The 56,991-nt window shown below is 61.2% G+C and carries 54 protein-coding genes, 4 tRNA genes and 1 pseudogene (1 of these 59 only partly in view); 38 read left to right on the top strand and 21 right to left on the bottom strand.

Annotated elements, in window-relative coordinates:
- Positions 1–75, bottom strand: partial view of an LmeA family phospholipid-binding protein gene (locus tag V2B23_RS13170; protein ID WP_430950761.1) — the 5' portion only. 705 nt of this gene lie to the left of the window's left edge; the window shows 75 of its 780 coding nt (coding positions 1–75); the start codon lies at positions 73–75; its stop codon lies beyond the left edge, outside the window.
- Positions 76–217: 142 nt separating this feature from the next.
- On the opposite strand from V2B23_RS13170, the gene V2B23_RS13165 reads away from it, so the two are divergent.
- The 14 genes from V2B23_RS13165 to V2B23_RS13100 all read left to right on the top strand — a co-directional run bounded on the left by V2B23_RS13165 (position 218) and on the right by V2B23_RS13100 (position 12,505).
- Positions 218–967 carry a winged helix-turn-helix transcriptional regulator gene (locus V2B23_RS13165; RefSeq protein ID WP_033233964.1) on the top strand — a complete coding sequence of 250 codons (750 nt, stop codon included), beginning with the start codon at positions 218–220 and terminating at the stop codon, positions 965–967.
- Between the two features lies 1 nt (position 968).
- Positions 969–1,868, top strand: coding sequence for a mycothiol synthase (gene mshD, locus V2B23_RS13160; protein WP_430950760.1), 900 nt, complete (start codon positions 969–971; stop codon positions 1,866–1,868).
- A 189-nt stretch (positions 1,869–2,057) separates the two neighbouring features.
- Positions 2,058–3,176, top strand: coding sequence for a phosphate ABC transporter substrate-binding protein PstS (pstS, locus tag V2B23_RS13155; protein WP_430950759.1), 1,119 nt, complete (start codon positions 2,058–2,060; stop codon positions 3,174–3,176).
- A 67-nt stretch (positions 3,177–3,243) separates the two neighbouring features.
- Positions 3,244–4,335, top strand: coding sequence for a phosphate ABC transporter permease subunit PstC (pstC, locus tag V2B23_RS13150; RefSeq protein WP_430950758.1), 1,092 nt, complete (start codon positions 3,244–3,246; stop codon positions 4,333–4,335).
- A 3-nt stretch (positions 4,336–4,338) separates the two neighbouring features.
- The gene (pstA, locus tag V2B23_RS13145; RefSeq protein ID WP_378665121.1) at positions 4,339–5,247 is read left to right on the top strand and encodes a phosphate ABC transporter permease PstA; all 909 of its coding nucleotides are present in this window, start codon (positions 4,339–4,341) and stop codon (positions 5,245–5,247) included.
- A gap of 58 nt (positions 5,248–5,305) precedes the next feature.
- On the top strand, positions 5,306–6,082 hold the full coding sequence (pstB, locus tag V2B23_RS13140) for a phosphate ABC transporter ATP-binding protein PstB (protein WP_033233969.1): 777 nt from the start codon (positions 5,306–5,308) through the stop codon (positions 6,080–6,082).
- 294 nt (positions 6,083–6,376) lie between these two features.
- Positions 6,377–6,679 (top strand): urease subunit gamma, encoded by a 303-nt coding sequence (locus tag V2B23_RS13135; RefSeq protein WP_033233970.1) that lies wholly within the window; start codon positions 6,377–6,379, stop codon positions 6,677–6,679.
- Positions 6,676–7,161 (top strand): urease subunit beta, encoded by a 486-nt coding sequence (ureB, locus tag V2B23_RS13130; protein WP_430950757.1) that lies wholly within the window; start codon positions 6,676–6,678, stop codon positions 7,159–7,161. The genes V2B23_RS13135 and ureB overlap by 4 nt, the downstream gene beginning before the upstream one ends.
- Positions 7,161–8,870 (top strand): urease subunit alpha, encoded by a 1,710-nt coding sequence (locus V2B23_RS13125; protein ID WP_430950756.1) that lies wholly within the window; start codon positions 7,161–7,163, stop codon positions 8,868–8,870. Before ureB ends, V2B23_RS13125 begins: the two co-directional genes overlap by 1 nt.
- 6 nt (positions 8,871–8,876) lie before the next feature.
- Positions 8,877–9,566: an urease accessory protein UreF gene (locus V2B23_RS13120; protein ID WP_430950755.1), complete on the top strand. Its 690-nt coding sequence runs from the start codon at positions 8,877–8,879 to the stop codon at positions 9,564–9,566.
- The gene (ureG, locus tag V2B23_RS13115) at positions 9,559–10,311 is read left to right on the top strand and encodes an urease accessory protein UreG (protein WP_430950754.1); all 753 of its coding nucleotides are present in this window, start codon (positions 9,559–9,561) and stop codon (positions 10,309–10,311) included. The genes V2B23_RS13120 and ureG overlap by 8 nt, the downstream gene beginning before the upstream one ends.
- Positions 10,311–11,051: an urease accessory protein UreD gene (locus V2B23_RS13110; RefSeq protein WP_430950753.1), complete on the top strand. Its 741-nt coding sequence runs from the start codon at positions 10,311–10,313 to the stop codon at positions 11,049–11,051. The genes ureG and V2B23_RS13110 overlap by 1 nt, the downstream gene beginning before the upstream one ends.
- 71 nt (positions 11,052–11,122) lie before the next feature.
- A complete protein-coding gene (locus V2B23_RS13105; protein WP_430950752.1) occupies positions 11,123–11,638 on the top strand; it encodes an NADPH-dependent FMN reductase in 516 nt (171 codons plus the stop codon).
- Positions 11,639–11,758: 120 nt separating this feature from the next.
- On the top strand, positions 11,759–12,505 hold the full coding sequence (locus V2B23_RS13100; protein WP_430950751.1) for an SDR family oxidoreductase: 747 nt from the start codon (positions 11,759–11,761) through the stop codon (positions 12,503–12,505).
- Positions 12,506–12,569: 64 nt separating this feature from the next.
- Here the strand turns inward: V2B23_RS13100 and phoU are convergent, their stop codons facing one another.
- From phoU to V2B23_RS13075, 5 genes are all read right to left on the bottom strand, one after another.
- Positions 12,570–13,265, bottom strand: coding sequence for a phosphate signaling complex protein PhoU (gene phoU / locus V2B23_RS13095; RefSeq protein WP_033233978.1), 696 nt, complete (start codon positions 13,263–13,265; stop codon positions 12,570–12,572).
- Between the two features lie 148 nt (positions 13,266–13,413).
- The gene (locus tag V2B23_RS13090) at positions 13,414–15,435 is read right to left on the bottom strand and encodes an LCP family protein (protein ID WP_430950750.1); all 2,022 of its coding nucleotides are present in this window, start codon (positions 15,433–15,435) and stop codon (positions 13,414–13,416) included.
- Between the two features lie 157 nt (positions 15,436–15,592).
- A complete protein-coding gene (gene dusB, locus V2B23_RS13085) occupies positions 15,593–16,735 on the bottom strand; it encodes a tRNA dihydrouridine synthase DusB (RefSeq protein ID WP_430950749.1) in 1,143 nt (380 codons plus the stop codon).
- A gap of 81 nt (positions 16,736–16,816) precedes the next feature.
- A complete protein-coding gene (locus V2B23_RS13080; protein WP_430950748.1) occupies positions 16,817–17,776 on the bottom strand; it encodes an acyl-ACP desaturase in 960 nt (319 codons plus the stop codon).
- Positions 17,777–17,990: 214 nt separating this feature from the next.
- Positions 17,991–18,866 (bottom strand): LysR family transcriptional regulator, encoded by an 876-nt coding sequence (locus V2B23_RS13075; protein WP_430951146.1) that lies wholly within the window; start codon positions 18,864–18,866, stop codon positions 17,991–17,993.
- Between the two features lie 109 nt (positions 18,867–18,975).
- Between V2B23_RS13075 and V2B23_RS13070 the strand changes: the two genes are divergently transcribed.
- Positions 18,976–20,223, top strand: a complete 1,248-nt coding sequence (locus V2B23_RS13070) for an MFS transporter (protein ID WP_430951145.1) — start codon at positions 18,976–18,978, stop codon at positions 20,221–20,223.
- A gap of 45 nt (positions 20,224–20,268) precedes the next feature.
- On the opposite strand, the gene V2B23_RS13065 is transcribed toward V2B23_RS13070, so the two are convergent.
- Complete coding sequence (locus tag V2B23_RS13065; protein ID WP_430950747.1) at positions 20,269–20,850, bottom strand: DUF937 domain-containing protein; 582 nt, start codon at positions 20,848–20,850, stop codon at positions 20,269–20,271.
- A 100-nt stretch (positions 20,851–20,950) separates the two neighbouring features.
- Complete coding sequence (locus V2B23_RS13060; protein WP_430950746.1) at positions 20,951–21,397, bottom strand: hypothetical protein; 447 nt, start codon at positions 21,395–21,397, stop codon at positions 20,951–20,953.
- 120 nt (positions 21,398–21,517) lie between these two features.
- On the opposite strand from V2B23_RS13060, the gene V2B23_RS13055 reads away from it, so the two are divergent.
- Both V2B23_RS13055 and V2B23_RS13050 read left to right on the top strand, forming a co-directional pair.
- Entirely contained in the window at positions 21,518–21,910 is a 393-nt protein-coding gene (locus V2B23_RS13055) for an MmcQ/YjbR family DNA-binding protein (RefSeq protein ID WP_430950745.1), read from the top strand.
- A 33-nt stretch (positions 21,911–21,943) separates the two neighbouring features.
- Entirely contained in the window at positions 21,944–22,528 is a 585-nt protein-coding gene (locus tag V2B23_RS13050) for a hypothetical protein (protein ID WP_430950744.1), read from the top strand.
- Position 22,529: 1 nt separating this feature from the next.
- On the opposite strand, the gene V2B23_RS13045 is transcribed toward V2B23_RS13050, so the two are convergent.
- Both V2B23_RS13045 and V2B23_RS13040 read right to left on the bottom strand, forming a co-directional pair.
- Positions 22,530–23,627 carry an NAD(P)-dependent alcohol dehydrogenase gene (locus tag V2B23_RS13045; RefSeq protein WP_430950743.1) on the bottom strand — a complete coding sequence of 366 codons (1,098 nt, stop codon included), beginning with the start codon at positions 23,625–23,627 and terminating at the stop codon, positions 22,530–22,532.
- A gap of 20 nt (positions 23,628–23,647) precedes the next feature.
- A complete protein-coding gene (locus V2B23_RS13040) occupies positions 23,648–24,121 on the bottom strand; it encodes a DUF4334 domain-containing protein (protein ID WP_430950742.1) in 474 nt (157 codons plus the stop codon).
- Positions 24,122–24,236: 115 nt separating this feature from the next.
- Between V2B23_RS13040 and V2B23_RS13035 the strand changes: the two genes are divergently transcribed.
- A complete protein-coding gene (locus V2B23_RS13035) occupies positions 24,237–24,809 on the top strand; it encodes a TetR family transcriptional regulator (RefSeq protein WP_430950741.1) in 573 nt (190 codons plus the stop codon).
- 85 nt (positions 24,810–24,894) lie between these two features.
- Here V2B23_RS13035 and V2B23_RS13030 read toward each other — a convergent pair.
- Positions 24,895–24,967, bottom strand: a tRNA-Lys gene (locus tag V2B23_RS13030).
- Positions 24,968–25,149: 182 nt separating this feature from the next.
- Positions 25,150–25,605, bottom strand: coding sequence for a MarR family winged helix-turn-helix transcriptional regulator (locus V2B23_RS13025; protein WP_430950740.1), 456 nt, complete (start codon positions 25,603–25,605; stop codon positions 25,150–25,152).
- A 418-nt stretch (positions 25,606–26,023) separates the two neighbouring features.
- Here V2B23_RS13025 and V2B23_RS13020 point away from each other — a divergent pair, with 418 nt between their 5' ends.
- The 9 genes from V2B23_RS13020 to V2B23_RS12980 all read left to right on the top strand — a co-directional run bounded on the left by V2B23_RS13020 (position 26,024) and on the right by V2B23_RS12980 (position 34,538).
- The gene (locus V2B23_RS13020) at positions 26,024–26,677 is read left to right on the top strand and encodes a TetR family transcriptional regulator (RefSeq protein ID WP_430950739.1); all 654 of its coding nucleotides are present in this window, start codon (positions 26,024–26,026) and stop codon (positions 26,675–26,677) included.
- Positions 26,678–26,790: 113 nt separating this feature from the next.
- A tRNA-Glu gene (locus tag V2B23_RS13015) sits at positions 26,791–26,863 on the top strand.
- 135 nt (positions 26,864–26,998) lie between these two features.
- Positions 26,999–27,072 (top strand) — tRNA-Asp (locus tag V2B23_RS13010).
- Positions 27,073–27,142: 70 nt separating this feature from the next.
- Positions 27,143–27,219: transfer RNA gene (locus tag V2B23_RS13005), tRNA-Phe, on the top strand.
- A gap of 147 nt (positions 27,220–27,366) precedes the next feature.
- Positions 27,367–29,121: an ABC transporter substrate-binding protein gene (locus tag V2B23_RS13000; RefSeq protein WP_430950738.1), complete on the top strand. Its 1,755-nt coding sequence runs from the start codon at positions 27,367–27,369 to the stop codon at positions 29,119–29,121.
- Positions 29,122–29,452: 331 nt separating this feature from the next.
- Positions 29,453–30,817 carry an 8-oxoguanine deaminase gene (locus V2B23_RS12995; RefSeq protein ID WP_430950737.1) on the top strand — a complete coding sequence of 455 codons (1,365 nt, stop codon included), beginning with the start codon at positions 29,453–29,455 and terminating at the stop codon, positions 30,815–30,817.
- A gap of 65 nt (positions 30,818–30,882) precedes the next feature.
- Complete coding sequence (locus tag V2B23_RS12990; RefSeq protein WP_430950736.1) at positions 30,883–32,253, top strand: uracil-xanthine permease family protein; 1,371 nt, start codon at positions 30,883–30,885, stop codon at positions 32,251–32,253.
- 158 nt (positions 32,254–32,411) lie between these two features.
- Positions 32,412–33,830 (top strand): putative lipid II flippase FtsW, encoded by a 1,419-nt coding sequence (gene ftsW, locus V2B23_RS12985; RefSeq protein ID WP_430951144.1) that lies wholly within the window; start codon positions 32,412–32,414, stop codon positions 33,828–33,830.
- Positions 33,831–33,905: 75 nt separating this feature from the next.
- The gene (locus V2B23_RS12980; protein WP_430950735.1) at positions 33,906–34,538 is read left to right on the top strand and encodes a TetR family transcriptional regulator; all 633 of its coding nucleotides are present in this window, start codon (positions 33,906–33,908) and stop codon (positions 34,536–34,538) included.
- A 4-nt stretch (positions 34,539–34,542) separates the two neighbouring features.
- Here the strand turns inward: V2B23_RS12980 and V2B23_RS12975 are convergent, their stop codons facing one another.
- Positions 34,543–35,301, bottom strand: coding sequence for an SDR family NAD(P)-dependent oxidoreductase (locus V2B23_RS12975; RefSeq protein WP_430950734.1), 759 nt, complete (start codon positions 35,299–35,301; stop codon positions 34,543–34,545).
- Between the two features lie 123 nt (positions 35,302–35,424).
- Between V2B23_RS12975 and V2B23_RS12970 the strand changes: the two genes are divergently transcribed.
- Entirely contained in the window at positions 35,425–36,162 is a 738-nt protein-coding gene (locus V2B23_RS12970) for a VIT1/CCC1 transporter family protein (protein ID WP_430950733.1), read from the top strand.
- A gap of 48 nt (positions 36,163–36,210) precedes the next feature.
- Here the strand turns inward: V2B23_RS12970 and V2B23_RS12965 are convergent, their stop codons facing one another.
- From V2B23_RS12965 to V2B23_RS12955, 3 genes are all read right to left on the bottom strand, one after another.
- Positions 36,211–37,101 carry a universal stress protein gene (locus V2B23_RS12965; protein WP_430950732.1) on the bottom strand — a complete coding sequence of 297 codons (891 nt, stop codon included), beginning with the start codon at positions 37,099–37,101 and terminating at the stop codon, positions 36,211–36,213.
- 49 nt (positions 37,102–37,150) lie between these two features.
- Positions 37,151–38,686, bottom strand: coding sequence for a CHAD domain-containing protein (locus tag V2B23_RS12960; protein ID WP_430950731.1), 1,536 nt, complete (start codon positions 38,684–38,686; stop codon positions 37,151–37,153).
- A 76-nt stretch (positions 38,687–38,762) separates the two neighbouring features.
- Entirely contained in the window at positions 38,763–39,662 is a 900-nt protein-coding gene (locus V2B23_RS12955; protein WP_430950730.1) for a pseudouridine synthase, read from the bottom strand.
- Between the two features lie 197 nt (positions 39,663–39,859).
- Between V2B23_RS12955 and V2B23_RS12950 the strand changes: the two genes are divergently transcribed.
- From V2B23_RS12950 to V2B23_RS12915, 8 genes are all read left to right on the top strand, one after another.
- The gene (locus V2B23_RS12950) at positions 39,860–41,104 is read left to right on the top strand and encodes a DUF6986 family protein (protein ID WP_430950729.1); all 1,245 of its coding nucleotides are present in this window, start codon (positions 39,860–39,862) and stop codon (positions 41,102–41,104) included.
- Between the two features lie 4 nt (positions 41,105–41,108).
- Entirely contained in the window at positions 41,109–42,095 is a 987-nt protein-coding gene (gene alc, locus V2B23_RS12945; protein WP_430950728.1) for an allantoicase, read from the top strand.
- A 16-nt stretch (positions 42,096–42,111) separates the two neighbouring features.
- Positions 42,112–43,026: an allantoinase PuuE gene (puuE, locus tag V2B23_RS12940; protein WP_430950727.1), complete on the top strand. Its 915-nt coding sequence runs from the start codon at positions 42,112–42,114 to the stop codon at positions 43,024–43,026.
- Positions 43,027–43,201: 175 nt separating this feature from the next.
- Entirely contained in the window at positions 43,202–45,559 is a 2,358-nt protein-coding gene (locus V2B23_RS12935) for an ATP-binding protein (protein WP_430950726.1), read from the top strand.
- Positions 45,556–46,575 carry an alpha/beta fold hydrolase gene (locus V2B23_RS12930; RefSeq protein WP_430950725.1) on the top strand — a complete coding sequence of 340 codons (1,020 nt, stop codon included), beginning with the start codon at positions 45,556–45,558 and terminating at the stop codon, positions 46,573–46,575. Before V2B23_RS12935 ends, V2B23_RS12930 begins: the two co-directional genes overlap by 4 nt.
- A 28-nt stretch (positions 46,576–46,603) precedes the next feature.
- The gene (locus V2B23_RS12925; RefSeq protein ID WP_430950724.1) at positions 46,604–46,903 is read left to right on the top strand and encodes a DUF6412 domain-containing protein; all 300 of its coding nucleotides are present in this window, start codon (positions 46,604–46,606) and stop codon (positions 46,901–46,903) included.
- A gap of 116 nt (positions 46,904–47,019) precedes the next feature.
- Entirely contained in the window at positions 47,020–47,949 is a 930-nt protein-coding gene (gene yidC / locus V2B23_RS12920; RefSeq protein WP_430950723.1) for a membrane protein insertase YidC, read from the top strand.
- Between the two features lie 49 nt (positions 47,950–47,998).
- Positions 47,999–48,874, top strand: coding sequence for an oxidoreductase (locus tag V2B23_RS12915; protein WP_430950722.1), 876 nt, complete (start codon positions 47,999–48,001; stop codon positions 48,872–48,874).
- A gap of 71 nt (positions 48,875–48,945) precedes the next feature.
- Here the strand turns inward: V2B23_RS12915 and V2B23_RS12910 are convergent, their stop codons facing one another.
- The 4 genes from V2B23_RS12910 to V2B23_RS12895 all read right to left on the bottom strand — a co-directional run bounded on the left by V2B23_RS12910 (position 48,946) and on the right by V2B23_RS12895 (position 52,081).
- Entirely contained in the window at positions 48,946–49,956 is a 1,011-nt protein-coding gene (locus V2B23_RS12910) for an NADP-dependent oxidoreductase (protein WP_430950721.1), read from the bottom strand.
- On the bottom strand, positions 49,956–50,381 hold the full coding sequence (locus V2B23_RS12905; protein WP_317540689.1) for an organic hydroperoxide resistance protein: 426 nt from the start codon (positions 50,379–50,381) through the stop codon (positions 49,956–49,958). The genes V2B23_RS12910 and V2B23_RS12905 overlap by 1 nt, the downstream gene beginning before the upstream one ends.
- On the bottom strand, positions 50,378–50,836 hold the full coding sequence (locus V2B23_RS12900; RefSeq protein ID WP_430950720.1) for a MarR family winged helix-turn-helix transcriptional regulator: 459 nt from the start codon (positions 50,834–50,836) through the stop codon (positions 50,378–50,380). The genes V2B23_RS12905 and V2B23_RS12900 overlap by 4 nt, the downstream gene beginning before the upstream one ends.
- Before the next feature lie 219 nt (positions 50,837–51,055).
- Positions 51,056–52,081 (bottom strand): helix-turn-helix domain-containing protein, encoded by a 1,026-nt coding sequence (locus V2B23_RS12895; RefSeq protein WP_430950719.1) that lies wholly within the window; start codon positions 52,079–52,081, stop codon positions 51,056–51,058.
- A 235-nt stretch (positions 52,082–52,316) separates the two neighbouring features.
- Between V2B23_RS12895 and V2B23_RS12890 the strand changes: the two genes are divergently transcribed.
- Positions 52,317–54,962 carry a LuxR C-terminal-related transcriptional regulator gene (locus tag V2B23_RS12890; RefSeq protein ID WP_430950718.1) on the top strand — a complete coding sequence of 882 codons (2,646 nt, stop codon included), beginning with the start codon at positions 52,317–52,319 and terminating at the stop codon, positions 54,960–54,962.
- On the opposite strand, the gene V2B23_RS12885 is transcribed toward V2B23_RS12890, so the two are convergent.
- Positions 54,954–55,709, bottom strand: coding sequence for a MerR family transcriptional regulator (locus tag V2B23_RS12885; protein ID WP_430950717.1), 756 nt, complete (start codon positions 55,707–55,709; stop codon positions 54,954–54,956). The two genes, V2B23_RS12890 and V2B23_RS12885, sit on opposite strands and share 9 nt — an antisense overlap.
- 266 nt (positions 55,710–55,975) lie before the next feature.
- On the opposite strand from V2B23_RS12885, the pseudogene V2B23_RS12880 reads away from it, so the two are divergent.
- Positions 55,976–56,991 (top strand): annotated as a pseudogene (locus V2B23_RS12880) (indolepyruvate ferredoxin oxidoreductase family protein); the annotation flags it as partial.

Raw genomic sequence — 56,991 nt, 5'->3', positions numbered from 1 at the left:
GTACGCGGCGGCACCGAAATCGGCGACCAGTCCGAGGCCGAGGAGGAAGACGATGCCGATGATCAGTTTGCGCACAGCACCATTGTGACGGACTCCGTCGTAGGTTCGGTGCGACGGTCCCAACGGCGCGCACGCTAATGTAGTGACCGACCAAAAGGGTCGAACTACCAGAGCGTCGCCCTGTCCGGGGTGCGCGGGCTACTAGATAGGAGGCCGTGTGGAGCTGCTTCTCCTCACCTCCGACCCCAACCCGGATGCAGTTCTTCCGGCGTTGGCGCTGCTGGCGCACTCGGTTAGGCCTGCTCCCACTGAGGTTTCGTCGCTGCTCGAGGCAAGTTCGGCCGACATCGCGTTGGTCGACGCACGCACTGATCTGGCTGCCGCACGAGGGTTGTGTCGACTGCTGGGAAGTACGGGATCCGCCGTTCCGGTCGTGGCTGTCCTGACCGAGGGCGGGCTTGTTGCCGTCAACGCGGACTGGGGGTTGGACGACATCCTCCTGCCCGGTACGGGACCCGCTGAGGTGGACGCCCGATTGCGGTTGTTGCTCGCCCGCAGTGGCGGCGTTGCCAGTCCCGAAGCGTCAGGAAAAATCACGCTGGGCGAATTGGTTATCGACGAGGGGACGTACACGGCACGACTGCGTGGACGGCCCCTTGATTTGACTTACAAGGAATTCGAACTGCTCAAGTACCTCGCGCAGCATGCGGGACGGGTGTTCACTCGTGCGCAGTTGTTGCAAGAGGTGTGGGGTTACGACTTCTTCGGTGGCACCAGGACCGTGGATGTCCACGTGCGTCGGTTGCGGGCCAAGTTGGGCACCGAATACGAATCCTTGATCGGTACAGTCCGAAATGTCGGGTACAAGGCGGTTCGCCCGACGCGATCCAAGAACGGGGCCGCGGCGCCGATTCGATTCGAGGACGACGATGTCGATTACGAGGCTGCAGACGGATCGGTGTTGTGACATGAGTTGGAGCGATGTGCTGACGCCGGATCAGGCTCGGCAGGTGGCGGAACTTGTCGACCGTGCAACGGAATTCGACGGCAAGGCACCGGTTTCCGAGCAGGGGCGGCACGCGATTGCCGGCCGTGGTCAGGCCCGGCACCTCGTGATCCTCGACGACGGTGTTGTAGTTGGATACGCCCAACTGCAAGCCGGTTCGGACGAGCATCCCGACATGGCGGAACTCGTGGTGGATACCGCTCGCAGGCGGCAGGGGATCGGGACTGCCCTTGCCACTTCGGTATTCGACGAAGGCCGTCCGGGCACACGGGTGTGGGCACACGGAAACATCGACGCGGCAGTGGAATTCGCAAAGAGCCTGGATCTGGTCAGTGTTCGTGAACTCCTCCAGTTGCGTCGACCTCTCGACGCTCCGCAGCTTCCGGAAATTGTTGTTCCGGAAGGTGTTTCGCTGAGGACGTACCGTGGCCACGAAGACGATTCCGAGATCTTGCGGGTCAACAACGCCGCGTTCTCGTGGCATCCCGAGCAGGGCGGTTGGACGCAAGCGGAGATCGATGAGCGAACCGCCGAAGGGTGGTTCGATCCCGCCGGTTTGTTCCTGGCATATGCGGACGCTGATCCGCACACGCTTCTGGGGTTTCACTGGACCAAGGTTCATCCGCCCGAGGGGGACGAACCGGAACTCGGTGAGGTGTACGTCGTCGGTATCGATCCGGCGGCGCAGGGACGCGGACTCGGTCGGGTTCTGACGCTCGCCGGCATGCACTACCTGCGTGATCGTGGTCTCGCTACGGTCCTCCTGTACGTCGAGGGAGACAACACGGTAGCCCTCAACACGTACGAGAAATTGGGCTTCGACAGGTTCCACACCGACATGGCCTATGCCCGAAATTCCTGACTTTCTCCGGCGACTCGAATAAATCTCCGGTCTGTTCATTCTCCGTTCACTTTGTGTGGTCCAGCCGGACACCGCGCCCCCCTACTTTTCTCTATGGGCAGCGCCGCGTTGCCTGATGCAGTAATGCGCTGCATCTCATGTCGCCGCCTGATCGTGGGCCCGGCGGTAGCTATTTCCGGAGGACCGAAGGTGAATTTCAAGCGCAGTGGTGCTCTGCTCGGCGTAGTGGCCGTGGGCGCTATGACCTTGGCAGCATGTGGCAGCGACAACAACGCATCGTCGAGTGGTGTGGACACGTCCGCTTCGACAGCAACATGTGAGGGCAAGGAAAAGATCTCTGCGGCTGGTTCATCGGCGCAGAAGAACGCGATGGACCAGTTCGTCGCCACGTACATCGCTGTCTGCCAGGAAAAGGGCAAGACGGTCAACGTTGCTTACAACCCCAGCGGTTCGGGTGACGGCCGCACCCAGTTCCTCGCCAACCAGATCGACTTCGCCGGCTCCGACTCCGCGATCAAGGACGAGCAGGCCGACAAGGCCAAGGAACGCTGCGTCGGCGGCGAGGCCTGGAACCTTCCCCTCGTCTTCGGCCCGATCGCGGTTGCCTTCAACCTCGACGGCGTCGACAACCTCGTGCTCAATGCCGAGGTTCTTGCCAAGATCTTCAACGGTGGCATCACCAACTGGAACGATCCGGCCATCGCTGCCCTCAATCCGGACGCGAAGCTTCCCGATCTGAAGGTCACCCCCGTGATCCGTTCCGATTCCTCGGGAACCACGGACAACTTCCAGAAGTACCTCGAGGCAGCGTCGAACGGCGTCTGGACCTCGGGCGCGGGTTCTGACTTCACCGGTGGCGTCGGTGAGGGCGCCAAGGGTTCGGCCGGAGTCGCTCAGGCAGTTTCGACGGCACCGGGCTCCATCACGTACGTCGAGAAGTCGTTTGCCGATCAGAACAAACTGTCGATGGCCGAGATCAACACCGGCACCGAAGCTGTCGCGCTGACCAACGACACCGCCTCCAAGTCGATTTCCGGCGCCAAGTTCAAGTCGGATGCCACCGGCGACCTGACGCTCGACCTCGGGTCGATCTTCAAGACCACCGAAGCCGGCGCCTACCCGCTGGTTCTCGCGACGTACTCCATCGTCTGCTCCAACGGCTACGACGCCGATACGTCTGCAGCTGTGAAGTCGTTCCTGACGAGTGCCGCCAACGAGGGGCAGGCCAACCTTGCAGAGCAGGGTTACGTCCCGCTGCCGGCAAACGTGCAGGACCGTCTGAACGCGTCGATCTCAGCCATCGGCTGATTCGACCGCGGACTCGTACGGACAAGCCCATGGATCTACATTCAAACGTGAAGGAATGTGAGCGCACATGAGCGACGCGCCCATCACATCAGCATCTCGTTCCTCCGGCTCCGCAACCAGCGGAGCCGGGGTGGGCGGTCCGAACGGCATCACGGAGGACACGATTACTTCCATCAAGGCTTCAGAAGTCGAGCAGCCACCGAAGGACGACGGCCCGGCCGGCGGTAACAGCAAGACCGTGACCCGCCCGGGTGACCGCATCTTCAGTTCGATGGCGTCGGGTTCGGCCATCTTCATCACCGTTGTCATCGCGGCGATCGGCGCCTTCCTGATCTGGCGTGCCGTACCGGCTTTGAGCCGCAACCAGGTGAACTTCCTGACCAGCCGTGAATGGGTCACGCAGGACATCAACGCGATGGCGTTCGGTGTTCTCGACCTCTTCCAGGTCACGGTCCTGGTGTCGCTGTTCGCTCTGGTGCTGGCGATGCCGATCGCGCTCGGTATCGCGATCTTCCTGACGTCGTACTCGCCGAAGTGGCTGACGCGTCCGCTGTCTTACACGATCGACCTGCTCGCGGCAGTCCCGTCGATCGTCTACGGCCTGTGGGGTCTGCTGGTGTTCGCTCCGGCGATCACTCCGGTTGCCGTGTGGCTCAACGACACTCTCGGCTGGTTCCCCCTCTTCGCCGACGGTAGCGGCTCCATCACCGGCGGCGGCACCATCTTCACCGCCGGCATCGTGCTGGCCGTCATGATTCTTCCCGTCATCACCGCGGTGACCCGCGAGGTGTTCATCCAGACCCCGCGCTCGCAGATCGAAGCCGCACTCGCGCTCGGTGCGACCCGCTGGGAAGTTGTGCGCACCACCGTCATTCCGTTCGGTAAGTCCGGCTACATCAGCGGATCGATGCTCGGTCTCGGTCGCGCACTCGGTGAGACGATGGCCCTGTACCTGATCCTGCGCACCACCTCGCAGGCATTCGGCTGGTCCCTGTTCGACGGCGGATCGACCATCGCCTCCAAGATCGCCCTCGGTTACGCGGAGTTCAACAACGACATCCAAGCGGGTGCGTACATCGCAGCCGGTCTGGTGCTGTTCGTCCTGACCTTCGTGGTCAACGCTGCTGCCCGCGCCGTGATCGCCGGAAAGAAGGACTGACCCATGAGCACCACTCTGGACCGCCCGGTCAAGGCGCCCACCTTCCAAGGCGTCGGAGCAAAGCGTCGGGCCACGGACGTCACTGCGACGATCCTGGTCAGCCTCGCCGTTCTGGTTGCCCTCATTCCGTTGGTCTGGGTGCTTTTCACGGTCATCGCAAAGGGCTTGCCCGCGTTGACGTCTGCGACCTGGTTCACGAACTCGATGAGCGGACTGACAGCGTCGGCGTCCGGTGGCGGTGTCTACCACGCGCTGGTCGGGACCCTGATGCAAGGCCTCGTGTGCGCGGTCTTCTCGATCCCGCTCGGAATCTTTGTTGCCATCTACCTGGTGGAGTACGCGGATCGTAAGTCCAAGCTCGGCAAGCTCACGACCTTCATGGTCGACATCCTCAGCGGTGTTCCGTCCATCGTGGCCGCGCTGTTCATCTACGCGCTGTGGATCGCGACGTTCGGATTCCCCAAGTCGGCATTTGCCGTCTCGCTCGCGCTGGTGCTGCTGATGGTCCCCGTCGTCATCCGATCCACCGAGGAAATGCTCCGCATCGTCCCGATGGACCTGCGTGAGGCGTCGTACGCACTTGGTGTTCCCAAGTGGAAGACCATCTCGAAAATCGTTCTGCCGACGGCACTTCCCGGCATCATCACCGGCGTCATGCTGGCCTTGGCCCGCGTACTCGGTGAGACCGCGCCGCTGCTGATCCTCGTCGGCTATGCACCGTTCATCAACTTCGACCTGTTCAACGGCGAAATGGGCACGCTGCCCTCGCTGATGGTCGCCGAGATGAACAACCCGACCGACGCCGGCACCAACCGCATCTGGGGTGCCGCGCTGACTCTGATCCTGCTGATCGCGATTCTCAACATCGTCGCCAAGCTGATCGGTCACTTCTCACAGGTCCGCAGCAAGTGACGCGGCCGCAGAACATGTTTGTACTCGACAGCGTTAACAACTCAGTAGGGAGCCGGTAATGGCCAAGCGTCTGGATCTCAAGGACGTCAACATCTACTACGGCAAGTTTCACGCCGTCGCCGATGTCGGCCTCTCCGTCCCACCCCGGAGCGTCACCGCGTTCATCGGCCCGTCCGGTTGCGGTAAGTCGACAGTGCTCCGTTCCCTCAATCGCATGCACGAGGTCATTCCCGGTGCGCGCGTCGAGGGTTCCGTGTTGCTCGACGGTGAGGACATCTACGGCTCCAACGTCGACCCGGTCGGTGTTCGTAAGACCATCGGCATGGTGTTCCAGCGACCCAACCCGTTCCCGACCATGTCCATCAAGGACAACGTCGTCGCCGGGTTGAAGTTGCAGGGTGAGCGCAACAAGAAGCGACTCGACGAGGTTGCCGAGCGTTCCCTGCGCGGAGCCAACCTGTGGAACGAGGTCAAGGATCGCCTCGACAAGCCCGGTGGCGGACTCTCAGGCGGCCAGCAGCAGCGTCTGTGCATCGCGCGGGCCATCGCGGTCTCGCCCGACGTCCTGCTCATGGACGAGCCGTGCTCGGCTCTCGACCCCATCTCGACTTTGGCGATCGAAGATTTGATCACCGAACTCAAGAAGGACTTCACCATCGTCATCGTCACGCACAACATGCAGCAAGCCGCTCGTGTGAGTGACCAGACCGCGTTCTTCAACCTCGAGGCAACCGGCAAGCCGGGGCAGCTCGTCGAGATCGACGACACCGAGAAGATCTTCTCGAACCCGACACAGAAGGCCACCGAGGACTACATCTCGGGCCGCTTCGGATAAAGACTGCACGAACATGTTTCACCCCCGTTTCCAACAGGAGACGGGGGTGAAACTTTTTGGTGGTGGTGATAGTTCCCACTTCGGCCCGCAGAGCTGAGCAGCGTTGGGCGCGCGAATAATTCGATGAGCAGCGCAAGTGTGTCCATCGGGCGGCGGAGTGGCCGACGGCGTGAATCTCGTAGATACTGGCGACGCTTCGGGCAATGCTAATCTCGCCCCAAGGTGTGCTGTCGAATCTGCGTCGTCAGCACCGTGCCAGATCAATTTTCGTTCCACAACCGGAAGGGCTAGTCAGTGCACCTCACCCCTTCAGATACCGAAAAGCTGCTGTTGAGCGTTGCGGGCATGGTCGCTCGCGACCGACGCGAGCGCGGGGTACTTCTGAATTACCCCGAAGCGATGGCGCTGATCTCGTGTTGGATTCTCGAGCGGGCACGTGACGGTATGACGGTTGCGGAACTGATGAATGCCGGTCGCCAGGTGCTCACTCGCGACGACGTCATGGAAGGGGTACCCGAGATGATTGCAAATATCCAGGTGGAGGCCACTTTCCCGGATGGTCGCAAGCTGGTCACCGTGACGGAACCCATCCGATGATCCCCGGCGAAGTGCGGGTGTCTTCCGAACCACTCGAGTTCGGCACGGACGCAAACAGAATCACGCTTGTGGTCGTCAACGACGGCGATCGTCCTATCCAGATCGGATCGCATCTTCACCTTCCGGCGGCCAACCCGGCGCTGACATTCGATCGCGAAGCGGCCGACGGTTTTCGGCTCGATATTCCGTCCGGGACCTCGGTGCGTTTCGAGCCAGGCGTCTCGCGCACGGTGACGCTGATCGAACTCGGTGGGCTCAAGCGAGTTCCCGGCCTGCAGATCGGATCCGGCGAGCAACTGCCCACGCATGCACGCGAACCCAAGCCGGTGTTGCCGTTCGGGACACCTGGCGTCGAGGTCGAGGAACCGCTGCGGGCGTCGTCGGTGAATGTTCGCATCAGTGACATCGCGGCATCAGACGGTGCACCGACAGCAGACGGTGTGATTTCACGCAACGACGACACAGACGAGGTGACCGCGTAGTGAGCACGATGGATCGGCGTGGTTACGCGTCGCTGTTCGGCCCCACCGCGGGCGACCAGATCCGGTTGGCGGATACCGACATCTGGATCGAGATCGAACACGACTACACCGCAACTGGCGACGAAATGGTGTTCGGCGGCGGCAAGAGCATCCGTGAATCGATGGGACAGGGCACAACCACCCGGGATCAGGGCGCTCTCGACGTGGTCATCACCAATGCGGTGATTCTCGATCACTGGGGAATTGTCCGGGCAGACGTCGGAATTCGTGACGGCCGCATCGTGGCGATCGGGAAGTCCGGTAACCCCGACATCATGAACGGTGTACATCCCAAGCTGCTCATCGGGCCGAGCACCGACGTGATCGCCGGGGAGGGAAGGATTCTCACCGCCGGCGCGATCGATACGCACGTTCATATTCTCAGCGAGATCGAGATGCTGGAAGCGCTCGCGACCGGCACGACAACAATTGCCGGCGGCGGAACCGGACCGACCGAGGCCACCAAGGCCACGACGGTCACGCCCGGTGCCTGGTCGCTCACGATGATGCACCGTGCGCTCGACCACATTCCGCTCAACGTGCTGCTCCTGGGTAAGGGCAGCACCGTCAGCCACGAGGCGCTTCGTCAGGAAGCGCTGGCCGGGGCCGGCGGATTCAAGGTGCACGAGGACTGGGGTTCCACCCCCGCCGCGATCGACGCAGCTTTGCGCGCTGCCGACGAATTCGGTCTGCAGGTCGCGCTGCATGCCGACAGCCTCAACGAAACCGGCTACGTACAGCACACTTTGGATGCTATTGCCGGTCGAGGCATTCACGTGTTCCACGCTGAAGGCGCAGGCGGTGGGCATGCTCCCGACATCATCGTGACGGCCGGTGAAGCGAATGTTCTTCCGGCATCGACCAATCCGACGCTGCCACACACCGTCAACACGGTTGCCGAGCATCTCGACATGCTCATCGTGTGCCACGCGCTCAACCCGCGGGTTCCGGAGGATCTTGCGTTCGCGGAGTCCCGCATTCGCCCGACAACCATTGCGGCAGAGGATTTCCTGCACGACATCGGCGCTATCTCCATCACGTCGTCCGACGCCCAGGCCATGGGCCGGATCGGTGAGGTGACTCTGCGAACCTGGCAGGTAGCGCACGTGATGAAGGCCCAGCACGGCAAGCTGGGCTCGTCCATGCCCGCCGACAACGAGCGTGCCCGCCGATACGTCGCGAAGTACACGATCTGCCCCGCAGTGGCGCACGGTATCGATCACGAAATCGGTTCGGTCGAGGCCGGCAAAATGGCCGACCTGGTCCTGTGGGATCCCGCGTTCTTCGGAGTGCGTCCGGCCGCGGTCATCAAAGGCGGCGCGATAGTTGCTGCGCCGCTGGGAGATCCCAATGCAGCGATCCCGACGCCTCAGCCGGTGTTCGTTCGTCCCGCGATGGCGTCCGCACCGGGCTCGGCCCCGCACCTCTCCACGACCTTCGTCTCGCCGATGGCAATCGAGGACGGGTTGGCAGGCCGACTCGGGCTCACTCGCTCGCTCACCGCGATCCGCCCGACACGTCACCTCACCAAAGCCGACATGCCGAACAACACGGCTCTGCCGTCCATCGACGTAGATCCGGAGACTTTTGCCATCAAGGTCGACGGTGATCTGATCCAACCCAATCCCGTCGATGTAGTGCCGATGGCCCAGCGCTACATGCTGTTCTGACCCCTGGTGTCAGTTGAGATGATGTCCGCCGAGATAGCGTCGATGCTCCTGGCAGACGGGCGTCTGCCAACCGGAGGGCACGCGCACTCGTCCGGGCTGGAACCGGCATTAGCGGCGGGCCTGCACCAAAGTCAGGTTCCGGATTTCATCCGGGGTCGACTCGAGACGGTCGGACTGGTCGAAGCCGCCGCAACGGTGATCACGCGGCGCTGGGCCGTAAGTGAGGGAAGTGCACGCGAACTCGAGGCCATCTCGAACGAACTGCTCGCCCGCACACCCAGCGCACCGCTGCGTGAGGCGTCCATCCAGCTCGGACGCGGGCTGGCCAGGTTGGCGTCGCGGTTGTGGCCGGGGCACCCCGCGGTGCAATTACTCATGGCGCTACCGGGCCACCCGATGCGGCCGTTGGCATTGGGAGTGTTCACCGCCGTCTCCGGCATGGACGATCTGGCGGCGGCGCGATCGTGCCTGTACGACGACGCGCAAACCGTCGCGTCGGCTGCACTGAAGCTGCTGCCGGTAGATCCGGCAGAACCGGTCGAATGGCTGCTGCGGGCAGCCCCGACCATCGAGACCGTCGCCTCGGCAGCCGTCGCGGTCGAGAGTGCCTCGGACATACCTGCAACAACAGGACCATTGGTCGAACAATGGTCACTCGAACACCACGCTCGATCCAGGAGGATTTTCCGTGCTTGACAATCTGAACACCACCGCAGAAAACGTAACTGCCGCACGAGGTTTGAGGCTCGGTGTTGCCGGTCCGGTTGGCACCGGCAAGAGCACACTGATCGCCACCATCTGCCGCGAACTGGCGTCGGAGTTCGAGATCGCGGTTGTCACCAACGACATCTACACGGACGAGGACGCACGATTGTTGCGCGCCGCAAACGTCCTGCCGATCGAGCGCATTGTCGCAGTGGAGACCGGGGCGTGCCCGCACACGGCGATCCGTGACGATGTGACCCCCAATCTCATTGCGGTGGAAGATCTCGAGCGCGAATTTTTTCCCCTCGACATGGTGATCGTGGAGAGCGGCGGCGACAACCTCACCGCAACGTTCAGTCCCGCACTCGTCGATGCGCAGATCTTTTGCATCGACGTTGCCGGCGGCGGTGATGTTGCACGCAAGGGCGGTCCCGGAATCGAGCGGGCAGATCTATTGGTGGTCAACAAGATCGACCTGGCTCCGTACGTCGACGTCGACGCCGTTCAAATGGTTGCCGACGCAACAGCAGCCCGCGACGGACTGCCCGTCCTGGCGCTCAGCCAGAAGGATCACGCCACGATCGATCAGCTCAGCGCGTGGCTTCGTAAGGTCATCGCCGCTCACCGCGAGGGCAATCACGTGCCCCAGGACCCGGGACCGATGGCACCGCACTTCCACGCCGATGAAGAAGACCACGATCACGGTCACGGGCACAGTCACTCTCACGCTCACTGATGAGCACCGGAGCTACGCGGGTTGTCGTCGAGCGAGTGGGCGACACCGCTGTTGCCAAAGAGTTGATCTCCGGGGATTTCCTGGCTCCTCGCCTGGTAAGTGCTCGCGGATTGCACGTGCGCGTTGCATTGGTCGGACACAGTGCGACACTGTTGGCCGGTGACGACCTGCGCATCGAGTTCGACGTGGCGCCAGGGGCGTTCCTCGAGGTACTCGAGCCGTCCGGCACCGTGGCGTACAACGCCCGCGGCGGTCACGCGTCGTGGAACGCCACGGCGACGGTGGGTGCCGGCGGCGCTTTGGTATGGCGAGCGGCGCCCTTCGTGGTAGCCGGCGGCGCGGATGTCGCTAGGCGCATTGACATTTCGCTGCAGTCCGACGCGGTTGCGCTGCTCGACGAGATGGTGGTGTTCGGCCGTACCGGTGAGATCGGTGGTGCACTGCGTTCGGATCAGCGCATCACCGTCGACGGGACACCGCTACTGGTGGAAACCCTAGATTTGCGTAGTGTTCCCGATCGTTCCCGTCCCGGGGTTCTGGGAGGACATCGCGTAATCGGCACCACCATGTTGCTGGGGATGAAAACCTCGCAGACAGCCGAGGGGCATGTGAGCCCCCTGGCCGGTCCGGGCATGCTGGCCCGGGCTGTTGCGGACCAGGCGCATGAGGTGTCCGCGGCCTTGGACCACGTCAGCTCGGATTGGCGTGCGCGCGTGGCGAGTCGGTTCACCGAGACCTAGCCGGGTTGATCGTGCCGCTCTAGGCCTTGACTGTCACGCGGGGTACTCCTGGTTGTGCGAACATCGATCTCGTGAAGATTCTGCTTGTATCCGGGAGCACCCGAGCAGCCTCGACCAACGCCGCTGCACTCGCTGCAATCGCCGAATCAGCCCCGCCGGCGGGAATCGCAACCACCTATCGAGGGTTGGCTCGGCTGCCGGCCTTCAATCCCGATGACGACTGCGATCCGCTGCATGATGAAGTGCTCGCACTGAGGCAGCTGATCGGGGAAGCCGACGCTGTGCTGTTCTGCACACCGGAGTACGCAGGAACTTTGCCAGGTAGCTTCAAGAACTTGCTGGACTGGACGGTCGGCGGAACGGAAATGACCGATAAACCGGTGGCGTGGATCAACGTCGCCGCACCGGGGCGCGGACAGGGCGCCCTGAGCACTTTGGAAACCGTATTGGGTTATGTCGGTGCACGATTGGTTCGGCCGGCATGCATCGCCGTACCGGTAGGCAGAGAAGCCCTCGACGGAGACGGAGCAATTCGGAACGGGGAAGTCATGCGGTCGTTGGCGCAGATCTGGAGTCTGCTGCGATGACATATTTCAATTGCCGGGTCGCACGTCTTCCCACCGTGACGTAAGACTCCGCGCGACACTCTCACACCTGGAGGCCGTTGTCGTCCAAGATGAGGAGAGTCGGAAACTCGAGGAGACATCATGCGGATCGCAGTGCTCGGTGGGACAGGTTTGATGGGCAAGCTCGTGGTCGCGGAAGCCGAGGCGGCGGGCCACGACGTGGTGATCGCGGCCCGCTCGACCGGCGTCGATATCAGCACCGGTGCCGGACTGGCCAGAGCTCTCGCGGGCGTCGACGCGGTTGTCGATGTCAGTGACCACGTCACCAACAGCGCAAAGAAGGCCGTCGCATTCTTCGAGGCTGCAGCGCAGAACATTGCCGCAGCGGAGAATGCGGCAGGAGTGAAGCACCATGTAGTGCTCTCGATCGTCAACTGTGACGATCCGCGATTGAAGGCCTTCGGGTACTACCGCGGTAAGACTGCGCAGGAACGAGCAGTCAGTGCGTCGGGCATCCCGTTCACGATTCTCAGGTCCACACAGTGGTTCGAGTTCGGCGAGAAGACGGTGTCGCTCATGGGTTTCGGCCCGCTGGCTCTCGTACCGCGAATGCGATCGAAGCCCGTCGCCGCCAAGACCGTCGCGAAGGCGTTGGTGCAGGCAGCGGAGAAGGGGCCGTCGGGTCGCGTTGCTGATCTCGCCGGCCCGGAAGTCCTAGAGATCCCGGAGATGACGAGGAAGATTCTGCGTCGTCGAGGCACACGGAAGTTGTTGATCCCGGTATCTATGCCAGGAGCCGGTAAGGCAATGCGCAGCGGTGCGCTCCTCCCGGGGGCGGACTCGGTCAGTGCCGGGCCGACGTTGGACGAATGGCTGGGCTCTCACTGAAGGTGCACAACAGAAAGGCGGCCACGCACATGCGCGGCCGCCTTCTGCTCGTGACGAGGAGTGGTTACAGATCCGGGTAGGCGGTCAGTTTGTCGACCTTTTCGGTGGATTCGGGCTCTTCGGGCAGCTTGCCGGTAACGAGGAAGATCACTCGGCGTCCGACCTCGACAGCGTGGTCTGCAAAGCGCTCGTAGAAGCGGCCGAGCAAGGTGATGTCGACGGCGGCCGCAACCCCGTACTTCCAGTCACGATCCATGAGGACCGTGAACAGGTGACGGTGCAGGTCGTCCATCGCCTCGTCCTCTTCGCGCAGACGGGCTGCACGCTCGGGATCACGGGTCTCGAGGACTTCCTTTGCCGCGGCACCGATACTGACGGCGATGCGGCCCATCTCGGCGAAGTAGCCGTTGACGACCTCGGGGAGGACGTGGTTGGGATGGCGACGACGCGCAATCTTGGCGACATGCAGGGCAAGGGCGCCCATGCGGTCGATGTCGGCGACGATCTGGATTCCGCTGACGACGGAGCGGAGATCGCCGGCAACGGGAGCCTGCAAGGCGAGCAGCGCGAAGGCGCGCTCCTCGCAAAGGGTGCTGAGTTCGGTGATCCGGTCGTGTTCGCCGATCACCTGCTCGGCCAGGGTCAGGTCTGCTTGGAGCAGTGACTGGGTGGCTCGCTCCATGGCGGTGCCTGCCAGTCCTGCCATCTCGCCGAGCAAGTCTGCAAGCTCGGTCATCTGTTCGTTGTAAGCCACGCGCATGAGGTGAGAGCCTACGTGCAGTGAAAGACCAAGTCACAAGCGACAGGTGAACGCAAGGTGAATGATCACCGCAGCGTCGTGCGAAATGATCACCGCAGCGTCGTGCGAAGTGATCACCGCAGCGTCGTGCGAAAGGATCACCGCAGCGTCAGATGCAGGCTGTGTCTCCGGCGTTGACTGAGGCAATGTCGGAGGGCAGTGACGTCGACACGCTGGTGTCCACCGATGACGGTTCTGCGGACAACGACGTTCCCGGATCTGCCGGCGCTACGACTGTGCCGGAAAAATCGCTGCCGATGACAAGTTCGACCATGTCGCCCATGCTCGGGGTGAGAACGAGTACGGCACCGGGAATCGCGGATGCGACGGTGGCGGCCTCGGCTTCGTAACCGGCTGCATACCGCACCACCGTCGCCGAGGCCTGAACGTTGGCAAGTCCTGTTGCTGTGCTGAAATTTCCGATCGTGGAGATCTGGAATCCGTACGCTGCGAGTTGGTCGGCGGCGGTGGCGGCTTGACCGGAAACGCCTGACGCGTTCGAAACATCGATGTAGATGTTGTACGGACTCATTGCCGACACGAGTGTTGCCTCGGGCACCGGCGTCGTGGCGGTGGAGGGCGCCGAACTGGTCGATGTCTTGTCGGTATCTGTGGCACGCTCTTCGCCCGGAAGCGGCTCGTCGTCGATGATTGCCTGGAACAGTGCTTTGATCTCGTCGGTCCGGGGGATTTCATTGCCCCAGTCATTCGTGCCGTCGGTGGGCACGGTCAGGAAGGTGACGGCGCCCGCATCGACGTTTTGCAATGATCGACCCAGCGTGACCAGGGATTTTGTATCGATGTTCTCGACAAACGTGTCCTGGGTGAATGCGTTGATGAACCCGTTGAGCTTGCTGGGATTGAGCAGCACATTGTTGGACAGTGCCGAGCGCAGCAGCGCGGACAGGAACTTCTGTTGCCGGGTGATGCGCCCGTAGTCGCCGTTGCCCTCGGCTTCGACATGCCGGGCGCGGACGTAGTTCAGCGCCGTCCGGCCGTCGAGTACCTGGTTTCCGCTGTTTGCGAGGACGGTGCCGAGAATGCCGTCTTCGATGGGAACCGGAGTGCAGATGTTGACTCCGCCGACCGTGTCGACCATGCTCTCGAATCCGGCGAAGTCCATGCCGACGAAGTGGCCGATCTTGAGTCCGGACATTTTCTGGATGACCTTGACCAGACACTTCGGGCCACCGAGGGCGTAGGTCGCGTTGAGTTTGTCGCCGGAGGCAGCGGGGAAGGACTCGCTGGTGTACGTCCCGGAACTGTTGTCCCAGCCCTGGCAGACCGGCCGGTCGACGTCGAGGTCGCGGGGAAACGAGACGGCGACGACGCGACTGCGGTCGGCGGGAATGTTGACCAGCATCACGGTGTCGGCCCGGGCGCCTTCGGCGTCCTCGACGGTGCCGGCGCCGATTTCACCACTTGCGCCGGCCCTGGTATCGGTGCCGACGATCAGATAGGTTTCGTCGCCGAGCTGGCCGCCCGCGTCGACGATGTCGTCGGAGTTGGTGTCGAGCGCAGCGATCTGCTCGAACTTTCCTTCGGTGGTGCGAAGGTAGCCCCAGACGACGCCGGTCATGGTCAGTGACATCACGGCAAGAAATGCGACAGCCGATCGGCTGATCGTCTTCATACGCTGGCGGCGTCGAATCTTGTTCAGCGCAAGCCGACTACCACCGGTTTCACTGACGACTCGGGGAGAAGCGGGCGACGGCGGGTCGCTGCTGATCCAGTCAGCAGCGGCCGGTGCGATCGGTGGGGGCGGAAGGGGCTTTTCGGGCGGCAGCGGTTTGTTGGGGGGCTGGTTGGGAGGCCGCGAGTTAACGGGCGGCGCTGCCGGGCTGCTCTTTTTCGGGGCCGGCGGTTCGACTACACGCTGGCCGGCTGTATCACCGACACGTTGGACGAGTTCTGCGACGGAGATGCTGTCGCTCGGTGGTGCGTCGCGCCGACCGAATCGGCCGAAGCGATCACTACCCCGACGCTCTGGCACCGCGGCGTCGGACTGCGGCGCGTCGGTGGGTTCGGGTTTGGACGAACGACGATTGCGGTATCGCTGATCTGCAAGGGGGCGCTCCCACGGGGCGCGGCTTTCGGGCGAAGGCGGGCCCGAGTCGTGATCATCACCCACCGATGCAACCTGTCTCGTCGTTGACTGCCGATACGGACAGTGCGTCTTTTGTCGTGCGCCGTCCAACTGCTGTTGACGAAGCTGGGGCCATATTACTGGTGGATCCTGAGTTATTCACTCAGAAACTTGGCGAATTGCCCGAATTCACAGCAATGCGTTATCCGCCCGAATGCATGATGTCCGCTCCGACGGGCACCAGATCGTCCTCGGGATCATCGAGCCAGCCCTCGGGCAGGGCGACCTGACCGGGGGAACCTTGCCGGCCGCGGGGACCTTCGGCGTCCTTCGGGAACGGAACCGAGCCGTCCAGCTGGGCCAGCAGTTCGTCGAGTTCGGTCAGGGTGCTGACCAATGCCATCGACACCCGCAGATCCGACCCGACCGGGAATCCGCGCAGATACCAGGACACATGCTTGCGGAGTTCACGCAAGCCCTTCATCTCACCGTGGTGTGCGGCGAGGAGTTGGGCATGGCGGGCGATGATCGTGGTGACCTCGCCGAGCGTGGGAGGCGTCGCAATGGGCTGACCGTTGAGAGCCGCGCTGAGCTCTGCAAACAGCCACGGACGGCCGAGGCATCCGCGTCCGACGACAACGCCGTCACAGCCGGTCTCGTCCATCATGCGGGCGGCGTCGGACGCGTCGAAGATGTCGCCGTTTCCGAGAATCGGGACGTCGGAAACATGTTCCTTCAGGCGGGCGATCTCGTTCCAGTCAGCCGTCCCGGAGTAGCGCTGCGACGCGGTGCGCGCGTGCAAGGCAATTGCGGCGGCACCTTCGGCAGCGGCGATGCGTCCGGCGTCGAGGTGCGTGTGATGGTCGGCGTCGATACCGACGCGCATCTTCACAGTGACGGGAATGTCGGTGCCCTCGGTGGCGCGAACGGCAGCTGCGACGATCTGCCCGAACAGCCGACGCTTGTAGGGGAGTGCGGAGCCGCCACCTTTTCGAGTGACTTTCGGCACTGGGCAGCCGAAGTTCATGTCGATGTGGTCGGCCATGTTCTCGTCGACGATCATTTTGGCCGCAGCGTAGGTCGTGTCTGGGTCGACGGTGTAGAGCTGCAGGGACCGTGGAGTCTCGGTGGGTCCGAAGGTGGTCATGTGCATGGTGGCCGGCTGGCGCTCGACGAGCGCGCGGGCAGTGACCATCTCGCACACGTACAGCCCGGAGGTGCTGCCTGCACGTTCGAGTTCGAGTTCACGGCAGAGCGTGCGGAAAGCGACGTTGGTGACGCCGGCCATGGGCGCGAGGACCACGGGGCTGTGCAGCTCGAGTGAACCGATACGAAGGGAAGACATGACTACCTCTGAACAAATATTGCTGACAAGTGAAAGTGCCCGGTACCGAATCCGGTACCGGGCACAGAATAGCTGGTGAAACTAAGAGGCCTGCTGTTCACGCTTGGCGGCTTCGCGGGCGAGCATGCGATCGCGCTGCTCCTCGAACTTTGTCGCCTGGGCGCCAAGGGTCTCGAGGAAAGCAGCCAGTTCTTCGCGAGTGTTCTCGCCTTCGGCGCTGAAGTCGTTGCGCTCGAAGATGTTCCACTTGCGCAGCACGGGCCAGATGACCTCGTCGAGGTGCTGACGGAGATCGTAGATTCCGTGCTTGGCCATCAAAACGCCGTTGCGACGGAAGTTGGGCATCCCAGCGCCGGGCATCTGGAAATTCTGGACGATGTTCGACACGGACTTGAGAGTCTGATCGGGTGCAAGATCGAGGGCGGCGGCACAGATGTTGCGGTAGAAGATCATGTGCAGGTTCTCGTCGGCGGCGATGCGCTGAAGCATCTTGTCGGCGATCGGCTCGTTGCAGGCCTTGCCGGTGTTGCGGTGGCTGACGCGAGTCGCGAGTTCCTGGAAGGTGACGTAGGCGACAGAGTGGAGTACGCCGGCGCCGTCATCGGGGATGGGCGGGTTGTAGCCGGTGATCATGTGTTCCATGCGGTAGCGCTCGAGTTCGACGGGATCGACTGCGCGGGTGACAACCAGGTAGTCGCGCATCACGATGCCGTGGCGGTTCTCCTCGGCGGTCCAGCGGCCGACCCAGGTGCCCCAGGCGCCGTCCTGTGAGAAGTTCTCGGCGATCTCGCGGTGGTAAGACGGCAGGTTGTCCTCGGTGAGGAGGTTGGTGATCATCGCCGCTCGGGCGACCTCGCCGAGTCGGGACTGTTCGAGGCTCCAGTCTTCGCCGCCCATGGCTGCGAAGTTGCGACCCTCGTCCCACGGGACGTAGTCGTGCGGGTGCCATTCCTTTGCCATGGAGATGTGCCGGTTGACGTTCTCTTCGGCAACCGGCTGCAGTTCTGTCAGCAGTTCGAGCTGCGTCAGAATCCTCGTCATTATTTGCCTCCGTGTTGAGTGAATGCACGACTTCGCTCCAGCCTACGGCACCGTAGGTTTGGCCTGATCGACATGAACTGATCCCCCTGTGCGAATGTTACCGAGTCGTAGCCAGCGTACGTGGACGGAAGATGGACACAGTCTGAATTGTCCGATGCGTGCCATTCGCTTGTTGCCGAGATCATACCTGCAGATTTGGCTGTACGTGTGAGTTTCAGGACCACATATTTTCGCGGACAAAATCCCGGAAATCACGCGCTGGCCTCGACAATTCCCGATTCTCGGTCCAGACAAGCCCGATCTTGCGTGTTGCGCCGGCAAGGGGAACGAACACGATTCCCTCGGCCCAGATGGGCGGATCCTGAATCGGCATGACGGCCACGCCGAGGGATGCGGACACCAAACCGCCCACAGTTGCCAGCTCACTGCTCTCGAAGACGAAATCCGGAGTGAACCCGGCGGCGGCACACATCTCGTCGAGAATTCGTCGCATGCCGAAATCCAGCTGCATTCCGATGAACTGCTCTCCCGCAGCGTCGGCCAGATCGACCTCGGGCAGGTCCGCGAAGCGATGTCCGAGAGGAACGGCGAGGGCAAGTTTTTGCTGCGCTATCTGTATCCACGCGAGTCGAGGGTTGTCCGGCTGCGGCGACACGAGTGCCAAATCGGAGTCGCCGGTGACCACGCGATCACTCAGGAACTGCGCTCGATCCTGATGGAGCTCGAAACGCACACCCGGATGTTCGGTTCGATATGCCCGAATCATGCGCGGAATCAACCATGTTCCGAATGAATGGAGAAAATCGAGTCGCACGGTTCCGGTATCTGGCCCGGCCAGGGCGTCGATCTGGCGCAACGCGGAATGGAGTGTGTTCAGGGCGTTGGTTGCATGTTCGTAGAGGATGCGGCCGTAACGATTGAGTGTGAGCCGACGGCCGTGTCGGTCGAACAGCGGCACACCAACTGATCGTTCGAGCCGGGCGAGTTTGCGAGAGAGCGTGGGCTGCGACAGGTGAGTGATATCAGCCGTCGCCGTGACCTGTTGGGTTTCAGCCAGCACGACAAACCACTCGAGATCGTCCGACAACATCACAGGTGCAAGCCTATATGTCTTAGAGGTATGTAGAACATCAAATTAATGCATTTTCTTTTGTTGTGATGGGCGCGGAAGATTCTTGCCGGAGGTCGTGTCGATGAGCATGTCGTTAGAAATCAGCGCAGGAACAGAAGCCGGTGCAGGAACAGAAGTCGGCGCAGGAATCGCGTCGTACCGCCGGGGGTCCGCCGGATACCGCGCGGTGACGCTTGCGTTGTTTGCAGCGGGATTGACGACGTTTGTGTCGATGTACTCGGCTCAGGCACTGCTGCCTGCGTTTTCGCACTCTTTCGGAGTGTCGCCCGCGGTTTCGGCCCTGTCCGTTTCGGCGACCACGGGCATGGTGGCATTGGCGATCATTCCGGCGAGTGCATTGTCCGAGCGATTCGGCCGGACCCGCGTCATGATCTTCTCGGCAATCACGTCGTGTGTGATCGGACTCCTGCTGCCGCTGAGTCCGACTATCGAGATTCTGCTGGTGGGCCGAGCATTCCAAGGTGCTGCGCTTGCGGGAATTCCGGCGGTTGCCATGGCGTATCTCGCGGAGGAGATAAACCCGAAGGATTTAGGCGCAGCGATGGGACGCTACGTTGCCGGCACCACTGTTGGTGGGTTGATCGGACGGTTGATCCCGGCGGCGGTGGTCGACGTAAGTTCTTGGCACTGGGCACTTTTTGCGGTTGCATTGCTCTCGACGGTCTTTGCGATCGTCATGACCAGGGCCCTGCCGCGATCGCAATTCTTCCAGCCGCAGCCGGTATCTGTGCGACGGTTGATTGCGAATCTACGTGTTCACCTTGCGAACTCGGCGTTGCGGACGCTTTTCGCGTTGGGTTTCATTGTCATGGGCGCATTTGTTTCCGTCTACAACTTCCTCGGATTTCGGCTAGCTGCAGCGCCTTTCGGGCTTTCCGAGGCGGTTGTGGGACTGGTGTTTCTGTTCTATCTCGCGGGAACCGTGACGTCGACCGCGGCCGGTGCTGCCGCGGACAGAGTGGGGCAGCGGTGGGTGTTGCTCGGCTCCGTATCGGTGACAGCGCTCGGCCTTGCGTTGACCGTCCCCGACAACCTCGCGCTGACGTTGGTGGGGATGTTGCTCTTCACCGGAGGATTCTTTGCCGCGCATTCGGTAGCCAGCGGCTGGGTCGGTCGACTTGCCCGAGCACACCGGGCGGAGGCGTCGGCGCTCTACCTGTTTGCCTACTATGCCGGTTCGTCCGTGGCCGGTGTTCTGGCAGGTTCAGCCTTTGCGATAGCCGGCTGGAATGGCGTCAGTATTTTTGTCGCCTGTTTGCTTGTGCTGGCAATGGGATTGTCACTGAAGATGTTTCGGGCCACCCGGGTTGGCTGATACCAGTTGCGGCGGCTCTTCGGCCGCCGCAACTGGCGTTATCGTTTACTTCTTGCCGCCGCCGAGGAGCCCGCCCAGCAGATCGCCGATGCCACCGCCACCGGAGCCGCCGAGGAGCCCGCCGAGTGCTCCGCCGATGCCGCCACCGGAGTTTCCGCCGCCGAGGAGTCCGCCCAGTAGATCGCCGATTCCGCCACCGCCGGCAGCCTGGGTCTGCGCTGCCGATCCGCCGCCTGTGAACTGCTTGGCGAGGTACGCCAGCACGATCGGCGCGAGAATCGGGAGTAGCTGCTTCACCAGATCGTTTCCGCCGCCGACGCTACCCAGCGTGCTGGCTACCTGATCGGTGTTGTTTCCAAAGATGTTTGCCACGATCTTCTGACCGTCGGCGGTGTCGACCTTGCTGATGTCGATGCCGTCGTCGAGGATCGTGGTGTTGGCGTGCGCCTGCAACGCGCTTTCGAGCGACGCCGCGCCGGCCTCGCTGTCGGCATTGGCGCCGAGACCGCTGACCAGCGTGGGAAGTGCCGATTTCACAGCAGTTTCCGCGGTTGCCTGATCTACGCCGAGTTGCTGCGCGATCTGGTCGATCGGGATCTGTGAGAGAAGGTCGTCAAGCGAAGCCATTCGATGCCCTACTTTTCTGGGGTCCTACTTGTCAGCACCCGGTTGATGCAGACACTAGTGAATGTTCGAGACCGTCGGTAGCTCGGATGTTGCGGAGTTGTCAGCGTTGGGCTTTTTCTCGGGGGACAAGACACATGAGAAGAGCAAGTGCGAGGCCGCCGACGGTCAGAATGAATCCCATCTGATTCGTCAGGATGGTGGAGTAGTTTTCCCTGATGATGTTGTCGAATTGGTCATCGACGCGGTAGTAGAAGGTGCCAAGGCTGACCAGTCCGACAATCACTCCGATCCAGGCTGCGAGTCGTGAACCGAACACTGCCGCAATCAGGATCGCCACGCCGGACCCGAGAAGAAGAATCATCATGGATCGGTAGAACGGTACGGACTGATCGGCGATCTGCTCGATAACCCAGCCGGCCGGAAAGCCATCTCGTAAGTCTTCGAGACGGACATCTCCGGGTTTCACGCCGGCCAATATCGACATGAACGAGCCGACTGTCACGGCGATACCGCAGATCAGCAGAACCACATGTACAAACGTGCGCATATCACTCTCCCGAAGGATCGGTGAACGTCTAACGCGGTCGAGTTACGAGCCTAGCGACGACGCGTGTGCTTTCGACAGGCTTTTCCTGGACCGTCCCAGTTGACCATGCACAATGTGACCATGGCGGACAACATGCGTCGACTCGAAGAGATTTCTCTGAGCCTTCCCGAAGCGCAGCGCGTCGATATCGAAGCGTGGGACGGGCACCCCACGTTTCGGGTGCGTGGCAAGAACTTCGTGTTCTGCAACGGCGACGCCACGTCCGTGACGATCAAGCTGAGCAAACCGGAAGCAGAGGCGGTAGTCGCCACCGAACCCCGCGCAACTGCGGCCGGGTACGGGCTGGGGCGGCACGGATGGGTCACCCTCGATCTCAGTGGCAAGATCGAGGGAGAGTATTGGGATCAACTCGAGGAATGGATCTACACCTCGTTCACCCTGGTTGCGCCGAAGAAGCTGGCCCGAATAGTGCTCGACGGGGATGCACACGGTGGTAACCCGATAGATTCGTGACGACACGCACGCCGCCTAGACGAGGATTTGGTCATGACGACTCCGCAAGCACCATCGGCTACCACTACGTCCGGCATGCCGCCGTGGGCGAAAAAGGCCATCACGATCGGCGTGGCGGCCGTTGTTCTGGTTATCACCTACTTCATTCTGGCCGCGTACCTCCCGCGCTGGTGGTCTCAGCGGATTGCATCGCTCGCAGACGGCAGTTTCAGTGGCGGCATTGCGTGGGGCGTGATGTTCGGGCTCGTGTGTACGTTGGTCCCGCTGCTCTTCTTTCGCGCGATCTGGCAGGTACGCAAACGGAAACATGCGCGGCCGATGCAGATCGGTGCTCTGGTGCTCGGTGTGATTTTTGCTTTGCCCAACCTGCTGACGCTGAGCATCGTTCTCGGAAACAGCAGTGCTGCGCACGCGGGCGAACGGGTACTCGACGTCGACGGCCCGGGTTTCCGCGGTGCTTCGGTTCTCGGCGCGATCATCGGTGTTGCCTTGTTCGTGGGAATCGTGCTCCTGGGCTACATGTACAAGAAGCGTGGCAAAGAGATCGACAAAATGCGCGGCGACCTCAAGCAGCACGAGCCGCAGAGCAAGGGCGAAGCTCCGGCCCCCGAAATGTGAACTACCAGAATAGAACAGGCTTGATTACTTTTCCTGCTGCTTGATCTGTGACGGCCCTGTCGATGTCCGCGAAAGGATAGGGCGTCACCAGCCGGTCGATCGGAAATTCTCCGGCGGTGTAGAGATCGAGCAGTCGCGGAATGAACGTAGCTATGTCGGACTCGCCCTCGACACAGCCTCGAATAGTCTTCCCGTTCAACATGATGTCGGCAATATTCACGGTGAGGTCGTGGGCTCCGAGACCAACCACTACCAATGTTCCGCGGCCGCGAAGTGATGTCACGCCCTGATTGACGACGCCGCCGATTCCGGTGGTGTCGAGGGAATGAGTCGATCCTCCGTCGGTTGCGGCGCGCACTGCTGCCACAACGTCGTCGGAGCCGGGATCGATGGCAATTGCGCCGAACTCTTCGGCCAGCTTCCGACGTTCGGGTACCGGGTCGACGGCAACCAGCGTGGAAACCCCCACTGCTCGCGCCGCGAGAAGAGCCGCGAATCCGACGCTGCCCGCTCCGAAGACCACAAACGTCGAGTCGGGTTCGGGGCGAAGAGTATTCAGAACTGCGCCGGCTCCGGTTTGAAACCCGCACCCGAGCGGGGCTGCGACGGTCAGGTCAATCGCAGGATCAACGACGACGGTGTTGTCTGCTGTGGCGATGGCGTATTGCGCGAAGCTCGACTGACCGAAGAATGCGGACCTGATCGGAGTGCCGTTCTGCGTGATCGGTGTCGAACCGTCGGTGCGCGCACCTGCGCTGTTGAGTTGATGCGAGCGTTCGCAATATGCCCGATGCCCACTTCGGCATTGACGGCACACTCCGCAGCTCCGATAGCTCAGCAGAACGTGATCGCCTTCGAAGATATGGGTGATCGACGAGCCGACGGCCACGACGACCCCTGCACCTTCGTGGCCGAACACGCAGGGGCCAAGCCTTTTCGGTAGTGCTGACTTGGTGAACAGATCCGTGTGGCACAGACCTGTTGCGAAAATTCGTACGAGGATTTCGTCGGCACGAGGCTCCTCGATCTCGACGGTCTCGAGGGCGAAAGGGGAGTCGGGACCGTACGAGAGCGCGGCGCGCATTTTCCGCGGAGGCATCGAATTCTTCTCCGGGCGAATCACACTCGCTCGAGGAGGAAGTAATAGTGCTGGCCGTTGTCGAGGACCAGCTTCGATTTTCCGTTCATGATTCCCATGAGTGTCGTGTCGTCGACCTTCTTGAAATGGTCGAAGATCGGCGCGCCGTCGTAGACCATCGTTGCGGTGACCTCGCCGCGGAACTCGATGTTCCACAGGCTTGCTTCTCCGTTGCCGCCCTTGATGTCGGAGTAGAGCTTTCCGTTCTCGTCTCGGCAGATCAACGGCTTTGCGTCCTCGGCCGAGTTGAAGGTTTTTCCGTACCAGCGGCTTGCCACCAATTTGTCGTGGAGTCGGTGGCCGGTGGCGAAGTCGTCGCCTTTCCATTCCCCGAGGATGTCCGCCGTGTCGACGGTTTCCAACGCTGCCCACACTTCGTCGAGTTCGGTGGGGGAGACGTCGTTTTCCTGCTCGCGAAGTTTTGCGAAAGCGCGACGGGCGTCGTCGAGATGCATGGTTCTCCTTGGGAACGGCGTCGGGAGGTCTTCACGAACCAAACTGTTCGTGAACTCTGGACGCTACGCCGAACCGGATGGTTCGGCAACGGTGGATTCGATCTAGGCTGTCCACATGCGTTCAGCAGGGGAAGCGACCAGGGACCGCATTCTGGCATCGGCAAAGGAAGAATTTGCCCGATGCGGGTTTGCGGGCGCTCGCATCAACCGCATCGCCAAGGACGCGCGAGCGAGCAAGGACCGCCTGTACGCGTACTTTGCCAGCAAGGAAGAGCTTTTCTCCGCTGTGATGGCCCAGTGGACCGTCGAGACCACGGCTGAGACCGCACTTCGGGGGGACGACCTACCCGGGTATGCCGGTCGTCTGTTCGACAACTACTTCGCGCATCCCGAGAATGCCCGCCTGCAGGAATGGGCGGATCTCGAAGCGCCCGAATCCGTGAGCTACCACGACATCCGACGCAACACGCTGCGCCCCAAGATTGCAGAGATTCGCAAAGGCCAAGCCGACGGGCACATCGATCCCAGTTGGAACCCGGCAGAGTTGCTGATCGTGATCACCGAAATCGCCAGAACACTTGCACTTCCGCATAGCGGCGGTGACGTTCGACCTGGATCGTCGAGAGCGCCAGCGCTGCGAAGGCAGACTGCCGTCGACGCTGTCCGGCGACTGATTCTCAGTTCCTGATGATTCTGACGTGCGCCGAAAGTGCAACAGCCTGACAGCAAAACAGCCTGACACTCTCCGAAAAGAAGTGTCAGGCTGTTGTGTGTGCCCCCAGTAGGACTCGAACCTACGACCTGCGGATTAAAAGTCCGTAGCTCTACCAACTGAGCTATAGGGGCGCGGCGCAGAGTCTAACCAGACCGCGAAGAAGGTGAAAACACCGCCCCCGTCAAAGGGACGATTCCGGGACCGGTGTGCCGCCGCCGCAGGGGTGGCGTTGTCCCGAAATCCGTAGGAGTGATGGCTGAAGGGATCAGCGGCTATGACGAAGAGTTCCACTGCAGCAGTAGATGTTTGATCGCTACGGACGTTCGCCGGACGGTCGAGGAGGTGAGTGAACCGAGTTTCCGACGCGCCGCAGAATTCTGCCGGCGATCAAAAGGAGGTCACGTTCGGCGTCTGTGCACTCGGCGTGGATCGCTTCGGTGAGCCATCGATTTCTCAGACGGCGATCCTCGTGGAGTGCGGACGCGCCGGCGTCGGTCAGGTCGATGAGGTGCGCGCGGCCGTCGGATGGATCGGATCGCCGGGTCACCAATCCCCGTGTTTGGAGCGTTGCGACTGTCTTGGCGATCGATTGAGGCGTGACGCGCTCGAGTTGCGCAAGGGATTTGGCCGTCATGGGTCCGTGGCGGTCGAGATGTCCGAGAGCGTGGACTTGGGTCGCGCTGAGCTGGGGCCCGATCCGTTGGTTATGCAGACGCCGTGCGAACACGCCGAGGTCTTCCGCTAGTGCATCAATCTCGTCCTGGGTCATCACCGCTCCTCGGCCGCCTTGGATATTAGACAGCCTAACTGTGTAGTTGATCGGTAAATGTCCGATTTTTGTGCACGTATTGTGAACAAATAGTAGCTATGGTTGTTTAATATTCAGGGGCTTGATGGCGAAGTCTCGTGTTGTGTGTGCTTCGGCGTCGGTTCGAAACAGAGAAGCTCGGATGCGCACCCCCTGTGCCGCACCCGAGCGGCCAAAACGATACCACCCGGTGTGTTCCGGGGGCGCGCTTGCATTTTCGGTGTCATCTGATCGAATGACATCACTAGTACTTTTGGTGGGTGTCACGTTAAGGCTTACATGGCGAATCCGGAGGGGATATTGTGAGCTTCCGGGGGATTGTGGGTGTCGCAGGCGGCACCTTTGGGATATCGACTCGGCGAGAGGCATAACACCGCATATGGCACGTCAACAAGAGCGTGCGCGGCGTACCCGCGCCGCCCTGGTCGAAGCGGCTGCAATCGAGTTCGCCAAGCGCGGTTACGCCGCTGCGTCGGTGAATACGATCCTTGAAGGATCCCGTGCCACCAAAGGCGCGATGTACTTCCATTTTCAATCGAAAGAAGAGCTGGCAAGAGCGATCTTGACCGCTGCGATGGAGATGTTCACCGACGCCACCGATCAGTGGTCGAAACGGACGGACCTGGATCCGTTCCAACTTCTTCATGGTCTGGTGCTCGACATTGCCACACTGTTTCGAACCAGCGTGATCGTGCAGGCGGAGTTCAGGCTGATCATCGAGCCGGAGTTCTATGCCGACGTGAAATCGGGTGCAGGTCAGGTGTGGGGGCGCTCGGCATTCGAGTTCGCGACGCGGGCGAAGGCAGATGGTTTGTTGCGTCAAGGTGTGGAGCCGGAGAAGTTCACGCGCGTCTTGGCGGCAACCCTGGCCGGCCAGCGATACATGGCAGATCTGACGTCGCAGAGTGGTGACCTCGCGCTCTGGTTCGAGGAAGCGCTCGAAGTGGTTCTCGAAGCGATGGCCAGTTCGAATTGGCTCGAGAATTTTCATCGTGAGGGATGGACGGCTGTCGAGTCCTACGTGCGGGAATAGTGCGATTTTTGCTCTCTGACCTGGCGATTTGAGTTTTTCCCGTGGTGTGTCCTAAGCTATCCAAGCTCCCAACGGAATGCCGGAGGGGGTACTTGCTCGGAGTGATCCGGCGCGCCCCCTTCGTCTAGCGGCCTAGGACGCCGCCCTTTCAAGGCGGTAGCGCGGGTTCGAATCCCGTAGGGGGTACGTTTTGCGAAAGCGAAACGATGCAGTATGGTTTGACCCGCACGACACGCTTTGAGTTGCAGAAATACCCAGCTAGGACAGTGGTTTGGGAGCAGCGAGAAGATGTAGTACGGTTTCACAGCAAGGAAAAAGCAAGGCCCTGTGGCGCAGTTGGTTAGCGCGCCGCCCTGTCACGGCGGAGGTCGCGGGTTCGAGTCCCGTCAGGGTCGCAAAGCATTGTTCTCAGCCAATTGGCTGAGGGCAATGCAGTGCGATAGGCATTCGGTTCGGGTGCCGTCCGGCCAGGTAGCTCAGTTGGTACGAGCGTCCGCCTGAAAAGCGGAAGGTCGCCGGTTCGATCCCGGCCCTGGCCACCACAACTCGATAAATCAAGCTCCAGATTCTCGTTTCTCGAAACGATGAAGCTGGAGCTTTTTCTATTGCCTGATTTCTGTTACCCGACGCGATTCTTCAACTGGTCGGTCGGATTACGTCGAAATGGTACCGGTCAGCGGGAACGTGGCATGCGTCACTTCCCGTCGAACATCACTATTAGCCGCAGCGCCCATCCCAGGGCCGCGGGTGGTCCGGCATTCTTCGCGAAGTCCGGACCTCCTTCTCTGCGCAAGAAGGAAGTGATGGTCGACGTGACTCACTCGAGGTCCCGACGTATCGGGAAAATCAGCCGCTCCGCGGTTGCATTGTTCGGAGCCGGCATTCTGCTTGCCGGCTGCGCAAGCAACAACGACGACGGCGGCACTACCGACGGTGATACCGGATCGGCGTCGATCGTCACCGGGATGATCAATGAACAGGGCGATGCGGGCACGCCGGTTGCAGGCGGAACACTGACGTACGGTGTCCAGGTCCTGGCGTCATCCCTCGACCCGACAAAGGTTGCAGCACGCGGCGGATCCGGCGGTGAAGCTCTGGCCGCGGTATACGACGTCCTGATGAGCTACGACACTGCGAGCGGCGAGTTCGAACCGAAGCTGGCCAAGTCGCTCGATACCAGCGACAACGGCAAGACCTGGACACTGAAACTGCGCGAAGGCGTGAAGTTCAGCGACGGAACCGCGCTCGACGCCAACGCTGTCATCGCGAGCATCGACCGGTACAACGCAGTAAAGGGCAACGGCGCAGAACTGTGGGTCGCATCAGTCGCCTCGATGGAAGCCTCAGATGCCGCTACCGTCGTTTTCAACCTGAACACTCCGTGGATGCGTTTTCCGTCGATGCTGGCACTCGGCCACGGAATGATCGTCGCCCCCAGCTCGCAGCAGGGTGACAAGTTCACCGCTGTCGGCGCCGGACCGTTCACCGAAGGCGTGTTCAGCCCGAGCGTCGAGCGAATCTTCAAGGCCAACCCCGCTTACTACGGCGGTGCTCCCAAGCTCGAGCAGCTTCGCATGGTTGCGCTGAACGGTCCGCAGGCCAATCTCGAATCGTTGAACAGTGGTCAGCTGGATGTTGCGTACATTCGTGGTCTGACGTCGGCGATCAATTCCGCCAAGTCCGCCGGCTACCCCGGTTACATCGATGTCCTCAATGCCGGCAGTGCTGAGATCATCAACAACCGTGCGGGCCGACCGGGCTCGGATGTTCGCGTCCGCCAGGCTATTGGTTATGCACTGGATCCGGAGCTGATCGATCAGCGCGCGGAAAACGGTGAAGGTCTGCCGGGTTCGGAGCTGTTCGGCTCGACGTCGCAGTGGCACGTCGACACCCCGGGTATCGCGTACGACCCCGCCAAGGCCAAGGAACTTCTGAGCCAAGCCAAGGCCGACGGATACAACGGCACGCTCAACTACATCGTGCTCAGCGAGCCGAAGGACCATGCGATCGGTTTGGCTGTGCAGTCTTTGCTTCAGGCCGTCGGGTTCGAGGTGAACCTGATTCTTGCGAACAATGCCGGTGACATCGTTCAGAACGTCTACGTCAAGAATGATTTCGACCTTGCTCACGCCGGTATCGGTTTGTACGAGTCGATTCCGGACCTCGGTCTGTACTCGACGACCAACAGCACATCGAAGTCCAACACGGCGGGTTACGCAAACCCGGCTATGGATCAGTTGATCGCTGATCTGCAGCAGGCGAAGGACAACGCGTCGGCGCTTGCCGTGATCAGCAAGATCCAGACCCTGTGGAACGAGACGGTTCCGTCCGCTCCGGTCGGTGGATTGGCTTCTTTCTGGGCTTGGCAGAAGAACGTGCACGGGGTGGTTCCGACTGCGACGGGCATCATGCTGTTCGACCAGGCATGGATGGGCGCGAAGTAGCTTTCACAGCGCGTACCGAGAGCCCCGTCCGACGCGAGTCGGGCGGGGCTCTTCTGGGTCGCACCAAGTGTCGCACCAAGTGTCGCACCAAGTTTTTCGGCGTAGGTGAAGGAGTAACGCCGGTTTTACACGAGAGCAATGCCGTCGACCAATTCGATCTGGAAACTGTGTGTAGTCGCAGACGCTGATCTGCGGCCGACCCGCCCGCTCAGGTTCTGACGCGGTGACGATCCTGTGGTTCGCAGCCGCAGGAACAGGGTGACGGCCCGCGTAACTGTTGCGCGGTTCGTTGCGCCCTGTATCCGTCCCGAGAGAAGAGCGGTGCGAATCGATGTCGCCACACAAACATGTAGATCTTCTGATCACTCACGCGTATCTGTACATTGACCGCAATACCGAACTGGCAGACGGCTGGTTGGCGGTTGTCGACGGTCGCGTTCATTCCTTTGCTCCTGCTGGATCAGCTGAGCCGAGCGCAGATCGGAAGATAGATGCTGCAGGACGTTTGGTCACCCCAGGATTGATCAACGCACACCATCACATGTATCAAAACCTCACGAGGTCCTTCGCGCCTGCGGTGAATGGCACTCTGTTCGAGTGGTTGACCACTCTGTATCCCATCTGGTCGAAACTCGAACCGGAAGCAGTGCACGCGTCGACTTATGTGGCGATGGCCGAGCTTCTCCTGGGAGGCTGCACGACGTCGATGGATCACATGTATGTCCATCCGAGACCAGAGTTGATCGACGCACAAATTCAGGCGGCCACCCAACTCGGATTCAGGTTCCTTGCAACGCGAGGTTCGATGACCCGCTCTACGGAGGGCGGCGGACTTCCTCCGAAATCTGTTGTTCAGGACAAAGATACGATTCTTTCCGACAGCGTGAGACTGATCGAGAAGTATCACGATCCCAATCCAGGTGCGATGACTCGCGTGGCTCTAGCTCCGTGTTCACCATTTTCGGTGACAGAAGAACTGATGTGTGAGAGCGCAGAACTGGCTGAGGCGTACGACGTCCGCCTGCATAGTCATCTCGCCGAGGACATGGACGAGCATGCGTATTGCCTTCAGACATACGGGTGTACTCCGGTCGAATACCTCGAACGAACAGGATGGGCCGGATCACGTACGTGGGTAGCGCATTTCATCTATCCGAGTTCATCTGAGCAGCTTCGTCTGGCTGCAGCCGGAGTTAGCGCAGTCCAGTGCCCCAGTTCCAACATGATGATCGGTGGTGGCAGTGCCGATGCGTCGTTGTTGCGCGGCATCGGTATGCCGGTCGGACTCGGATGTGATGGATCGGCATCCACTGATCACGGGTCGATGTGGCTCGAATCGCGAACTGCGTTGTTGCTCGGGCGGTTCAGGAACGGGCCGGCATCGATGACCGCGCGCGATGTCCTGGACATGGCGACGCGAGGCAGTGCCACCTGCCTGGGGTGGGACGACGAGATCGGCCACTTGCGCGTCGGCGCCTGTGCGGATCTTGTTGTGTGGGAAGCAGAGCCGTTGGCATTGGCGGGTGCGCTGACAGATCCGGTCGAAGCTTGGCTTCGGTGTGGACCTGCGCGAGCAGGTACGACGGTCGTCGCAGGCAAGGTCCTGGTCGACGGTGGGCAATTGTGTGATTCGGCTGTGGCCGGCGTTCTACGAACGCACGACACTCATGCACGCCGGATGCAGTCGCTTCTCTGAAACGAGAGCTTTTCCTTCACTTTTCAGTCCTCCGCAACAAAACCTGACTCGAATCGAGATCACCCATGTCTTTGTCACATGAAAGTACGGACGGCAACCTGTCAGTCGAGGGTGCCGATCAAAGTCTCACGATCGATACCGAACAATCGATTCCCTTGCCGAGGAAGGTCGCTTTAGGCGCGCAGCAGTTGCTCGTCTCGAACGTGTGGCTTGATCCGCTGTTCATCGGCAGTGCAGCAGGTCTCGGAGCTGCTCTGTCCACCAATCTTCTGACGGCGACGCTCCTTGCGGCCGGAGTGGCAACGCTCCTGCAGACCACGAAGCTGGTCAAACTACCTGTGGTGGAGGGGCCGTCGTCGGCTTTCTCTCCGTTGGCGATCGCGTATGCAAAGGCGGGTTCCCTCGCCGCCGCGGGTACCGGTTTGTTGATCGGCGCCGCAATTGTTCTGCTGGCTGCTGCGACGGGCGTCCTCGGGAAGGTTCGCAGAGTACTGAGTTCTGCTGTCACGGGGACAATCATTCTGCTGGTGGGGCTGTCGTTGGCCGGGTTCACGATCCAGGAATTCTTCGGTATGCCGGGCACAGAGAACTTTGCGACGCCCTCGACGATTCTCATCGCTACCGTGACTACCGCTGTTGTTGTTCTAGGCGGAATGTTCACCGGTAAATTTCGCTCATTCTGCTTTCTGATCGCACTTGTCGTCGGAAACCTCCTCGCGTTCGCGTTCGGGCGTCTGGACTTCTCCGGGGTGTCGGCGGCGCCGTGGCTTCGATTCCCGACGCTACTCCCGTACGGATCGTTGACCTTCGATCTCGGCATCACCGTGACTATGTGCATCGTGTTCTTCGTGGCCGTCGTCGAGGCGATAGGGATCTACGAAGCAACGGCGCGTCTGACGCGACTCCCGTTGACGGAGCGACAGATCAACGCGGGTGTGGCCGGCGAGGCAGGCGGTTCGATGTTGTCGGCTCTGTTCGGTGGTTTCGGTACGACGGCATACGCCCAGAATCTTGGTGTCGTTCGAATTACCGGCATCGGAAGCAGATTTGTGGTCCGCGTGGCCGCGCTGATGATGATCGCACTCGCGATGTTTCCCAAAGTCGCGGCAGTTCTGGTCACGACGCCGGCGCCCGTCATCGGTGGACTCTTCCTACCCGCGGCCGCGACGGTCGTCATTACCGGGGCGCAGGCAGCGTTCCGTGATCGTGGTAACTCGACGCACAATTTGATTGCCCCGCTCGCACTGATGGCAGGCCTCGGAGTGCCGGCACTCACCGGTTCGCTTGTCGGGGTGTGGCCGGAACTCGTAGTGCAGCTCGCGACCCAGGGCATCGTTGTCGGTGCCGTCGTTGCAATCGTGCTCGAAGGTCTCTTTGTCGTCATTCCGAATGCGCTAGCTCGACGAGGTAGCCGGAAAAGTGAGGGCACACTCTGATAACGGTGTGGCCTGTGAGACCAGTGTTACCCACGAGTTAGAAGTCGTGGGACGATACTGGTGTGGTGACTGATCGGAGCGATGGCAAAGGGAAGCGTCGTGGGAGTAGCGAATCAGCTAACTCGCGCAGCTCCTCGGACAAAACTGGCCGCGAGTCGATGAAGTTCCGCGCCCGCGCCGCGACGTGGACCAGTCGGCCGTTGTTCGACTTCCACATGATCGTCGGTTTGGTCGTCCTGATCGTGGCTTTCGGTTTGTTGATGGTGCTCTCGTCGTCGAGCGTCGAATCGTACGTCCTATCCGGTACGTCGTACGCGCGGTTCTGGCCGCAGTGCATGTTCGCCGCCATCGGTCTGGTCCTGTTTGTGGCGGTCGTGCGAGTTCCGACCGAGCTGATGCGAAAATATTCGCCCTGGCTTCTGATCTTCTGTCTGATACTGCTTGTGCTGGTCCTTATTCCGGGAATCGGTTCGGAGCAAATGGGTGCGCGTAGCTGGTTTGTCGTCGCTGGAGTTTCATTCCAACCGTCGGAACTCGCGAAGCTGGCCCTTGCAATTTGGTCGGCCGCGACGGTGGCGTCGTTCCTCAACGCACGTATCGACGTCAATCGCGCTCTGCCGGTCATCGGTGGCACGACGCTTCTCGTCCTGATTCTTGTCGTGTTGGAGAAGGACCTCGGCACCACGATCACCATCGGCATCATCTTCATGTCTGTGCTGTGGTTCGGGCTGTTCCGGTTGCGAACGTTTGTCATGTTGACCGTGGGGTCCGGGGTGGCGTTCCTTGTCCTTGCGCTTACTGCCGGCTATCGCTCTGATCGAATCAAGGCCTATCTCAATCCGGATCTGGATCCGCAGGGACTGAATTTCCAGAGCACTCAGGCAAAATATGCATTGGCGAACGGCGGTATCTTCGGTCGTGGGCTCGGGCAGTCCGACGCGAAGTGGAGTTATCTTCCGCAGGCGCACAACGACTTCATCTTCGCGGTTATCGGGGAAGAACTCGGCCTGATCGGTGCGCTGATCGTGGTGGCACTCTTTGCTGCTGTCCTCATTGTCGGGCTGAGGATCGCCAAGCGGTCCACAGATCCCTTCCTCAAAGTCATGACGGCAACTGCGACGACGTTGATCGTGATGCAGGCTTTCATCAACATCGCCTACGTGGTCGGGCTTATTCCCGTCACCGGGTTGCAACTGCCACTCATTTCGGCCGGCGGTACGTCGATGATCACGACACTGCTGATGTTCGGGCTGATCGCGCACGCTGCGTTTCGTGAGCCTGAGGCTGTCGCATCACTCGAAAGCGCAAGCCGTGGCTGGGTGCCGTTCATGTTCGGCAAACCTCGTTTCGGCGAAGCCAAGAAGCCGAGGAAGGCGCCGCAGGGTCGCGTACGCGAACGCCCGCAGCAGCAACGTCGGGGAGAGCAGCCGCGCCGATCCCCGCAGCAGGGACGCAGGCGGCCGTCGCAGCCGGAACCACGCCGGAGCAGTCAACCCGATCGGCGACGTGCCGTCCGACGTGACGGTGACGACGACCGTCAGTATCGCGGCGGCACCCGTCCCCGGCGCGCTTCCTGATTACCGTCGGGCGTCGGGATCCCCGGTAGGCGACTACATTGGAATCTGAAATCGGCGTCGGAGAAGGTTGTGGGCATGGCAGGTGGCGATAAGCTGGATCAGTCTGTGGTGGAACGAAGCTCGGTGATCGGGCGTCGTACGACGCCGTCGCAGCGAGCACGTTTCCATCGGATTGTCGACGCTGCAATGGAATCCGCGTCCGAGGGTGGGTACGACGCGGTCCAGATGAGGTCGGTTGCCGAGCGGGCGGGCGTGGCGATCGGGACGGTGTATCGGTACTTCCCGTCGAAGAATCACATGCTGGTTGTGGCGTTGGTGTGGATGTTCGAGGGTTTGCGCGACAGGTTTCACGACTACGAAATCCCGGGGGACACTCCGTCGGATCGAATTCTGTTCGTATTGAGGAAGAACACGGAAATCCTCGAGACCGATCATCCTCGTTACGAGGCGCTGGTTCGCGCGTACATGTTTGCGGACGCGTCGGCGACCCCGGAACTCAACGCGCTGGGTGATGTCGTGACGGAGATGTTCGCGAAGTCGATCGGTGTCGAGGAGATTTCCGAGCAGCAGATGGATGCGGTGAAGGTCATCAACGACGTCTGGATGTCTTCTCTCGTGTCGTGGGTGGCCGGCCGGATGACCAGTGATCAGGTGATGGCGCACTTGGAACTCGCCGTGCGCTTGGTGTTTCGTAAGTTGGGCGGGTAGCGCGTCAGACGGAGTATCCGCCGTCGACGTTGAGTTTCTGGCCGCTGATGAAACCGGCGGCATCACTCGCGAGGAAATGTACGGCTTCGGCGATGTCGGTTGCGGACCCGAATCGTTTCAGCGGAATTCGACTCATGGTGATGTCGAGGGCGGTTGGATCGAGATCGGCTGACGCGATGAGTCTTTCGGCCATGCCGTCGGTCAGCATGCCGGGGCCGACGGCGTTGAAGCGCACGCCGTAGCGCCCTTCTTCGGCGGCAAAGCCGCGGACCAGTTGTTCCACAGCGCCTTTGGTGCCGGCCGAGAGGCCGTCGCGGACCGGGAAGCGGTCGGTTGCTGCTGTGGTAACTGCCACGACGGATCCCGACGATGCGCGCAGCGCCGGTAAGGCTGTGTGCACAAGGGTGAAGAATGCTGCGGCTTCTTGATTCAACTGTTCGGCGAACGTGGTGGGGGAGACTCGCGACAGGTGGGTCATCGGAACGTGTGGTCCCGCTGCGTGTACAAGAGTGGTCAATGATCCGAAATCGTCGATCGCGGACCGGGCTGCCGCGGTGATGGATGATTCCTGATCGAGATCCATCGGGTAGGAATGCGCGCGGACTCCCAGCGATCGGATCTCTGTGCTCAGCTGCTCCGCGGCATCCGCGTTGCTGCGATAGGTGAAGGCGACGTCGTGTCCGCGGGCGGCGAGTGTGCGGGCGATTGCAGAGCCGATACCGCCGGTTCCGCCGCTGATCAAAACGGTGCGCACTGCATTCATGGTTGTCTCCCGGGTTCCGCGGTTGATGGTCCTCAACTTAAACCTAGCAAGTGCTTGGTTGGCGCGGGTAGGACAGGCTCAGATTGCTATCGCAGACGGGAGCAGAACCCTAATCTCAGTGTTATGTCCGATAGCGTGCAGGTGGCCGGAGAAGTGCCGAGTGACGGATCCGAACCGCAGATCCCCAGTCTCAACAACCGTTTGAACTGGCTTCGCGCCGGCGTTCTCGGAGCAAACGACGGCATTGTGTCTACCGCGGGATTGGTGATCGGTGTCGCCGCCGCGACAACCGAACGTTCCGCGATCTTCACCGCGGGTTTTGCGGGATTGGTCGCCGGAGCAGTGTCCATGGCCCTCGGGGAGTACGTCTCTGTCAGCGCGCAACGCGATACCGAGCGTGCGCTGCTGAAGAAAGAGAAACGAGAACTGCAGGAAATGCCTGAGCAGGAGTTCGAAGAACTTGTCTCGAACTACGAGGCAAAGGGTTTGAGCACCGCGACTGCCACCAAGGTAGCGGAAGAACTCACGGCACACGATGCATTCGCGGCGCACGTCGAAGTGGAGTTGAAGATTGATCCGAACGACCTGACGAACCCGTGGCACGCCGCAATCTCGTCGGCAGTGTCCTTCACTATCGGTGCGGCAATTCCGTTGATCGCGATTCTCTTGCCGCCGACGGGATCCCGGGTTCCCATTGCGTTCTTCGCGGTGCTCGTCGCGCTGGCGTTGACCGGCACGATCAGCGCGACGCTCGGCGGTGCCCGCAAGACCCGAGCGATCTTGCGGGTAGTTCTCGGCGGCGCTTTGGCGATGGCCGTGACGTACGGCGTCGGCCAGTTGGTGGGTACCGGGCTCGATTGAGCTGTGCGCCTTTGTTAACCGCGGGCGGTTGACACAGGCGCACAGCAGTCAGGCTCGAGCGACCATCACCGGGCACGGAGCATGGTGTAGCAGGTTTTGGCTCGTCGATCCCATCACTGCACCGGCCATTGCACTTCGACCGTGGCTGCCGACGACCAGAAGTTGGGCGTCGTCGGCGTATTTCAGCATGACCGGGGCGGCTGCGCCGGGTTCGCTGATACGGGTGACCGGCACGTCGGGGTACTGCTCGGCCATTCCGGCAAGGTTTTCGGCCAACAATGCGGACTCCTCTTGTTCGACGGCTTCCCAGTCGATGAGGATCCCGGCGCCACCTTCACGGAAGGTCGACGCCCCTTGCCACGTGTGCACCGCGATGAGGGGTGCTTCGAACTCGTCCGCAAACCAGAAGGCATGCTCGACGGCCTTCTTGCTCAACGGACTTCCGTCGATACCGACCACGACGGGTCTCTGATCAGGCCCCGGGTTTTCGACGGTTCCCCGCCAGACGGTGACCGGGGAGGTTGCATGGTTGGCGACCTTGAGGGCCGTAGATCCGAGTAGACGTGAGCGCAGAGCGCCGGCTCCGGTGGAACCCATGACGATCAACCGAGCGGTGTCGGCCGATTCGAGGATATGTGTTGTCGGAGGACCAGGCGCGATGTTGGACTCGATGTCCAGCGAAGGGAATTTCTCTGCCACAGCGGTGGACGCCGCCGCGATGATCGCTTCGCCGTCCTCGCGGATCTGATTGAGAAACTGTGACTGCAACATCACGGCGGCGGGACTGTAGATCGGGCCTTCCTGAGGCAGTGCATGTGCCAGGATCAGCCGTGCATTGACCACCTGAGCAACGGCCGCGGCCCATTTCGCGGCACCGATCGATGCCTCCGAACCGTCGACGCCGACAACGATGTCCTGGTGTCCGGCAAGTGTGTCCATGCTTACTCCCTCAGGTGGTTCGAGATCCGTCAGCTGTGGCGATGAGGTCTCATCGCCACAGCGTTGCTGATGATTTTGCTGCTTCCTTCCATGTCTTCTCGAGTAGTGCGGCTTGCTCGTCGGCGATGTCGAGTTCGCGTCGGTACACCATTCCCAAGCTGAAACTGGTGAGCGAGGTGTGCTCGTGCTCCGACGCCATTTCCAGCAGATGGTGACCGGCGACAACGGAATCCTGGTGCTCGCCGAGCACATCTTGGAAGTGGTTGAAATGCTTGAGTGCTCGTTTGGCGCGATGCTTGTTCGACGGTTTCATCACTTCGATCGCGTACTTCATTCGCTTGGCGCCCTTACGCGCTCGATGGATTTTCTCGTCGCGGTCCGAGCGCGACGTCGCTTCGGCGACGTTGTCGACGCGTTTGCCAACCTTGTGAGAGAGATGCCGCAAGGTGTTCGCCAGCTCCTTGGAGGAGATTTTCTTGTCGGTGCGTCGACCGATCGCGTCGAATTCCAGATCGACGACGTACGCGTCGAGGTTCTCGAGCAGGGTCAGGTAACGTTCGGAATTCAGTGTGTCGAGTGCAATTCCCTGGGCGGTTTCTGCTCGGGCAGAGAAGTATTCGTCGATCCGCGCCCGTACTGCTTCCTGCTCGGGCATGTCGATTTCGCCGAGGCGGTCGACGAGTCGCTGCCACTGCACCTCGACGTCGCGAGCGTCACCGAACTTACCGCCCAACCACCGAAGATCGTCGATGAGTGCATCCGTCCGTGGTGACTGTCCGGCGTACGACTGCAGTGCGCTGCGAATCCGACGCGCTGCGACGCGAAAGTCGTGGACGGCTTCCTCGCTGCGCCTACGGGTTCCGAGATCCGCGTCGGTGAGTGCGCGGATCTGTTCGATCAGATAGTTGCGCAGCAGCATCCGAGGGGTGGGTGACTTCGTGGTGGTGGCTTTGGGTGCGGCGTGCGGTGTCACGGAGGTGCCCAGCGCACGTTTCAGTTTGGACGGACTTTCCGAGCGCTCTAGGCCTGCGTCGAACAGCAGGGTTTCGATGGCATCGGCCAGTGGTTGCCCGCCCGCGCCTTGCTCGACCTCGACTTCTTGCCACGTGGACTCTCCGGATCCGTCTGCTTTGCAGGCAATTACGGTGTCCGAAACCACTTCGGCGAGAAGTGTGCCGTCGGCGTCGTTGAGCCTGGTGCGTTCGCGGTCGGTGATGATCAGGGCGACGGGCACCAGGTCGTTACCACGAATGATCGCTCGGACCAGCGTTGACAACGCTTCCGGTACGACAGTTCCGTCGTCGGGTGGCAGTTGAATTTCGGTTCGGGCATCACCGGCGCCGGGGAGTTTCATGTGCCAGCCGGCGTCGTCGCCGCCCTCACGTTTACGCAGCGTGATCTTCTCGGCGAGCAACCGATAGTCAGCGGTGTCGTAGTACGTTGCGGAGAGTTGGATCGAGTCGTGGACCGGTGCGCCGGCTACCCCGGGTAGGTTGTCCAGTGCCGGAACTTCCTGCTCTGCAGGTGCTTCGTACTTGCGCTCGACTTCCTCGACAGCTCCGGGTACTGCATCGGTCTTGCTCATCTGATCTCCTTGTGCGGTGCGATGTATCTGCGTCCATCCTTGTCGGTAACGATGGCGCAGGGAAGGGTGAGCGCTGTCAGGTTGGCCATGCGAGTGTCAGGCGGCTTTCGAATCGGCGGGTTTCGCCGCTGACGGGGTCGTCGAACTCGAGCACACGGGACAGCAGGCGGAGTGGATTCGAATAGTCTTCTGCAGCAACGTCGTAAAAATCCGGGTAGAAGTTGTCGCCGTGGATAGGTAGTCCCACCGATGTCATGTGCAGGCGCAGTTGGTGGGTCTTGCCGGTATGGGGAATCAGTCGATAGCGCGCGAACTCGCCGTGAGTTTCGATCAGTTCGATACGCGATTCGCTGTTGGGATCGCCGTCGATCTCGCGGGCTTTGAGTACTCCGCGTTCCTTCACGATGCGACTTCGCACGACGGTAGGCGTGGCGACGTCGGCGTCGTAGCGTGCGATTGCCTCGTATTCCTTGGCGACGAGGCGATCGGCGAACATCGTCTGGTAGCCGCGCCTGGCCTGCTGGTGCACGGTGAAGAGGAGCAGCCCGGCAGTGACGCGATCGAGTCGGTGCGCCGGGCTGAGCTCGGGGAGGTCGAGGTCTCGGCGAAGTCGAACCAATGCGGATTCCGCGATGTAGCGTCCGCGCGGTGTGCTGGCCAGAAAATGAGGTTTGTCGACTACGAGGATGTTGTCGTCGCGGTACAGGATGTCGATCTCGAAGGGAACTCGTGTTTCGACGGGCGGGTCGCGGTACAGATAGACGAAGCGTCGAGGCGCAAACGCGGTACTTTCGTCGATTCCGACGCCCTTCTCGTCGACGACTTCGCGGGCGGCAACTTTCTCCCGCAGTCGTACAGCGTCCTGCGGGAACCGCTCGAGTAGGTAGTCGAGCGTGGTTTCCCACGTTCCCGTGTCTGGTTGACGGATGCGGCTGGGGTTGAGGCCGTCGCGGACGGGGAGCGGAGATCGAGACACATCTTCGACGGTAGCGCTCCGGCCGGGTATTGGAGCCATCCGTGACAGATCGGGCGTGAATAATCGAGATTCGAGCTTGTGACGTCGAACACCGCACAGTGCTGACCTGTGTATTCGGGCGTTCGTGTTACGCGTACGAGTGCCGACGTAACCTGAACGAAACTGCGAGCTAACCGAAGGTCTGCGACTATTGGGCGATGAACGAGCCTCATCTTCCCGCAGCTGTTCACGACAGATTGGCACAGCTGCTCGACCCCGTCGATTCGAGACTCGCAAGCCAATACCCCGGCAACCGCGGCGAGATTCAACCGGTGCACACCGTGTACGTCAGTGCTGCCGACGCAGGTGTCGACACTCCGCGGTCGTGGGGTGAGCAGGCAATCGAACTACTTGATGCGTATGTTGATGTCTTTGCCGATCTCGACACCGAGAATGCGCTCGACGATGTCCGTGTTCTGTTGGGTCGCAACCCCGTCCAGGACTTGCGCATCGATTTCGAAGACGGATACGGGCGACGTGAGGATCAGGAAGAGGATGTCGCCGCGCGAAACGCGGGTCGGACCCTGGCAGCGATCGGTGAGGATCCCCACGGTCCGAGTTGGTGTGGCATCAGGTTCAAGGGGATGCCGGCGAGTGAGCGTCGGCGATCCATTCGCACTCTCGAATTGGTTCTGGACGCAGCCGGTGGAGTGCCTGCGGGGTTCGTATTCACCGTCCCTAAACTTCGTGCGGTAGAGCAGGTTACCGCGACCGTGCTGTTGTGCGAGGAGTTGGAGAAGGCCCACGGGTTGGCGACGGGATCCCTTCGATTCGAGCTGCAGATCGAAAGCCCGCAGGCCGTGATTGCTGCGGACGGAACCGTTGCGGTTGCGCCGGCCATCCATCGCAGCGAGGGGCGACTGACCGGGTTGCACTACGGTACTTACGATTACAGTGCCGCGTGCGGAATCGCCTCACGTTTTCAATCGCTCGAGCACCCCGTTGCAGATCATGCCAAGGCGGTGATGCTCGCCGCGGCCGCTCAGACCGGGGTGTGGGTGTGCGACGGTTCCACGCAGATTGCCCCGGTGGGAACGCCAGAGATGATTCACGACGCCATCACACGGCACCATCGACTTGTCATGCGATCACTCGAGCGTGGCTACTACCAGGGCTGGGACATGCATCCTGGGCATCTGGTGACGCGATGGCTCGCGACGACAAACTTCTACCGCGGCGCCTTGACCGCCGCAGCGCCGCGAATTCAGGCCTACCTCGATCGTCAGGGTGGGAGTGTGATGGACGAGCCGGCAACAGCGCAGGCATTGGCCGCAGTTGTCCTGCGTGGGTTGGACGCGGGCGCCTTTGCCGAGGCCGGCGTTCTTGCTCTTGCCCCCTCTGCCGACACAGCCTCGCTACGGAGCTTGGTGGGACGTACCACTGTCAACACAGGAGTGAACTGAATCTATGACTACCACTGATTTCACCGCTTACCCGGACTTGGCGTTGCGAACGCTTGGCGGCGCTGTGATCTGGGCGAATGACGAAGCATTTGCCGAGCGTGAAGCGTTGATCCGACCGGGTAAGGCGGGATACCAGCCCGCGACATTCGGCCACAAAGGGCAGGTCTACGACGGTTGGGAAACCCGTCGACGCAGAGTTGCCGGCCACGACGAAGCGATTGTTCGACTCGGTGTTCCTGGCGTCGTCCACGGCGTTGTGGTTGATACTGCCTGGTTCAAGGGCAATTACCCGCCCGAGATTTCGGTGGAAGCAATCAGTGTCGACGGGTATCCGGATCCGGCAGAGTTGGCACAATCGGCCGACTGGCAGACGATAGTCGAGCGCTCCGCAGTCTCTGGTGACTCGGAGAATCCTTTCGACGTGAGCTCGGATCAGCGCTGGACCCACGTCAAGCTCACCATCTACCCGGACGGCGGCGTGGCCCGCTTCCGTGTGCACGGTGAAGCACGACCGGATCCACGTTTCCTCGATGCCGGGCCGCTCGACCTTGCGGCGCTGGAGAACGGTGGACGAGTCACCGATTGTTCCAACATGTTCTACAGCTCACCGCAGAACATTCTGTTTCCCGGTCGGGCAGCGTCGATGGGTGACGGTTGGGAGACAGCGCGCCGCCGCGACGACGGAAACGATTGGGTGCAGGTACAACTCGCCGGCGAAGGTTCGTTGAGTTTTGTCGAGATCGACACGTCGTACTTCCTCGGTAACGCTCCCGGTGCCGGCGCGTTGACCGGCCGCACGCCCCGCGGCGAATGGATCGAATTGTTGCCGCGCACCACGTTCCGACCGGATACGCGTCATCGCTTCTTGATCGAGAGCGATGCTCCGGTTACCGATGTGCGGTTGGATGTTTTCCCGGACGGTGGTCTCGCCCGACTGCGGGTTTTCGGAACTCTGACACCGGCGGCTCGAGCTGTGCTCGACACGCAATGACGGTAAAGTTGTTGCCATGAACAACTATCCGCGTGACATGGTGGGGTACGGCAAGAATCCTCCCCACCCGCATTGGCCTGGCGACGCGCGGATTGCGGTTCAGTTCGTGCTCAACTACGAAGAGGGTGGCGAGCGCAATGTCCTCGACGGTGATGACGTTTCGGAGACGTTTCTGTCGGAAATGACTCCGGCGGAGGCGTTTCCGAGCCGTCACATGAGTATGGAATCGCTGTACGAGTACGGATCCCGTGCCGGGTTGTGGCGAGTTCTCGGGATCTTCGAGCGGCGCAAGCTTCCGCTGACGATCTTTGCGGTCGCGCGGGCCTTACAGCGTAACCCCGAGGCGGTCAGCGCTTTTGGTGAACTGGGGCACGAGATTGCATGTCACGGACTACGGTGGTTGTCGTATCAGTCGGCCGGCATCGAGCGCGAGCGCGCGGATATGGCCGAAGCCGTCGAGATCCTGCGGGACTTGACGGGCTCCGCACCGCTCGGGTGGTACACCGGACGCGATTCACCGAACACCCGTGAGTTGGTCGTCGAACACGGTGGATTTGTCTACGACTCCGATTCGTACGCCGACGACCTGCCGTACTGGGTTGACGTGCCCCGCGGAGAGGAGTCGGTGAAGCATCTGGTCGTTCCGTACACCCTCGACACCAATGACATGCGATTCGCTTCTCCCGCTGGATTTCCCAGTGGAGATCAGTTTTTCGCGCACCTGCGGGACGCCTTCGACGTTCTGTACGCCGAGGGCTCCGCCGGGGCGCCGAAAATGCTGTCGGTCGGATTGCACTGCCGCATAGTCGGCCGCCCCGCTCGCGCTGCGGCCCTCGAGCGATTCCTCGACCATGTTCAGTCACATGAGAAGGTGTGGATCACGCGTCGGATCGACATTGCTCAGCACTGGAAGGCTGTGCATCCCGCGTAGCGGGAGTTCGTCGGGCATCGCACTGCACAGATCTGTCATGTCAGCCCAAACTTAGGACCATCGCGTCCGAACCGTCCCGATCCAGGGCGTCGAAACCTACGGGACGGTGGAATGGTGCACTCGTGAATTAACGGCGTAGCGTTAAGGCAGTTCGAGTAAGGAAGTGAGACGGTCGATGGTGCCCGCGGTGCGGGGAGCGACCGATCCACGCGTGATCGGGAATCTGCCGCACGAGCTGACCAGTTTTGTCGGTCGCCGACGTGAGTTGTCCGAGGCCAGACGATTGTCCGAGGATGCTCGTCTGCTGACCTTGACTGGCGTCGGCGGCGTGGGAAAGACACGGCTTGCCATCAGGCTTGCGGGCGCGCTGCAACGAGCGTTCCGCGACGGGGTCTGGTTGGTGGAGCTGGGTGATCAGTCGGATCCGGATCTGCTCGAGGACTATGTCGCCGTGACTCTGGGGATTCGCCCGGGTTCCTCGTCGGACCCACTGCACGCAATCATCGACCATTGCGCCGATCGGAGTCTGCTGTTGGTGCTCGACAACTGTGAACACCTGGTGGATTCGGTTGCGCGGTTTGCCGGTGCGATTCTGCGTCGGTGCGCCGGGGTGAAAATTCTGGCGACGAGTCGAGAATCGCTGGGTATGGGCGGTGAGGTGACGATGCGCGTCTCCTCGCTCACGACGCCACCGCAACAGTCACGCGAATTCGAGGGACTTGCCCAGTACGAATCCGTGTCGCTGTTCACTGAGCGTGCGGCGTCCGTCGTTCCGGGCTTTGTGCTGACCGACGAGAACAAGGATGCCGTTGCTCGGATTTGCCAGGATCTGGACGGCTTACCGTTGCCGATCGAGTTGGCGGCTGCCCGTCTGCGGGGTATGTCTGTACAGCAGATCATGAATCGGCTCTCGGATCGTTATCGTCTCCTCACCTCAGGTGGACGGGGCGTACCCAGCCGTCAGCAGACCCTTCGCCTGTCGATCGATTGGAGCTATGACCTGTGCTCACCGCTGGAACAACGGTTGTGGGGAAGGCTGAGCGTGTTCTCGGGTGGGTTCGACCTCGATGCTGTCGAAGGTGTGTGCGGGCAGGACATGAGTTCGACCGAAGTGATCGATATCGTCACCGGATTGGTCGAGAAGTCCATCCTCATTCGTGAGGAATCCGACGGTGTCGTTCGCTACCATCTTCTCGATCTTCTCCGGGAGTACGGGAGTGAAAAGTTGGAGGCCACCGGCGAACAGTACGACGTGCATCGCCGCCATTGCGATTGGTTCGAAGATCTTGCTGTCCGAGCGGATTCCGACCGGATCAGCAGCAGGCAGGCCGAATGGATCGCATGGTTGAGGCGTGAACGGCGCAATATCGACGACGCGCTGGAGTTTGCGATTTCGACACCTGGCCAGGTGAGGTCTGCGACTCGAATAGTTGCCGCTTTGCACCAACTCTGGGTGTCCGATGGCCTGATCGACCCGTTGCGGTACTGGGCTGATCGGACCCTTGACGCCACAGCCGCCGAGACGGACATGTATCGCGCGGACGTGTTGTGCGGAGGCTCAGGGGCGCATGCGATTCAGGGCGATCACGTGCGTGCACGCGAATTGGTCGACGAGGGTTGGCGCCTTGCCGAGGTCATGGGAGACGTGCGTTCGCGAGCTTTGGCAGCCTGGGCGGATGGGTACGTCAGTGCGTCTGCGGGTGAATTCGACACTGCTACAGCGAAGTTGGAATCTGCTCTTGCGATGTCTCGCTTCGAGAGAAATCTGCAGGACGTGGTGATCGGTTTGGACGTCCTCGGGCTCGCGTACATTCTTGCCGGTTTTCTGGATCGCGCGGTGGAGTGTTTCGACGAGTGTCTCGAGATCACCGTGCCCCTGAACGAAGTGAAGTATCAGGCCCAGGCATTGGGGTTTCTCGGACTCGTGGCGTGGCTTCGGGGTGACTTCGCGCATGCGAGTGACTATTCGACACGTAGTTTACGGACTGACAATTCTTCGATGAACTCGGCGTGGCGTATTGAATCGTTGGCGTGGACTGCTGCAGAGCAACGTGATTGGAAGCACACAGCGGTCCTGCTCGGCGCCGCTTCGATGTACTGGCAGAAGATCGGGCGGCCGCTCATCGGATTTGCAGGGTTGTCGCGCTACCACGAAAGCACCATGGAAATTACTCGAAAGGCTCTGGGGGACAAAGATTTCGATAAATCTTTTCAGAAAGGCTTTGTGATGACCGAAGTCGAGGCCGTCGCGTACGCGCTCGACGAGGGACCGAGTGCCCCGACTGATTCGTCGGCCGAGGCAGCTCAACTCACTCGTCGGGAGCAACAGGTCGCAGAACTGGTGGCTCAGGGGCTCACAAACCGGTCAATCGCGGAGCACCTGTTCATCTCGCCACGCACGGCGCAGGGGCACGTGGAGCACGTGCTGACCAAACTGGGATTCAATTCCCGGACGCAGATCGCGGCCTGGGTTGTTTCTCACGCGCACGAAGAGGAATCGCAAGGCGCTGCGCGATCCATAGATCGGCAGTGAGGGTTTCTACTGCAAAACGCCAGGTCATCACCGTAGTGCCCGAAATGCAGGTACAGATCCAGGTACCTATCCAGGTAGTTCGGCCGTCGCTCAGACGTCGAATGCACGGCAGTGTCGAGGTCGACCGAGTGTCGAACGCACTTTCCGTACCAGAACTGGATCTGATCATGCTTGTCAACGCCGCCGTGCCCGACGCATCCATCGAATGGAACACAGTCGTGGTCGACTCGCGAAGTGTGGACTTCGCGGCAGGTGGGGATGGCGAGTTGGTTGTTTTCCTACATGGGTGGGGCTTGTCGCCACGCGCGTATCGTTCGTCGCTCGCATCGCTGGCCAGTCGGGGTGCCCGCGTGATCGCGCCCACCCTTCCCGGACTCGCCGGCAGCGCAGAACTCGAGCCGAGTGATCGCACTTTCGACGGCTACGCGAAGTGGGTTGGTCGATTCCTCGATGCGATCGGAGTGAACGGTCGGGTAACCGTCGTGGGGCATTCGTTCGGTGGTGGAGTGGCGGCAGCAGTGGCACACGATCGCCCGACCCTGGTCTCCCGGCTGGTCTTGGTGAACTCGGTCGGCGGCGGTGCGTGGTCGCACTCGTCCGGGCGCGAGTACCCGATCCGCGAGCGGCCCCTGTTGAATTGGTGCGGCTCGGCGATAGCCGAAGCCATTGCGACCTTTCCGGCCCGTGGACCTATGCAGTTGCTTTTGGACGAGGTAGTTCCCCATGCCGTGCGCAACACCGGTTCGTTGTGGCGCACGGCGAACCTCGCCAGGAATGCCGATCTCATCGCACTGTTCGAAACGATGGCAGAACGTGCGATGCCGGTGTCGATGCTGTGGAGCGTTGGCGATCAGGTGATCCCACGCGCAAGCTTCGACGCGATTCGTGCCGCCCTCGTCGATCCGGAAGTTCGAGAAGTTCGCGGCAATCACAACTGGCTGATCGACGACGCCGAACTGTTCGCACAGCTGTTGACGGAAATGCTTCCGGGTTCGGCCGCAGAACTTGTCGGTTGACCGCGCACCACCGTGTATCTTCGAATCCATGAACAGGCAGGGAACGGCGGCGCGATCGTTGTTGCTGCTTCTGCTGCCGTTCATCGCGATGCTCGCTGCTCCGCCGCTCGGTTCTTCAAGTAGTGCCGCGGTTCTGGGAACTGCGATTGCGGTGTTTGTTGTTGCCGCGTTGGCGACGTCGCCTCGCAGCGAAGTTCTTCAGCTGTTTGCGTGCTCGTCAAGTGGTCCGGCCCGTGACGAGCGTTGTCTGCGTGGCTCTTTCCGCAGACAGAGCAGCCCGGACGCCCCTGGTCGTCCGCAACCCCGAGCGCCTGGAATCGGTCTGTAGTCTGGCCACCGCGCGGGTGAGAATCCCGTCGTAGGTCGGTCAGCGAAGCTCAGCCCACGACCATTCCCGCGCTCGCATTCTGTCGCAAGCGTGCCTCTTGGTGAGGTTCATTCATCATGCTCGATTTCATCTATTACCCCGTGTCCGCGATCTTGTGGCTCTGGCACAAGGTCTTCTCCCTGGTTTCGGGAGCACCAGACAACGGTGTCGTCTGGGCACTGTCCGTGGTGTTTCTCGTCTTCACGCTTCGTGCGATTCTTTTCAAACCTTTTGTCAAACAGGTCCGCACGCAATTGGTCATGCAGAAACTACAACCGCAGATCAAGGCATTGCAGAAGAAGTACGCCGGCGACAATCAGAAGCTTGCCGCAGAGATGGCAAAACTCCAGAAGGAACACAATTACAGCCCGCTGCTCGGATGTTTGCCGATGCTCATTCAGGCGCCGGTCTTCATCGGCCTCTATCACGTTCTGCGGTCGTTCAATCGGACAGGAGCGGCCACCCACGTCCCGTTCCTCAGCCCTACCGAACCCATGTCCATCGCCGACAACGCGAACACTGCCAACTACTTTTTCAGTGCCTCGGATGTGCAGTCGTTTCTCGATGCGAAGCTGTTCGGGGCGCCGCTGTCGGCGATGATTTCGAGTCCGGCCGCGCAATTGGAAGCGTTTGGCGATGTGACCAGGCTGTCCATAATCCTGGTTGCCGTTCCGCTGATGATCTTTGCCGCGGTGGCGACGCACTTCACGTCGCGGGCATCTATCGCGAGGCAGGTGGACACCGGGACCGTCAACCCTCAAACGGCGATCATGAACAAACTCGCGTTGTGGGTGTTTCCGGTCGGCGTGATTGCCTTCGGTGCGTTTGTGCCGGTCGCGATCCTGATCTATTTCGTCAGCAACAACTGCTGGACATTTGCGCAACAGCATTTTGTGTACGGCCGGATTGCGGCGGAGCAGCGCGAGGCTGATGTGCAGATCCCGCCAGGTGCGTCCACAGCACCAGCTCCTGGTGCCAAGCCGACCAAGGCAAAACGGAAACCTTGACGAAAATCAGCACTCCCTACCGGCTGGTAACACACGTACGCTGGAATTCATGACCAAGTGGACCGCAGAAGACATTGTCGATCAGACCGGCCGCACGTTTGTCGTGACCGGGGCCAATAGTGGCTTGGGGGAGGTAGTTGCACGAGCATTGGGCAAAGCGGGCGCCACCGTCGTACTTGCGTGCCGCGACACATCGAAGGCTGAACCCATAGCGGCGGAGATCGGTTCCAACGCGGTGGTACGGCAACTCGATCTTGCGGATCTGGCGTCGGTGCGGGCATTTGCCGACGCCACCGAGACTGTCGACGTTCTGGTGAACAACGCCGGTGTCATGGCGATACCATTTCGCCGGACGGTCGACGGATTCGAAATGCAGATCGGCACAAACCATCTCGGGCACTTTGCACTCACCGGCTTGCTGAAGGACAAGCTGACGGATCGTGTCGTGACGATGTCGAGCGCACTGCACCAACTGGGAACCGTCGATCTCGATGATCTCAACTTCGAGCACCGCAAATACAACCGGTGGCTGGCGTACGGGCAGTCCAAACTCGCCAATCTGCTGTTCACGTACGAACTTCAACGCAAACTGTCTGCGTCGGGTTCTTCGCTCAAGGCATTGGCGTCGCATCCGGGATATGCGTCGACGAACCTGCAGGGCCACACCGAGTCCGTCCTCGACAAGCTCATGGGCATCGGCAACCGGATCATCGCGCAGTCTGCGGAGATGGGCGCATTGCCGGAACTGTATGCGGCAACCGTCCCCGATGCATTCGGCGGCAGCTATATCGGCCCGGACGGTCCGTTCGAGCAGCGTGGATACCCGAAAGTGGTTGGCTCGAACAAGAAATCGCACGATACCGAGACCGCAGCGGGCCTGTGGACGCTCTCCGAGAAATTGACCGGGGTGTCGTTCGGACTGTGACGCCGATGGCCGCGAACCCCAGTGGGATTCGCGGCCATCGCAATAGTTGCACTGTTACAGCAGCTCTGCTGTTACAGCGTGACAACCATCTTGCCGGTGTTCGCGCCGCGCATCAGATCGATGAACGCCTGCGGGGCATTGTCGAGACCTGCGACTATGGTCTCGTCCCACGCAATCTTGTTGTCGGAGAGCCACCCCGCCATGTGGGTGCGGAACTCGGGGCCGAGATGGCGGTATCCGCCGACCAGGAATCCGCGCAAGGTGAGCTGCTTGCCGATCGCTGCCGCCAAGTTGTGCGGGGCAGTGGGCTTTTCGGTGGTGTTGTACTGAGCGATTGCCCCGCACATCGCGATTCGGCCGCCAGAGTTCATGGCGTCGATAGCCGCCTCGAGATGTTCACCGCCGACATTGTCGAAGTAGACGTCGATTCCGTCGGGTGCGGCCGCAGCGAGAAGTTCGGTGACCGGTCCGTCGTGGTAGTCGAACGCGGCATCGAAGCCGAGTTCGAGGAGACGAGCGACCTTCGCCGGAGAACCAGCGCTGCCGATCACACGCTTGGCGCCCAGCAGCTTTGCGATCTGTCCGACCAGTGATCCGACGGCTCCTGCTGCGCCGGAGACGAATACGGTGTCACCTTCTTTGAACTCGGCAACGGCTGTCAGGCCCGCGTACGCGGTCAGTCCCGTCATGCCGAGCGCACCGAGGTAGGCGGTGGCCGGGGCAATGGACGTGTCGGCAGGCGTGACCGCTGCCGCGTCGAGAATCGCGTACTCGCGCCACCCGAGGCCGTGGACGACAACGTCTCCGACCCCGCGATCGGCGGACTTCGAGGCGATAACCTCGCCGACTGCGCCACCATCGAGAGCTGCGCCGATCTGGAAGGGCGGCAGGTACGACTTCACGTCGTTCATGCGTCCACGCATGTACGGATCGACCGAGATCGCGATGTTGCGCACCAGGATCTGGCCGTCTTCGAGTTCAGGAAGCTCGACCTCGACCGTGGAGAAGTTCTCGGGTGTCGGCCAACCGTTCGGTCGGGACGCGAGATGGATCTCGCGGCTGATTGTGGGGGTGGAGCTCATTAATCGTCCTTACTTACTTCGAGGGTGACCTCGATGTTGCCGCGAGTTGCATTGGAGTACGGGCACACCTGGTGTGCCTTCTCCGTCAGCTCGACGGCCTGTTCGTGGGGCAAATGGGGGAGTGAAACTTCAAGCGTCACAGCAAGTCCGAAGCCGCCGGCGCCATTCGGGCCGATGCCGACGCGTGCACCCACCGCAGAATCCGCGACGTTGGCCTTCTCTGCTCGGGCGACCATCTGCAGTGCAGAGTGGAAGCACGCCGCATATCCGGCAGCAAAAAGCTGCTCGGGATTGGTGCCGTCGCCGCTGCCGCCCATTTCCTTCGGGATGGCCAGGCCGAGATCGAGGCGTCCGTCGGAGGTTCGGGCGTGGCCGTTGCGGCCTTCGCCGGTGGCCAGTGCTTCTGCGGTGTACACGATGTTCATGGCTTCTTCTTTCCGTCGACAGCGTTGGATGTTTGAAGGTTCTCGCCTAGGCGGACCAAGACTTCCCGGAGTTTCACCAGTTCATCGAGATCAAGTCCGGTTGCCTCGGCGAGCGTGCGGGGTATGTCTTCTGCCTTGCTGCGCAGTGCCACACCGCTCTCGGTCAGATGAATCTCGACGCGGCGCTCGTCGCTGGTCAGGCGTCGGCGTTCGATGAGGCCTTGGCTTTCCAGTCGCTTGAGGAGCGGCGAAAGAGTGCCGGTGTCGAGATCAAGTGCGTCGCAGATATCCCGAACGCCGCGGCCGTCGCTTTCCCACAGTGTCAGCAGGACGAGGTACTGGGGGTAGGTGATTCCCAAGTCCTCCAGCATGGTTCGGTAGGCGGCCGTGGTTGCTCGCGACGCCGAGTAGAGGGCGAAGCAGAGTTGGTGTTCGAGGGCGAGCGGGTTGGTCACAAGAAAGACTGTAGCGCACTGTTTAGTTGTGCACAACTAAACAGTGCAAAATTGATCGAGGAATCGGTGCCATGCGAGGTGGGGATGTCGTGATACCGCGAGCTTGCCCGCGGGTAGATCGCCGGCGATTCGTACGGAATGCTGAAGATCTTGGTATCCACGGACGATCTCAGGCTGCTCGGGTTGCTGCCCTCGACGTGATGAACAAGATCAGGGCTCTCAAACAGTTCCAGTAGACAATGACGTCAGGTGGCGGTGAAGGCGGTTGATCGACGGATTTCCGATCGTGCGCCGGCCTTCGAGCCGCACTCTGCTCGGAGTGGTGCCGTAGTAAGCGTCGAAGGCTCGCACGAACTGCGGCTTTGACGTGAATCCCCAACGGCGCGAGATATCTTCGACGGACACGTCGGCGGAATCAGATGTGGTGAGGTCGCGGTACGCATGCTCGAGTCGCTTACGACGGATCACCTGCGCAATCCCACCGTCGTCGTTGAACGCGCGGTAGAGCTGCGCCCGGGAGACGGCTAGCGCAACGCAGATCGTCGTAGGGCTGAGCCAACTCTCGCCTAGGTGATCGAGAATGTAGACCAGGGCACGCGCTCGAAGATCTTCCGGAGGTGCTCGAAGTGATTGCTCGGGTGCAACGTGCCCCACACTGGCTTTCAGCAGCGATTCGACAACGTCGTCGTACTGCGACGCCGCAGCGAAGTCGAGGTGCGGGAGCGCCTCCGAGATCGACTGCAAGCACTGCGAGAAAACTACCGCGGGCATGCCTGTCAGGACAGTGCCGTGCAGGGAGCGGCCGTGTGACGAGGCCTCGACGAGTGCACGCGGCACAACCAGACTGATCGTGCGGGCTGTGCGCTGTGAGTGTGTACGGACGCTCGCGCGAAGCGGTTTTCCCAAATCGACAAACGAGACCTCGTTCGGCCGGACGAGGAAGTCGACACCGTCGGCATCGCCGTGCATGGCGCCGGCCGTCCACGCCTGGACCACGTAGTGATCGTCCAGTTCGCTTTCCGTGATCAGTCGACGGTTTCGCACGTAGTTCTGACTGTTGACGGTGGTCTCGCCGATCAGTGACGTCCCGGTGGAGGTACCTGAAATCGTCCCGTGAAGCGGGACATCTCGGCCTGCGCGCTCGGTGACGTAGAAGGGCCGAGTCGCTGCTCGCCAGTAGTCGTCACGGTCCGCCGCGTCCACAAATCCCGTTGATATGTCAATCCGGGGTTCATTGATGGGCACGCGGGGATGCTATGTGAAATAGGCCAGGTCAGGGGTGCTTTCCGGAAAATATCAGAGATAAGTGATCGGCGCCACAATGTGAGACAAAACGGGCATGAAGTGGAGACGGTTCGCATTCACCCGGCGGTGAACAAGCGCCTATGGTCGATACCGTGCGCGGATTTGTGTGGAATTTCTGCTCGGGCCGGGGGGTCGCCTCCCGGCTTCGGGGCGCGCCCGCAGTAGGACTCGCGTAGTGCCCGGATCGAAGTCGGACCCGATCGACCGCAAGCCCAGAAGGCATGTCTCCGTGCGCCGCAGGTTGCTCGGTGCCACGTCGTCGACGCCCCGTGCTCGACTCGTCAAGCTGATGCAATCGCCTTCGGGATTGACTGTCCTCGACGCTCCCCGTGGGTTTGGTAAAACCGCGCTCGCCGGGTTGTGGTTGTCGGCCCCGGCGCCATTGCCGAATCGGCCGGTGGTGTGGGTGCCTGCACCCGATGCGCGCACAAACCACATCGACTACTGGGACAAGGCACTGACCGTAATTCAGGATTCTTGCGAGGCAGTTCCGAGAGTCGCGGACAATCACGACCACCCCGAACGCGAGATGCGCGAGTATCTTGCGGCGTCGACTGTGCCGTTCGTGGTGGTGTTCAACCGGGTGGATCTGATCGAGGGGGACGGCCTCGGTGAGCGGCTCACTGCCTTGATCGGCGACGTCCCGGGTTTGAAAATTATTGTCACACTGCAAGATCGAGCATCGGTGGAGGTCCTCGACGATGTCCGTATCGACGAGTACCTCACCGTTGACGATTTGCGGTACACACCTGATGAAGCAGTGGCACTGTTTTCCGGAGCCGGTATTGCCGTGTCTGCCGATGTTGTCCACTCGATCTGTGGGCGGTTAGCGGGTGTGCCGACGCTGATGAAGGTGGCTGTGGATGTCGTGAGCGGGCTTCCAGAGCGCTCCCGTAGCCGCGAGATAATTCTGCAGCGCATCGATCTGGCCCTCTACCGCTATACAAAGCGCCAGGTACCCTCGAAGGCCGAGCGTACCGAGTTGTCGAATTTCACGCTCCGAATCGCTGCGGCACGGACCGTTACCGTAGCAACAGCGCAGTTGTTGGTCCCGGGGGCCGACGTTGTCCCACTGATGAATCGGCTCGAATCGTCCGCCTTGTTGTTCCGCGACCGGCATCGGGAGAATTGGTATTTTCCTCCTGCCGTTCGTGAAGCGCTGATCAGGATCGACGACGAAACCGGCGGTACTTCCAGGGAGCGGTTGCTCCTACTGTCGCAGTATTGCCTCGACCACGCTGATATTGCCGATGCGGTCCACTACGCAATCGACGCGCAGGAATGGTCGGTGGTCGCCGCAATTCTCAGCCGGCACTGGGCGGATCTCCTGGTATCGCATTCCGGGTTGCTCCGAAAAGCTATGTGGTCCATGCCGGAAGAGATCATGTCGGCAAGTCGTTCCATGCAGGTCGGACGCGACATGCTGGAGTTGCGGTTGCGTACACCCTCCACGGGTGTCAGCACGTACAACACGGAGTCCTCGGAACTTGCGGACGTCGCCCAGATGACCGACGTGTTTGCTCACCTGAACAGCGGAACGGTTCAAGTTATCGTTCTGCGCGCGTCGGGAGAGTACGGGCGATCAGCCGAAGTCGCACGCAATCTCGTCGATATCGCGGACTATCTGGATGTTGCCCGGGTCGATGAGTTCAGAAGTCAGCTACCAGCTCTGCGTCTGATCTGGGGTGTTGCATTTCAACTTGTCGGCAATGTCGACGACGCAGCCACACAATTGGCAACCGCGTACCAGGATGCACTTCACAACGGTCCACGTTTTGTTGCGCGACATTCGGCCGGCAACGCGGCGCTCAACGAGGTTCTGCGGGGCAGGCTTTCGGAGGCGTCGCAATGGATACTCGACGAAGGCGTCCTTCCCGACGTTCCCGGGTGGCTGGGACCACCGTCCCATATCGGCGGCGCAATCGCCCGCCTTTTGATTGCGTTGGATACGTTGGATCTTTCCGCGGCTGCGGCCGCGATCGAGACTCTCGACGGTATTTCTCCAGCCGGGGACGTGTGGGCCTTCGAAGCGTATGCCCGGACTCGGTGGGCATTGGCTCGGCGCGATCCTTTCGCAGGGCTGGTCACGCTTCAACGCGCCGGCGCCGCAAACGAACCACCCGTCAACTGTGATGTCTCGAGCGGTGCCGCAATGCTGAGCGCCGCGCGAATCGATCTGCTCCTGGCCGCAGGCGAAGATGCCAAGGCAATTGACGAGGCTGCGGTTCTCGGGAACCACATGCCGATAGTTCAAGTCTCGGCGGCACGTGCCTACCTTCTGACGGGGAACCCTGAGCGAGCCCTGCACATGTGCCGGGAGATCGACTGGAGCGCAGATTTCTACCCGAGGGTGCATGCCGAGGCGAAACTGGTCGAAGCCGCGGCATATCACAGTCTGGGCGAGTGGCCGGATGCCGGCGATTCCTGGTCCAGGGCTTGCGAATTGGTCGAGTACACCGGTGCCCTGTCCGCGTTCTCGACGATTCCGCGACGAGTGATCGAGGATCTCGAAACGCGCGCACAATCAGGTAGCAGCTCTGTTGTCGCGTTTCTCGAATCCGACGCGGTAGAGATGTATCCCCCGACGATCGAACGCATCGTCCTCAGCAGGCGTGAAGCAGAAGTGCTCCGCGGATTGTCGGACGGACTTCCCATCGCCGATATCGCCCGGAAGCTCTTTGTCACCCGGAATACGATGAAGAGTCACATTCGGCGGTTGTACCGAAAGCTCGGTGTCCATTCGCGCGACGAGGCGGTTGCCGCGGCGCACCGGCTCTCCTTGCTCGGCGCAGAGCCGGTGCGTCAACGGTATTCACCGTAGGTTGGTCTCCGCGTACACGGTCATCGCGTCGCGGATCAGCTCTGCCGTACCCGGACCGTGGACGTCGTAGTTGGCGCGGAATCGTGGATCGTCGACGTACATCTGTCCCAGTCCGATAAATGCGTCGGCGCTGGGAGTCTTTCCCTGCCAACCGGTTTTGACCCAGGCGAATTGACGGTGGGTAATGTCCTGGACGGCGTCGGATTCGGGTCCCAGCCCGTCGGCTGCGGCTTTGCCGAACGCCGCCGCGATGTCTTTGTGCGCGGTCAGGTGAGATTTCTTGTCCTGCTCGGACATCGAGCGCCACCACTTGTCGCCGCTGGTGTAGGCATCGTTACCCCACCGCTCGATCACCTCGTCTTTGTAATGAGCGTGGTCGAAACCGTCGAATACTTCTTCGGGCATGAGTGGTAGTCCTTTCTCGGTTTTTCTCAATGTTGTTGTCACCGAATCGATCTGGCGATCGATCCGGGCGCGTTCTTGTTCGAGCAGTTCGAGGTGAGTGTGCAATGCGTTTGCCGTGTCTTGTTCGCCGCCAAGAATCTCCGCTATGACCGGCAGTCCCAGGCCGAGTTCTCGTAGCAGCAGGATTCGCTGCAGACGAACCAGCGCTGTGTCGTCGTAGAAGCGGTACCCGCCCGCTCCTGTTCGATGAGGTTTCAGTAATCCCAGGTCGCCGTAGTGGCGCAGAGTTCTGCTGGTGGTTCCCGCAGCTTTGGCAAGCTCTTGGATGGACCATTCGGTCACTGTTGTTCACTTCTTTCTCTATCGGTGCGCTCTATCCAGTATGTAAGTTGACGTAACGTCAAGGTCAAGGGAAATTTCGCACCTGATTTTCGTAGTCGTCACGAACATGTCTCCAGCTGACCGATTCGATGAACTAACCCGGGTGATCCAGCTCACTTTATGATCATAATGAATAGTTGAAGGCCCCTCTGTTGACGCTTTCTCATACCTCGATAACGATCACCTGAACAGAACGAAATGTGCTGAAGACAGGAACGGTGGTCACGATGACTGAACTGGTGTCGGGCGTAGCCCAGGCCAAGCCCTATGACCTCGACGATCGGTACCGGTCGGGATCGGGCCCGGTGTTGCTGACCGGTGTTCAGGCAATCGCTCGCGGCTTCGTCGAACAGCATGTCCGTGACATCCGCGCAGGCAAACGGATCGCCACCTTTGTCTCCGGGTACCAGGGGAGTCCCCTCGGTGGAGTGGACAAGATGCTTCACGGGATGCCCAAGGTGCTCGCCGAGCACGACATCACCTTCATTCCCGGCTTCAACGAGGAACTCGCGGCCACCGCGGTGTGGGGTAGCCAGACAGACCTTCCCGCAGGAACCGCGACCCACGACGGTGTGACCGGCATCTGGTACGGCAAGGGTCCCGGTGTCGACCGCGCTACCGACACCATCCGCCACGCGAACATGTACGGCGTCAACCCCAGGGGTGGCGTCGTCCTTCTGGTGGGCGACGATCCTGCATCCAAATCGTCGACCGTACCCGCAGTGAGTGAGCGCTCCCTCGCGGCAATGGGCGTACCGGTTCTGTTCCCCCGCAACGCCGAAGAAATCATCACAATGGGCATGCACGCGGTCGCGCTTTCACGCGCGTCCGGTTGTGTTGTGGCCCTGAAGATCGTTGCCGATGTGGCGGACGGCGCGTGGACGGTTGACGGCAGCATCGCCGATTTCGACATCGTGGTGCCCGAGGTGCAGTTCGAGGGCAAGCCGTTCGTCTACAAGCAGCGCCAGATGGCGGCGCCGCCGGACAGCGTCATCGCGGAGGCCGATTTGTACGGACCCCGTTGGGATCTGGTGCAGGCCTACGGCGCCGCGAACAAGCTCGATGTGATCGAGGTTGATCCGTCAGGTGCCAAGATCGGAATTGCCGCTACCGGAACCACATTCGATTCCGTACGACAGGCCCTGACAGATCTGGGTGTCGACGATGCTGCCCTGCATCGTGCGGGAATTCGGCTGCTCCGTATCGGTATGCCGTACCCGGTGGTGGGGGAGTCGGTGCGAGA

The organism is Rhodococcus sp. 24CO (genome assembly GCF_050586165.1).
Lineage (GTDB): Bacteria > Actinomycetota > Actinomycetes > Mycobacteriales > Mycobacteriaceae > Rhodococcus_F.
The sequence above is the reverse complement of the archived record's forward strand: the minus strand, read 5'-3'. Positions and strand labels throughout refer to the sequence as shown.

What these genes read in the sequence shown, in the direction of transcription:
- alc (WP_430950728.1), top strand. Translation starts at nt 41,109, where the DNA reads ATGACTACCACTGATTTCACCGCTTACCCGGACTTGGCGTTGCGAACG.
- V2B23_RS12970 (WP_430950733.1), top strand. Translation starts at nt 35,425, where the DNA reads ATGTCCGATAGCGTGCAGGTGGCCGGAGAAGTGCCGAGTGACGGATCC.
- V2B23_RS13100 (WP_430950751.1), top strand. Translation starts at nt 11,759, where the DNA reads ATGCGGATCGCAGTGCTCGGTGGGACAGGTTTGATGGGCAAGCTCGTG.
- dusB (WP_430950749.1), bottom strand. Translation starts at nt 16,735, where the DNA reads ATGTCTTCCCTTCGTATCGGTTCACTCGAGCTGCACAGCCCCGTGGTC.
- V2B23_RS13000 (WP_430950738.1), top strand. Translation starts at nt 27,367, where the DNA reads ATGCGTCACTTCCCGTCGAACATCACTATTAGCCGCAGCGCCCATCCC.
- mshD (WP_430950760.1), top strand. Translation starts at nt 969, where the DNA reads ATGAGTTGGAGCGATGTGCTGACGCCGGATCAGGCTCGGCAGGTGGCG.
- V2B23_RS13045 (WP_430950743.1), bottom strand. Translation starts at nt 23,627, where the DNA reads ATGCCTCCGCGGAAAATGCGCGCCGCGCTCTCGTACGGTCCCGACTCC.
- V2B23_RS12925 (WP_430950724.1), top strand. Translation starts at nt 46,604, where the DNA reads ATGAACAGGCAGGGAACGGCGGCGCGATCGTTGTTGCTGCTTCTGCTG.
- V2B23_RS12905 (WP_317540689.1), bottom strand. Translation starts at nt 50,381, where the DNA reads ATGAACATCGTGTACACCGCAGAAGCACTGGCCACCGGCGAAGGCCGC.
- V2B23_RS12980 (WP_430950735.1), top strand. Translation starts at nt 33,906, where the DNA reads ATGGCAGGTGGCGATAAGCTGGATCAGTCTGTGGTGGAACGAAGCTCG.
- pstC (WP_430950758.1), top strand. Translation starts at nt 3,244, where the DNA reads ATGAGCGACGCGCCCATCACATCAGCATCTCGTTCCTCCGGCTCCGCA.
- V2B23_RS12960 (WP_430950731.1), bottom strand. Translation starts at nt 38,686, where the DNA reads ATGAGCAAGACCGATGCAGTACCCGGAGCTGTCGAGGAAGTCGAGCGC.
- V2B23_RS13065 (WP_430950747.1), bottom strand. Translation starts at nt 20,850, where the DNA reads ATGGCTTCGCTTGACGACCTTCTCTCACAGATCCCGATCGACCAGATC.
- phoU (WP_033233978.1), bottom strand. Translation starts at nt 13,265, where the DNA reads ATGCGCGTGGCTTACAACGAACAGATGACCGAGCTTGCAGACTTGCTC.
- V2B23_RS13020 (WP_430950739.1), top strand. Translation starts at nt 26,024, where the DNA reads ATGGCACGTCAACAAGAGCGTGCGCGGCGTACCCGCGCCGCCCTGGTC.
- V2B23_RS13080 (WP_430950748.1), bottom strand. Translation starts at nt 17,776, where the DNA reads ATGACGAGGATTCTGACGCAGCTCGAACTGCTGACAGAACTGCAGCCG.
- pstA (WP_378665121.1), top strand. Translation starts at nt 4,339, where the DNA reads ATGAGCACCACTCTGGACCGCCCGGTCAAGGCGCCCACCTTCCAAGGC.
- yidC (WP_430950723.1), top strand. Translation starts at nt 47,020, where the DNA reads ATGCTCGATTTCATCTATTACCCCGTGTCCGCGATCTTGTGGCTCTGG.
- V2B23_RS13050 (WP_430950744.1), top strand. Translation starts at nt 21,944, where the DNA reads ATGACGACTCCGCAAGCACCATCGGCTACCACTACGTCCGGCATGCCG.
- V2B23_RS13040 (WP_430950742.1), bottom strand. Translation starts at nt 24,121, where the DNA reads ATGCATCTCGACGACGCCCGTCGCGCTTTCGCAAAACTTCGCGAGCAG.
- V2B23_RS12935 (WP_430950726.1), top strand. Translation starts at nt 43,202, where the DNA reads ATGGTGCCCGCGGTGCGGGGAGCGACCGATCCACGCGTGATCGGGAAT.
- V2B23_RS13025 (WP_430950740.1), bottom strand. Translation starts at nt 25,605, where the DNA reads ATGACCCAGGACGAGATTGATGCACTAGCGGAAGACCTCGGCGTGTTC.
- pstB (WP_033233969.1), top strand. Translation starts at nt 5,306, where the DNA reads ATGGCCAAGCGTCTGGATCTCAAGGACGTCAACATCTACTACGGCAAG.
- ftsW (WP_430951144.1), top strand. Translation starts at nt 32,412, where the DNA reads ATGAAGTTCCGCGCCCGCGCCGCGACGTGGACCAGTCGGCCGTTGTTC.
- V2B23_RS12995 (WP_430950737.1), top strand. Translation starts at nt 29,453, where the DNA reads ATGTCGCCACACAAACATGTAGATCTTCTGATCACTCACGCGTATCTG.
- V2B23_RS12990 (WP_430950736.1), top strand. Translation starts at nt 30,883, where the DNA reads ATGTCTTTGTCACATGAAAGTACGGACGGCAACCTGTCAGTCGAGGGT.
- V2B23_RS13055 (WP_430950745.1), top strand. Translation starts at nt 21,518, where the DNA reads ATGGCGGACAACATGCGTCGACTCGAAGAGATTTCTCTGAGCCTTCCC.
- puuE (WP_430950727.1), top strand. Translation starts at nt 42,112, where the DNA reads ATGAACAACTATCCGCGTGACATGGTGGGGTACGGCAAGAATCCTCCC.
- V2B23_RS13075 (WP_430951146.1), bottom strand. Translation starts at nt 18,866, where the DNA reads ATGTTGTCGGACGATCTCGAGTGGTTTGTCGTGCTGGCTGAAACCCAA.
- V2B23_RS12965 (WP_430950732.1), bottom strand. Translation starts at nt 37,101, where the DNA reads ATGGACACACTTGCCGGACACCAGGACATCGTTGTCGGCGTCGACGGT.
- V2B23_RS12950 (WP_430950729.1), top strand. Translation starts at nt 39,860, where the DNA reads ATGAACGAGCCTCATCTTCCCGCAGCTGTTCACGACAGATTGGCACAG.
- V2B23_RS13110 (WP_430950753.1), top strand. Translation starts at nt 10,311, where the DNA reads ATGAGCACCGGAGCTACGCGGGTTGTCGTCGAGCGAGTGGGCGACACC.
- V2B23_RS12910 (WP_430950721.1), bottom strand. Translation starts at nt 49,956, where the DNA reads ATGAGCTCCACCCCCACAATCAGCCGCGAGATCCATCTCGCGTCCCGA.
- V2B23_RS12975 (WP_430950734.1), bottom strand. Translation starts at nt 35,301, where the DNA reads ATGAATGCAGTGCGCACCGTTTTGATCAGCGGCGGAACCGGCGGTATC.
- V2B23_RS13070 (WP_430951145.1), top strand. Translation starts at nt 18,976, where the DNA reads ATGTCGTTAGAAATCAGCGCAGGAACAGAAGCCGGTGCAGGAACAGAA.
- V2B23_RS13060 (WP_430950746.1), bottom strand. Translation starts at nt 21,397, where the DNA reads ATGCGCACGTTTGTACATGTGGTTCTGCTGATCTGCGGTATCGCCGTG.
- V2B23_RS12915 (WP_430950722.1), top strand. Translation starts at nt 47,999, where the DNA reads ATGACCAAGTGGACCGCAGAAGACATTGTCGATCAGACCGGCCGCACG.
- V2B23_RS13035 (WP_430950741.1), top strand. Translation starts at nt 24,237, where the DNA reads ATGCGTTCAGCAGGGGAAGCGACCAGGGACCGCATTCTGGCATCGGCA.
- ureB (WP_430950757.1), top strand. Translation starts at nt 6,676, where the DNA reads ATGATCCCCGGCGAAGTGCGGGTGTCTTCCGAACCACTCGAGTTCGGC.